The sequence below is a fragment of the Halolamina rubra genome (assembly GCF_000739555.1).
Lineage (GTDB): Archaea > Halobacteriota > Halobacteria > Halobacteriales > Haloferacaceae > Halolamina > Halolamina rubra.
In genome coordinates this window covers 1-50,828 of record NZ_BBJN01000030.1, presented here as the reverse complement: position 1 = coordinate 50,828, position 50,828 = coordinate 1, and the positions used below count along the sequence as shown (strand labels likewise).

Sequence of the window (50,828 nt, the reverse complement as noted above, 5' to 3'; positions counted from 1 at the left end):
CCTCTTCCTCGAACCCCTCGATCGCCCCCTCCTGCTGTTCGATGATGCGCTTCTCCTTCTCGATCTCGGCCTCGAAGTCCGGGCGCTCGCGGCCGCCGCCCTCCTCCTCGCGCTGGGCCTGCTCCTTGAGGCGGTAGAAGTACTCCTCCAGCGCGGGGTTGAACGAGTCGAACGCGCGGCTGGGGAGGTCGGATCGCTCCTCGAGCGCGACCGGGCTCACGTCGACGACGCGGCCGCGTTCGGTGAGCGGTCGATCCGCGTCGTCGTCGCCGTCCTCGTCGAGTTCGACGTAGACGCGCGGGTCGAACTGGCCGCTTCGGAGCGCCTCGGCGAGCTCCATCAGCTCGCGGTGGATCGCGCGGTACTCGTCCTCGCCGGCGTCGGCGATGTCCATCGTCTTCTCCACGCCCGCGCGGGTACAGAGCTCCTCGCCCCAGAAGCCGCCGAGGTTCAGCTGCGTCGCGACCGTCCGCACCACGTCGGTGTCGGACTGCTCCATCCGCGCCTCGAGCGTGTCGTAGTCGACCTCGAGGGGGTTGAGCCGGGACTGGGGGAACTCGTACTGGCTGCCCGGCGCGACCGTGCGGGACTTGAGCCGCACCGTCTCCAGCGAGCGCACTACCTCGCCCGTCTCGTCGAGGACGGCGACGTTGCCGTCGCCGAACAGCTCGACGACGAGCGTGGTGTTCTGGTCGGGGCGCTCGAACTCGAACACGAGGATGCGGTCGAACTCGTACTGCTCGACGGAGACGAGGTCCGCGCTCTCGATGCGGCCGCGCAGCATCATCGCGAACTCCGGGGGGCGCCCGGGCGCGTCGGGCACGCGCGAGGGGTCGGCGACGTGGGCCTGCTTGTTCTCGCCCACCTCGATCAGGAGTTCGATCCGGCCCCGGTCGAAGTCCCGGAGTTTGAGCCGCAAGAGGTCCTCGTCGTAGAGATACGCCTTGTCGAGCTTCGCTCCCTCGTAGCGGGAGAGCTCGGTCGCGAGCGCCGCGAGGTCGACGCTCGACAGTTCGCGTTTCGGCTCCATACGGCGAACGTCTCGGGCGATGCGGAAGGGCGTTCCGTTCGGGCCGTCGACGCCCGGCCCGTTACTCCAACCGGCGTGCGCCCCGGCCCACGGCGAAGCCGGCGACGCCGACGGCGAGCGAGGAGAACGACCCGACGGCGAGGATCCACAGCGTCGCCTCGCCGGGGGCTCTGAGTTCGAACACGATCGCCGGGGCGTAGAAGCCGACGCCGATCCCCGCGGCGAGCGCGATCGAGACGAGCACGCCGCTGTTGACGTAGGCGCCGACGGCGGCGGCGACGAGCATCGCGACCGCGACGGCGCCGATCACGAGCCCGTCGCTCGTCGCGACACCGTCGAGGTAGCGCACGGGCAGGTGGGCGAACAGCGCGAGGAAGAACAGCGCGCCCGCGACGCGGACGAACTGCGCCGACAGCGCGGGCTGTTCGCCGAACAGCAGCGTGTCGACGGCGTCGCGGGAGGGCATCGTCGGCGACGACGGCCGGGCGGCGGTTAGGCGTTTCGGGAAGCGGCCGGGCTACCGCTGCCGCTCGGTCTCGCGCTCGCGGCGGGCGTACGCCTCGGCGTTCTCCATCGTCTCGGTCTCCAGCAGCTGGTCGAGCTTGCGCTCGAACTGCGCCTCGCTGAGCTCGCCCTCGGCGTAGCGCCGGCGCAGGGTTTCGAGCGGCGTCTCCTCGTCCTCACGCTGCTCGCTTTCGGACGCACGATGTTCGTTCTCGCCGAGCCACTCCGCCCTGTCCTCCTCGTCGCCGAACAGGATCGCCGTCACCGGGACGAGCGCGACGTAGCCGACCAGCATCGCCGCCAGCCACCAGTCCTGACCGGTGGCCATCGCGCCCAGCCAGACCGCGGTGACGAGCGTGCTCACGATGCCCGTCGCGTTCGCTCGGAGTCGCCCACCGATCGAGTCCTGTTCGCTGCCGCCGGCGTCGCGCATACGCCGCCCGTTCGGCTACGTTGTCAAAAATGCCACTCCTTCAGAGTCGCTTCGAGACGTACGGGCCGTCCTGGTGGTAGCCCAGCTTCTCGCGGTAGTACTCGCGGACGCCGATGCCGGAGATGATACTCAGCTTCCCGTAGCCGGCCTCGCGAGCCTGGCGCTCGGCCTCCCGGACGAGCCGCTTCCCGTAGCCGCGGTGCTGCCACTCCTTCCCGTCGTCGTCCCCGCTGCCGTCGAAGGTGGCTTCGGAGCCGTAGACGTGGAGTTCGCGGACCAGCGCCGCGTCCGTCAGCTCCCGTCGGACCGGATCGTTGGGGAACCGCAGCCGACAGAAGCCGATCAGGAGGTCCCGAACGGGGTCCTCGAAGGAGATGAAGCGCTCGGTGCCGCCGGCGGCCTCGTACTCCATCGTGTCGAGCGTGATCTCGGCGGGGTCGGGGTCGGCGTCGTTGTGGCCGACCTCGCGGGCGCGGATGTCCCGGATCTCGTACCCCTTCTCCTCGGCGCGCTGCCGGGCGAGCTGGCGGAGGTTCGACTTCCAGACGCCGCCCTCGATGAAGTCCGCGGGGATGTCCCGCTGGACGCGCTGGAGCCGGCAGTACTTCGGGATCTCGTTCATCGCGTCGGCGACGACGTCGGCGGCGGTCTCGTTATCCAGCGGCTCGAAGTCTTCGCGCTTCCACATGTCGTACACGCGGGTCCCCTCGACGACGAGGGTCGGGTAGATCTTGAGGTAGTCCGGGCGCCACTGCGGCGAGTCGAACAGCTGGCGGAAGTCCTCCCGGCACATCTCCTGGCTCATCCCGGGCTGGCCCGGCATCATGTGGAAGCCGACCTTGAACGCCGAGTCGCGGAGGCGGCGGTTGGCGTCGATGGAGGCCTGGGTTCCGTGCCCGCGGTGCATCTCGCGGTTGATGCGCTCGTAGGTGGTCTGGACGCCGACCTCGACCTTCGTACCCCCCAGATCCAGCATGCGGTTGATCTGCTCGGGATCGCACCAGTCGGGCTTGGTCTCGAAGGTGATCCCGGTCACCCGGATGTCGCCGGTCTCGTTGCGGGCGATCACGTCCTCGAGGTACTCGAACTCCTGTTCTTCGGGGGGCTGGGCGAAGCTCTCGGTCTGACTCGGGTCGGGATCGGAGTCGAGGTCGTACTCGTTCATCGCCTGCAGCGCGCGCTTGACGAACCACTCCTGGTAGTCGTGGCTGCGGGCGGTCATCGTGCCGCCCATCAGGATCAGTTCGGCCTTGTCGACGGGGTGGCCGATCGCGCGGAGCTGTTCGAGCCGGAGCGTGACCTGGCCGTACGGGTCGTAGTCGTTCTGCTCGCCGCGGGCGGCCGCGGGCTCGTGGCCGGTGTAGGACTGCGCGGAGGAGAACTCGGAGGCGGGGCCGCCGGGGCAGTAGAGACACTTCCCGTGGGGGCAGAGGTGTGGCGAGGTCATGATCGCGATCGGCGAGACGCCCGAGGCGGTCCGGACGGGCTTGCGCCGGACGACGGACTTCACCTCCTCGCGCCACTCGTCTGGCGCGTAGCTGAGGATGTCGCCGTTGGTGGGCACCTTCGGCGCGCCGGTGTCACTGCAGACTTCGCGCTTGGCGGCCTCGAGGTCGTCGCGCTCGAGACCCTCCTCGATGATGCGGCGGCAGAGCTCCTCGCAGGCGTCGACGAACGCGGGGGGGTCGCCGGTTTCTGCGGCGTCCGTGCTCATTATCGGTGTGTGGGTGGGTTTCGGGGTTAAGGGTTGCGAGCGAGACAGGGAAACGTCGTGACCGAAGGGAACGACGGCAAACTGTCTCGTTACGCGAGCGGCGAACGGAGTGAGCCGCGAGCTGCGGAACGAGGCTGGAAAACGTGAAGGAGCGAAGCGACTGAACGGCAAACAGCCTCGAAAACCGAACGGTGAGCGAAGCGACCCGCGAGCGATGTTGAACTGAGTGTCGAAGTTGGTTGTCGACGACGACGAATACCGCGAACACGACCGCAGAGTTCCCTTGGCCACTTGTGACCGCAACAGCCCCGCACAGCCCACACCCTCCCCAACCGACTCACTCGCTCACACCCCTTCGCTCGTTCGTCCCTCGCGCTCGGTCGGCGCACGGAGGCGCCGACGCATCGCGCCGACAGCCGTCGCGGTGCGGTTGCGGTGGACGCTCGCGCTCGCCGTCGACGGCGAGCGCGGGGGGAGGGGTGGGGAGTCAGCGCTGCGCTGGGCCTCGTGCCCAGCGCTCTGCGGTCACAAGTGGTCATGCTTCGAGATGCTGTTGCCGTCGCTATCACGGTAGACGGACCCCCCACCCACTGTCGAACGAACGAAAAACCGCAGAAAGACGGCGTGTCAGTCGAACTGCTCGACGACGGCGCCGACGACCGCGATCTCGACCTCCTCGCGCGCGCCGGAGAGGAACTCGATGCGGCCCTCGCGCAGGCCAGCGGCCGAAATGCCCGCGCCCGGCGCGTTCGCGGCCGCCTCGCGGGCGACCTCGCGTAGGTCCACGTCCGCGTCCGCTCGGACCCACAGTTCGTCCATCGCGACGCCGATCGTCACCGCGGCGTCGCCGCGGCGGTGGAGCTCGTCCAGCAGGAGCGAACTCGGCGGGAAGTCGTACTTGTGGGTGTACTCCTCGGTATCGAGCACCGCGACGTCGACGCCCTCGGCCTCGCTGCGCTCGATGTTGGCCTGGGCGGTCTCGACCTCGGTGTCCATCTTCTCGCGGAACTGGGTGGCGATGTGGCCCGCCAGCGTCTCGCTCTCGGCGGCGTCCGCGGGCGCGCCGGCGGCGACGGCCTCGGGGCTCTCGCCGAACAGCAGGTCGCCGACCAGCTCGCGCTTCTCGTCGTAGGACTGGTAGAACGCCTCCAGCGCGATCGCCTCGCGCAGTTCGGTCACGGCCTCCTCGTCGAAGCCGGCTTCGCGGGCCGCGTCGAGGTACGACTCGGGGGTATCCGTCCAGTAACTCACCGCCGGCAGGTGGGCGATCTCCTCGCGCACGTCGGGGGAGACCGTCGTCGCCAGCGACGCCGCCAGCGCGCCCGTCGAGAGCCCGTCGGCGGCGGGGTTGACCAGCACCTCGGCGGCGTCGGCGATCTCCGGGTCCGCCGGCGCGGCGTCGACGACGACGCGGTCGGCGCCGTAGATCCCCAGCATCTCCAGACCGTCCTCGCTCTCCACGGTGGAGGCGGTGCCGGCCAGCACCACGAGCGGCAGCTTCTCGTCGTGCCGGTCGCGGTCCTGGAGCATGCTGGTCACGTCGTTGGTCGCGTCGTTCATCTCGTACACCGCCTCCTCCAGCGGGCGGCGGTTCACGTAGTGGTACTCCGCGTCGCTCTCGGCGTGCTCCTCGCGCACCATCGGGAGGATCGCGCGTTCGAGCGCCACGCCAGCGACGTAGCCGTCGGCGGTCGCGGCGTGGCGGACGACGATCGGCCGGGACTCGAGCACAGCCCGCCGGATCGCCTCCGCGGCGTCCAGCAGCGTCTCGCTCGCGGCCGCGACGGCGTCGTCGTCGGCGACCAGCGTCGCCGCGTCCGGGCGGGCGCGCTCGGTCATCGCCTCGGCCAGCCGTCGTTCGACGGCCTCGCGGTCCTCGCCGTCGAGCGCGACCAGCGCCTCGGTCTCGACCTGGAGCTCCTCGCGGCGGATCTCCACCTCGCCGTCGAGGCGGACGATGTCGCCGACCTCGATCTCGGGGTAGGCGCGCACGCCGGCCTCGACGAACGCGGCGCAGTCGACGACGCCGGTCTCGTCGCGGAGTTCGAACACGGTCGGCCCGCCGGTCTGTCGGGCGCTGACGACCTCGCCCTCGATGCGGACCGCCTCACCGACGCGGTCGGAGAGCTCGCCGATCTCGCGGCGGGTCACCGACTCGACGTCGGTCGACTCGGACGCCTCGGTCGCTTCGTCGGCGGGTTCGGCCGACTCGTCGACGGGCTCGTCGTCGCTCACGTCGACCGCCTCGGACTCAGTGGTCTCGGACTCATCGGGCTCCGGGGTCGCCGCCTCGGCGCCGCTACCGTCGGTCTCGGGTGGCTGGGCCTCGGACTCGTCCGTCGACGCCGCTACGTCCCGCTCACGCGCGTTTCCCTCTCCGACCTCCTCGTCGGCCGCCTCACTCCCGTTTCCCTCTTCGTCCTCCTCGGGGAGCAGCTCCTCGGTGCCGTCCTGGATCAGCGAGCCGCGGAACTCGCGGTCGGCCTGCCGGATGGAGGTCGTCAGGTCGACGTTGCCGTTGTCGCGGACGTTCTTCACCTGGACGAACACGGTGTCGCCGGCCTCCCAGTCGAGGCTCTCGAGGCGCTTCTCGATCTCGGAGCGGTGCAGCAGCCCCGTGACGCTCGGGGAGAGGTCGATGAAGACGCCGAAGTCGGCGTAGCCGTCGACGACGCCGCGGTAGAAGCGGTTCTCGACGAGCTGGTCCGGGCTGTCGCCGCGGAACTCGAAGACGACGTCCTCTTCGTGTGACTGGCAGATGTGGCCCTCGGTGTCGGCGCCACAGATGATACAGTTACCCATTTGTGAGAAACCACACGGTCCGCCCTAAAGGCGTTGTCGAAAGCTACTGCGAACCGGCGGGGACGACGACTCAGAGCCCGGCAGCCGCGAACCCGCCGTAGCCGTAGCCGAACACCAGCGCCGCCGGCAGCGCGGCCGCGAGCGCCGCCCGCGGGAGGCTGGTCCGGTGGCGCACCGAGGTCCCGAGCACCAGCAGCGCGGTCCCGTACAGACAGCAGACCACCCGCAGCGGGGGCGACGGGATCGCAGTCAGCAGACACGGCGCGGTCGCGTACGCGATGACCTGCACCGTCTCGCTCACGCCGCCGCGGTCCGGCGCCACGAGCGCCAGCCCGATCGTCTCGATCGCCGCCGAGAAGTGGAACGTTGCGGGGGCGAGGAACAGGCCGACGACCAGCAGCACTAGCACGGCCTGCAGCAGCCCCGACGCGGGCACGAACGTCGGCGTCACCGCGACGCTGTCGAACGTCGGGAGGTCGCCCGTCGCCAGCCGGCCGCCGGCGGCGACCAGCGCGACGAGCACGCCGAACAGCAGCCCCGGCGCCTGATCGGCGGGCGCGATCCCGTTCCGGAAGAACCGCTTCGGGCGCACGAGCACCTCCGCCCACGCGCGAGCGAGCGCTCGCGGCCCGCGGTCGCGCCCGCCCTCGGGGTCGGCCACCCACTGCGTCACGGTCGGCTCACCTCGGTTCCGGTCATCAGTCGGTCCTCAGGGTGTGGCAGCTCCGACAGCGTGCCTCGTAGGACTCGTCGGCGCCGACGACGATCGTGTCGTCGTCGACGTGGGCGGGCTCGCCGTCGACCAGTCGCTGGTTCCGGGTCGCCGGCTCGCCACAGACGGTGCAGATCGCCTGGAGCTTGTCGACGTACTCGGCGATCGCCATCAGCTCCGGCAGTGGCGTGAACGGCTCGCCGCGGAACGTGATGTCGGTGCCCGAGACGATCACGCGCCGGCCGTCGTTGGCGAGCACGTTGCAGACGTTGACGAGATCGCGGTCGAAGAAGTTCGCCTCGTCGACGGCGACGACCTCCTCGCCGTTGAGGTGGTCCTGGATCTCCCAGACGCCGTCGCCCTCGTTGTCGACGACTCGGGCCTCCCACTGGCGGCCCTCGTGGGAGCCGATCGTGGTCTCGCCGTACCGGTCGTCGATAGCGGGGGTGAACGCGGCGACGCTCTGACCGGCGATCTCCGCGCGGCGGAGGCGGCGCAACAGCTCCTCGGTCTTCCCCGAGAACATCGAGCCGGTGACCACCTCGACGAAGCCGCTGCCGGTGATCTCGTGCATAGTCGAAGCCGGGGAGGGGAGGGGTAAAGGGTTGCTGACTCGGCCGTCAGCGGCCGGACGGCGAGCCGTCGTTGTCTCCCCGGATCAGCTCGATCCCGTGCTCGACGACCGCCTCGGTGACGAACAGACTCGTTTCCGTCTGTAGGGACCGCATCAGGTCGACAGCCTGCTCCTCGCGGAGTCGCTCGCGGCCGAACGCGAGCGCGACGACGCCGATCGAACCGTGAACCTCGACGTCCGACGCTTTCGCGGCTTCTCTCGCCGCCAGATCGTCCGTCAGGAGGACCGCATCACGGTTCCTCGCGACCGTCAACGCCGCCGTTTCACCCTCGTCTAGGTCGGTCCGTGACTGCAGCACCGCCTCGTCGACGCTGACGGCTTCGACCGTGAGGTCCGCGAACCCTTCGGGAACCCCGCCGGCCCGTAGTTCGCTCCGGACAGTCTCCGGGAGGATCAGCTCGTCGACGGTATCGAGAAGCGCCATCGCGTCGACCTCGGCCAAGTGGATGATCGGACCGGCGTCGGCGACGGCGACGATCACGCGGTCGAGCCCCAGCGGACGTCCTCCTCGACCGCCTCGGCCTCCCGCTCCGCCCGTCGGAGTCGCTCCTCACCGACGGCTTCGACCGCCCGAGAACGAGTGATCTCGTCGTTCAGGTAGCGGGAGATGACGAGATCGAACCAGAGGTCCTCGACCCCCCGTTCGAGCGCCCGCTCGAACACCTCCGACTCGGGAACACCCCGGGCGTCGGCGATCTCCCGCACGCGCTCGGTGAGTTCGGCAGCCATATCCACAGCTTCGGCGCTATCGCACTTAAGCATCCGGCCGGGAGCGGACAGACGCCTCCGCCCGCGGATCGTCGCACCGGGACGCTTGCCGGTCAGCGTCCGCGGATCGTCGCACCGGTGCGGCTGTCAGTCGCCGCCCCGGATCGTCGTCCCCGGCCCCTCGCCGGCCAGGAACGCCCCGATGTCGTCGGCGCCGAACACCGACGCGGGCGCGCCGAGGGCCAGCAGTTCGCGCACTTTCGCCGCCATCCCGCCGGTCACGTCCTCGCCGGCGTCGCTGCCGCCGAGGGCGTCCGCGGCGTCCTCGTACGCCGTGATCTCCGGGATCACCTCGTCCTCGGTGTCGAGCACCCCCGGCACCGTCGAACAGAGGCCGACGCGCTCCGCCGAGAGCGACTCGGCGGCCGCGGTGACGATCTCGTCGCCCGAGAGCACCGTCACGCCCTCGCCCGCGGTCGCGATCACGTCGCCGTGCAGCACCGGGACGAACCCCTCGCCGAGCATCGTCGCCGCCTGGTTCAAAGGGAGGTCGAGCGCGCCGTCGGCGTCGCGGGCGCCCGCCGAGAGTGGGTGAATCGGGAGCGCGGGCACGCCGCGGTCGTGGAGCCGCGAGAGCACGAACTGGTTGAGCGTCTTCATCGCGCCGTGGATCGCGACGGCGTCCGTGGCGTCGTCGGTTCCCTCGGTCGTCGTCACGCCCGCCTCGCTGGCGTGGTGGTGGCCGAAGCTCCCGCCGCCGTGGACGAGGACGAGCTCGTCGGCGTCGTCGCGCTCGAACGCGTCGGCGATCGCGTCGGCCACGGCGTCAAGCGCCGCGCCGTCGAGCGTCTCCGCGCGGTCCTTCTCGGTGATGACCGAGCCGCCGAGCTTGAGGATCGTCGGCGTCATTTCTCCGCGCGCACCCCCTCGGTCGCGAGCTCTGCCCGGAACGTCTGCTCACAGCCCGGTGAGTACTCCAGCGCGCGCCGGGTGGCCTGCCCCTGATCGAGCGCGACGATGCAGCCGCCACCGCCCGCGCCGGTGAGTTTCGCCCCTTCGGCCTCCGCCTCGCGGGCGGTCCAGACCATCCGGTCCAGCGAGCGCGAGGAGACACCCAGCGCCGACAGCAGCCCGTGGTTGAAGTTCATCAGGTCGCCGAGCTCGTCGAGCAGTACCGGGCCGGGGTCCTCGCCGGGGTCGGCCTGCGCGAGCAGCTGCTCGCCCTCACGGGTGAGGTCGCCGATCGTCTCGACGGTGTCGGCGGCGAACTCGTACTCCTCCTTCAGCGCCCGGACGCCGGCGACGAGCTGGCCCGTGTCGCCCGCGCCGCCGTCGTAGCCGATCACCAGCGGGAGCTCCGGCGCCTCGATCGGCCGGGTGTCGTCGCCCTCGACGCGCACCGCGCCACCCATCGCCGAGCAGTACGTGTCCGCCCGGGAGGCTTCGCCGCCCTGGACGGTCGATTCGGCTTGGTACGCGCGCTCGGCCAGTTCCTCGGGGGTGATCGACCCGCCGCTGGCGCGGACCGCGGCGTCGATGGCGGCGACGACGACCGCCGCCGAGGAGCCCAGCCCGCCGCCGAGCGGGATGTCGCTCTCGATCGTCACTTCGAACCCCGCCTCGGGGTCGCCGATCGCGTCGCGGGCCTGAGCCAGCGCCTCGTCGACGTACCCCGTCGCGGCCTCGACGAGGTTCGACGGCACGTCCACGTCCGGGTGTTCGTCGGTCCCGCCGCCCCACTCGACGGTGAACCCGTCCAGCGTGAGGTCGTCGGCCTCGACGCGGACGCGGCTGTCCTCGCGTGGCTCGACGCTCACCCGCGCCCGGCGCTCGATGGCGCAGGGCACCGCGGGCTCGCCGTACACCACGGCGTGCTCCCCGAACAGGTACACCTTCCCGGGAGCGCTCGAAGTCGTCATGCCCCAACGCTCGCTCTCGATGGTTACAGTCGTTCCGACTGGCGACGACGCCCCGCCCGCTCACTCCGCGCCGTCGTAGGCGTGCACGTCGCCCTCGGTCTGCGGCGCGCCGACGGCGAGCACCTCGGCCGTCCGTTCGGCGTCCTCGGGACAGTACGCCCGGTGGGGGCTCTCCGGGTCGGCGGCGAACAGCTCGTCGGCGCCGACCGCGAACGTCCCCTCCGGCGTCTCGACCTCGATCTCCCCCGCGATCACGAAGAACGCCTCCTCCTGCTCGTCGTGGTAGTGGTACGCCAGCGGGATCTCCTCGCCGGGGTCGACGCTGTAGCGGTTGAGCGCCACGTGCTCGAGGCCCGCCGCCTCGGTCAGCCGGCGGAGCTCGCACGGTCGGTCCGGCGTCGGCTCGACGGCCGCGGTCTCGACAGTTCGGTAGCCCATGGGGGAGCCTCGGCCAGCGGCCGCAAAAGCTCGTCGGGGGAAACCGTTTTCACGAGTGAGAGAGGCGGCGGGAAATTTTTGTACCACTCCGTGTACGGTAGGTGGTGTGGCGGCACGTCACCGCGGCGTGCCGGGCGCGACCCCCGTCGCGTCGTCGCCGGCCGTCGACACCCCCCAAAGACGCCCGGTGACCCGACTCCCGTCGGTCGGGTTTCCGACCGACATCCCCATCCGCTTTCGACCGTCGCGAGCGACGGCGCCGCCGCTGTTCGGCGCGAAAACGACCGCAGAAAGCTCTCGACGGGCCTAGAGCCCGGCCTCGAAGTCCTCGAGGGCGTAGCTGGGCTCCGCGCCGCGGTTGTCGAGCGTCTCGTTGGCCAGCAGCCAGTAGACGACCGACAGCGCGCGTCGGCCCTTGTTGTTGGTCGGGATGACCAGGTCGACGTTCGAGACGGCGTTGTTCGAGTCGCACATGGCGATGACGGGGATGCCGACCGTGATGGCCTCCTTCACCGCCTGGGCGTCACCGATCGGGTCGGTGACGACCACGACGTCCGGCTCGATGTAGCCGTCGTACTTCGGGTTCGTCAGGGTGCCCGGGATGAACCGACCCGTGCGTGCGCGGGCGCCGATGGCGTCCGCGAACTTCTCGGCCGGGAACCGGCCGTACTGCCGCGAGGAGGTGACGAGCACCTGCTCGGGGTCGTAGTTGGAGAGGAACTCCGCGGCGGTCCGGATGCGGCCGTCGGTCTGGCTCACGTCGAGCACGTAGAGGCCGTCGTCGCGGACGCGGTGGATGAACCGCTCCATATCCTTCGTCTTCTGCTGGGTCCCGATGTGGACCCCGGCGGAGAGGTAGTCCTCGACCGGGATGAGGAGGTCCGCTTCCTCCTCGCCCTCCGGCATGACGTTCTCGTCGAACCGGGACTCCTCTTCCTCGGCCTCGTCGGCCTGCTCTGTCTCTGCCTCGTCGCTCGAGGCGCTCTCTGCCGCCGCCTCGGAGTCGGCGACCTCGTCGGCCACTTCCTCCTCGGCGGGTTCTGTGTCGTCGTTCTCGCTTTCGCTCATACAGCGTCCTCCGCGATGCGGATGAGTTCGTTGAGTTTGGCAGTTCGCTCGCCCCCGACGGTGCCCGTCTTGATGAACGGTGCGCCGGTCGCGACGGCGAGGTGTGCGATGGTCGTGTCCTCCGTCTCCCCCGATCGGTGGGAGATCACGGGCGTGAACCCGTTGCGGGTCGCGGTCTCGATGGCGTCGACCGCCAGCGAGAGCGTCCCGATCTGGTTGGGCTTGATCAGGATGCTGTTGCCAGCGCCCCGCTCGATACCCTGTCGGAGTCGCTCGGTGTTGGTGACGAACAGGTCGTCACCGCAGATCAGCGTCTCGTCGCCGACTCGATCGGTGAGTGCCGCGAACCCCTCGAAGTCGTTCTCCTCGAGGGGGTCCTCGACGTACGCCAGTTCGTACTCCGCGACCAGGTCGGCGACGTAGTCGATCTGCTCCGCGGGCGATCGACTCGTCTCGCCGTACTGGTAGGCGTCGCCGTCGTAGAGCTCCGAGGCCGCCATGTCGAGGCCGAACGCGACCTCGAAACCGACGTCCTCGGCGACTCGCTCGCAGGCCTCGGCGACGATCTCGAACGCCTCGGCGTCGTCGATCGACGGCGCCCAGGCGCCCTCGTCACCTTTGGCGGCCGGGACGCCGCGCTCGGTGAGGAGCTCGCCGACGGTCTCGTGGACCGCGGCGTTGGCGAAGGCCGCCTCCGCGACGGAGGGGGCCCCGACCGGCGCCGCGAGGAACTCCTGGATGTGGGTCGCGTCGGCGGCGTGCTCGCCGCCGCCCACGACGTTGCCCAGCGGCACCGGGAAGTTGTCCCCCCGGAACGCGCCGCCGAGATGCTGGTACAGCGGCGCCCCGAGCACGTCGGCGCCGGCTTTCGCCGCCGCCATCGAGATGGCGACCGCGCTGTTGGCGCCGATCTCCGAGAAGTCCTCGGTGCCGTCGGCGCCGCGCAGGGCCGCGTCGACCTCGCGCTGGTTCCCCGCGTGGACCTCCTCCACGAGCCGGGGGATCGCGTGCTTCCGGGCCGCGGCGATCGCTTCGCCGGGCGGCAGCTCGATGGCCTCGTGCTCGCCGGTGCTGGCCCCGGAGGGGGCCGCCGCGCGGCCGAAGCCGCCCGACACCGTCAGCACGTCGGCCTCCACCGTGGGGTTGCCACGGGAGTCGAGCACGCGCCGGAGCGAGACGCCGCTGATGCGCGTCATTTGCCCTCCCGTCGAACGGTGAACGGCAGGACGCCGGCGTCGTACTCCTCTGCCGCGATGAGGTACGGTTCGGTCCGGTCGGTCTCCACGAGCACCGGCGCGCCGTACGACAGCTGCAGCGCTCGGGCGCCGATGATGCGGGCCTTCTCGTACCGGTTGAACTCGGTGTCCGTGCTCATTGGTAGGGGGAGACGACGTCCACCAGGTCGCGGTGGCTCACCATCATGCGCCGGCAGCAGTGCCGATCGACGCCGAGGTCGTCGAGCACCGCTGCGGGGTCCTCCTCGCCGTCACGCGCTCGTTCCTCGAACTCCTCCCAGTGTTCCCCGATGACTTTGCCACACGAGAAACACCGGACGGGTATCATCATGGTTTGATCACCTCAGCGGTAGGACTTCTGGTAACGGGCACGCGCGCCGGGCCCGCCCCACTTCTTCGGCTCGGACTGCCGGGAGTCGTTCACCAGCAGCGAGCGGTCGAACTCCATGTACGCGTCGCGGAGTTCGGCGTCCTGCAGGTGCTGGACGAGCCCGCGCGCGATCGCGGTGCGGGCCGCGTCGGCCTGCCCCGCGAACCCGCCGCCGGAGATCGACACGTCGATGTCGACCCCCTCGCGGAGTTCGTCGCCGGCGATGCGGAACGGCTCGAGCATCTTGAGCCGTGCCAGCTCCGGTTCGACCAGCTCGACGGGCTGGGAGTTGATGCGAACGCGACCCTCGCCCTCGCTCACGGTGGCGCGGGCGACGGCCGTCTTCTTCTTGCCGGACGTGTTCGTTACCATGTCTTGTTGGCGCCGAGGGTCTCGGAGATCTCACCGAGCGTGGTGAACTTGATGTTCGAGAGCCGGTCGAGCGAGGTGCCCTCGAGCACCTCGCCGTCGCGGTCGTGGGGGTTGCCCACGTAGATCCGGATGTTCTCGAAGGCCTCGCGGCCACGGTCCTGCTTGTACGGCAGCATCCCGCGCACGGAGCGCTTGAAGATGCGGTCCGGGCGCTTGGGGTAGTAGGGGCCGGAGTCGGAGCCCAGATCCGCGCGCTTGCGGTAGGTCTCCATTGTGGCCTCCTCGTTCCCCGTGATGACTGCCTGCTCCGCGTTGATCACGGCGACGCGGTCGCCGTCGAGCGCCCGCTGGGCGATCTCGCTGGCGACGCGACCCATGATGCAGTCGCGGGCGTCGACGACGACGTCGGCCTCCCACTCGGCGACGCTCATCGGATCACCCGCACGTTGCTACCTTCGGGGTTCTGTTCGATTGCCTGTTCGAGCTGCACCGCCTCGCCGACCTGGTCGATCTTCTTCCGGGCGGTGCCGGAGAAGCTGACCGCGGCGACGGTGACGTCCTTCTGGAGCACACCGCTGCCGAGCACCTTGCCGGGCACGACGACGGTCTCGTCCTCCTGGGCGTATCGCTCGATGCGGCCCAGGTTGACCTCCGCGTGCGTGCGGCGCGGCTTCTCGAGTCGGTCGGCGACGTCGGCCCAAACGTTGGCGCCGACGTCACGCGAGACCGACTTGAGCTCGGCGATGAGGCTCCCTAGTCTCGGGTTCGTCTTGTTGCTACTCATGGATTTACCTCTAGCGTGGAGTTGCCTCCGGAAAACTGAGAGTGCAGGGAGCAGGATTTGAACCTGCGGACCTCTACAGGACAGCGCCCTGAACGCTGCGCCGTTGGCCTGACTTGGCTATCCCTGCCTGCACTCTCGCGTACTCGATGGCCCTTCAAAGCGGTTTCGGTCCGCACCCACGACGCGCCGGCGCCGCGGCTCCCGGTTCGGGGGCTGGCGTCGGGGTGTCGTGGGGTCCAGGTCATCAGACTGCGACTTTCTCCTGCAGTTCGTCCGCGCGCGACTCGATCGAGTCGATACCGCGGAGCACCAGTTCCTCGACCGTCATGGAGCCGTCCGTCTCCACGTGGAAGACGAACGCCCCGGGGACGTCCTCGACTTCGAGTTCCTTCCCGGGGTAGCGCTCGGTCAGGTCGTGATCGAACTCGTCGGTGGGGACCAGCTCGCCATCCTCGGTCTCGATGACCCCGCGGAGGATGTTGGTCTCCTCCTCGTCGAACTCGCCGCGGTCGCCGACGACCGACACCTTGCGCAGGTGGCGGTAGCCGACCGCGACGCCCCCGGACTGCTTGGCGTGGCTCTTGCCGTCGTCGAGGACGGCCTCTGCCTCCAGCTCGATGCGCTGGTTCTCGCCGCTGGGGTTCTCGTTGAGCTGGATGATCGGGATGTCCTCGTCGGCCGGCTTGACGTCGGGATCCGAGGACTCGAGATCCCCGGAGTACGCCGTGTCCGGCCCCTCGACGTCGAGCGAGAGGGTGACGGTGTCACCGTACTCGAAGTCGTCGGGCGTCGTCAGCGGGACGAGCCCGAGTCGGAGCCCGATCATCTCGTCGAACATCACCGAGGAGTTCTCGACGACGCGGAGCGTGTCGATGCTCAGCGTCGGCACGTCCGCGATCATCGCCCGGCGGAGCCCGTTGGCAAAGGCCGGGGTGAGACCGCGCACGAGGATCCGCGCCTCGCGGTCGTCGCCTCGGATGAACTCGACGTCGAATTCGTCTGCCATGTGTTACAGTCGGTTCTTCTTGGGTGCGCGCGTCCCGTCGTGGGGAAGCGGGGTGACGTCCTCGATGCGACCGATCTCGAGCCCGGCGCGGGCCAGCGCACGGATCGTCGCCTGCGCGCCCGGCCCCGGGGACTTCGTGTCGTTGCCGCCCGGACCGCGAACGCGGACGTGGACGCCGCCGATGCCGGCGGCCTTCACGTCCTCGACGACCGCCTCGGCCATCTGCATGGCCGCGTACGGCGACGCCTCGTCGCGGTTCTGCTTCACGACCGTCCCACCGGAGGACTTCGCGACCGTCTCGGCGCCGGTGGCGTCGGTCACCGTGATCAGCGTGTTGTTGAACGACGCGAACACGTGTGCGATACCCCACTTCTCGCCGTCCGCTGTGGTCTCGCTCTCGCTCATTCGTCTTGACCCTCCGCGCGTGCGGGGTGGAGTTCGTCGGCCAGCACGGAGTTCTCGTCGAACTCGATGCTGTCCTCCTCGTCGACGGTCACGAACTTCGAGGGCGCGGTAACGCGCGCGCCGTCGACGGTGACGTGGCCGTGGACGAGGAACTGTCGAGCCTGCTGGGGCGTCGACGCGAGCCCCTGCCGGTAGACGACGGTCTGGAACCGACGCTCGAGCACGTCGGTCTCGTCGAGGTTCAGCACCTCGGTGATGTCGTCGTTCTGGTTGAGGATGCCGATCTTCCGGAGGCGGGCGACGAACTCGCTGCCGCGTTCGTTCGCCGTCTCGACGTCGCCCTGTGCGTCGCCGAGCAGCCGTCGTGCCTCGCGTCGGAAGTCACGCAGGCGCGACTGTGCGCGCCAGAGCTCCTCCTTGCTCTCGAGTCCGTAGCGGTCGACCAGCCCGGCCTCCTCGGCGATGCGCTCGCCCTGGAACGGGTGGTTCGGTGTCTCGTAGCGTTTGGTTGCGTTTCCGGTCGTCATTCTTCCTCACCGCCTTCCTCTTCCATCTCCTCGCGGATCTCCTCGATGTTGACCCCGATGGTCCCCTCGGTTCGACCCGTGGACTTGGTCCGCTGTCCGCGGACCTTCTGCCCGCGCTCGTGGCGGACGCCCTTGTAGGAGCTGATCATCTTCATGCGGTTGATGTCGTGGCGCCGGGACTCCTCGAGGTCGCTCCCCGTCACGTGGGTGGTCTCGCCGGAGAAGAAGTCCTTCTGCCGGTTGGCCATCCACGAGGGAACGTGCTCCCCGAGGTTCTCGACGACCTCGACGACGCTGTCGATCTCGTCGTCGTCGAGGCGCCCGAACGTCGCCTGCCGATTCACGTCGGCCTCGTCGGCGACGATGCGCGCCATGCGCTTGCCGATGCCTTTGAGTTCGCTGAGGGACCGCTCGACGGATTTCGTCCCGTCCAGGTCGGTCTGCCCGATCCGGACGAAGTACTGGAGGTCCTCCTCCTCCGCCTCGCCGTCCGCTGGTTCTTCTGCACTCATATCTGGTTGGTGTCGGTGCGAGCGTTGCGGCGGGGATTTGAACCCCGGAGGCTGTGCGCCACAGAGTTAGCAACCCTGCGCCTTGGGCCAGGCTAGGCTACCGCAACCCGCGTGCTGGTATCGTCGCCCGACTCCGTCGGACTCGGGACACGGCGCCCCTACAGTTCACTACACCCATCGCTTCCGGGACTGTACACTTAAACATCACGGAACGGGGGTGGGTGTGGGAGAGGGAAACACCGGGGCCGGCGTCGGGATATCGTCGGCGGGACCCCGCTACAGCCCCAGCAGCTCCCGGGCCTCGGCCGTCGACGCCAGGGGGCGACCGCGGTACTCGTCGTCGCCCGCCGGCGCTCCAGGAACTACCAGGGGTCGACACACGCGGAAGCCGAGCCGACAGCCAATCAATCTACCTTCGGTGACACACCACACGCGGGAGCGAGACCGTCGGACTTTTTCGGGCGTTCCGGGTAGCGGGCGACGTGTCCCCCGACGAGTCACCCCAGGAGGACGCCGTCGACGACGTGGCTCGTCGGCTCGACGACGCCCTGGAGCGAGTCGCCCACGGCGCCGCCGTCTCGGTGCCGAGCATCCTGCTCCAGCGCGGCCTCACGGTCGTGTTCACCGCGGCGCTCACCAACGGCATCGGCGCGGCGCCGTACGGCCTGTTCGCGCTAGCCCGGCGCATCCAGCGGTTCCTCGCCCGGATCGTGCTCGGCTTCCGGAACGGGCTGAGTCGCTTCCTCCCGACCGCCGACCAGGAGGAGCGCGACGCGCTGGCGACGTTCGCGTCGCTGCTGCTGCTCGGGGTCGCCAGCGTGTTCGGCGCCGGCCTCTTCCTCGCGGCGCCGCGGATCACGTCGATGACCGGGCAGAGCGCCCGCTTCGAGACGCTCTGCAGGTGTTCGCGCTCGGGATGCCCGCGAGCGTCTGGCTGTTCACCGTCACGGAGGTGCTCCGGGGGATCGAGGAGGTGGCGCCGCTGAACCTCACGATGCGGCTCGTCTACCCCGCGGCCCAGCTGCTCGTCGGCGTCGTCGGCGCGTTCGTCGTCGACGACATCGCCGTCGTCGCCGGCGGCGTGCTGGCGGTGATGGGGCTGACCGGCGTCGGCGCCGCCGTCTGGATCGTCCGCGCACGCGGGTTCCGCCCGCGCCTGCGCGGCCCGGGGCTGCCCGCGCTCCGCCGGCGCTACCTCGACTACACGATCCCGCTGTTCCTGGGCGGCATCGCGACGACGACCCAGCGGCTCGGCTTCTACCCCCTGATCGCGGTGTTCCTCTCCGGCGTCGCGGGCGGGGTGTTCGCCGTCGGCGTGCTGGTCTCCCAGCTCGTGCGCCTCCCGCTGATGGCGATCAACCAGTTCATCCCGCCGGTCGCCGCCGCGCTCAACGAGGAGGGCCACGACGACGCGCTCTCGCGGCTCTACCACGTCACCAGCCGGCTCGTCCTCGTCGGCGTCGTCGCCGCCGCGGTGCCCGTCGTCGTCTACCGCGAGACCGTGATGGCCGCGTTCGGCCCGACGTTCACCGAGTACGCGCCGCTGCTCGTGCTGTTCGTGCTCGCTCAGATCGCCGCCTGCGCCGCGGGGAGCGTGGGGATCCTGCTCCGGATGACCGACCACCAGCAGGCGCTGCTGGTCACCAACGTCGGCATCACGACCGTGCTCGCGGTCGTCGCGATCCCGCTCACCGTGGAGTTCGGGCTCGCGGGCGTCGTCTGGACGTACCTGCTGATGCTCACGCTCAACAACGGGATCGAGGTCGCCGTGCTGTACCACCTCGAGGGGCTCCAGCCGTTCACGAAGCGCCACAGCTACCCCCTGCTGGCGGCGCTGCCGTTCGGCGCCGTCGCACTCGTCGCGCGGGCGCTCGCCCCCGGCGTCGTCGGCGCCGTCGTCGGCACGCTGCTGGGGCTGGGGGCGTTCGCGGCGACGCTGCGGACGCTGGGGTTCACGCCGGTCGAGCGTCGGCTGGCGTCGACGCTGGCCGAGCGGTACGGGGAAATGATTCCGGGAGCGTGAGAAGGCGGCTCAGTCCGCGGCCGAGATGTACTTCTCGTTGATCTCGTACTCGCCGCGCTCGTTCTCGACCAGGTACTCGCCGTAGTAGGGCACGCGCTCGGCGACGACCTGCTCGAACGTCTCGCGGATCTCCTCGCGGCTCATCTCGCCCATCGACTTCAGGTCGTCGTTGCGGTTGAGACAGCCCTTCAGGTACCCCTCGTGGGTGACCCGGACCCGGCCGCAGTTGGCGCAGAACTCCTCGTTCTCGACGGGGTCGACGATCTCGACCATCCCGCCCTGAAACTCGTCGAGCTCGGACGGCTGGGGGGCGGCGGCGACGGACTCGGCGGCGTCGGGGTTGACGAAGTAGCGCTTCCGGTCATGCATCTCGCGGTGTTCGACGTGCTCGGCGAGGTCCGCGAGCCAGTCGTGGACGCGCTGGATGTCGATGTTCCACTCCGGTCGGCCCGTGAGCTCGGGCATGTACTCTATCAGCTGGAGCTGGAGCCCCTCGTTCTCGGCGACGTGCTCGACCATCCCCTCGACGTAGCCCGCGGTGTGCTCGAACACGACCATGTTGAGCTTCACGGGCGCGAGGTCGGCGTCGACAGCGGCCTGGACGCCCTCCATCACCTTCTCGTAGGCGCCGGACTTCGTGATCTCGGCGAACTCGTCTGGGTCGAGCGCGTCCTGTGAGACGTTGACGCGATCCAGCCCGGCTTCCTTCAGCTCCTCGGCGCGTCCGGGGAGGAACGTCCCGTTGGTCGTCATCGACACCTCCATCTCGTCGGGCGCGCGGCGGATGATCTCCTCCAGATCCTCGCGGAGCATCGGCTCGCCGCCAGTGAGCTTCACGGAGTCGACGCCGTACTCCGACACCACGTCGAGGAAGCGCACCACGTCGTCGGTCCCCATCTCGTCGTCGCCCGGCTCCATCGGGCCGCGAGTGTCGCCGAGCCCCTCGTTGTGACAGTAGACACAGTCGAAGTTGCACCGGTCGGTGAGGGAGACGCGGACGCCCGTCACCTCGCGGCCGAACTCGTCCGAGAGCGGCATTAGTCAATGGTTCGTCCGAACGGGCTTAAGCATCCGGGTGGTGACACCCAATTTGTAACCCAATTCGGTTACGTGCCTCGGGGTGTGACCGTGCGAACGGGTTCAAAAACGGTCCCGACCCGCCACGGCGCTAATACCGGCTTCAAAACCCTCATTAGCGGAACGCGCCACCTCCCGCTATGGACGAAGCCGCCGTACGCGACCTGCTCGCGGAGGTCGAGGACCCATCCCTCGGCGACGATCTGGTGTCGCTGGGACTGGTCAACGCCATCGAGGTCGAGGACGGAGTCGCGAAGGTGTCGCTGGCGCTCGGCGCACCGTACGCGCCCCACGAGTCGGCGATCGCCGCCGAAGTCCGGGAGAAGCTCCAGGACGCCGGCCTCGAGGTCGACCTCTCGGCCAACATCCCCGACGACCAGGCCGAGGACGACCAGGTGCTGCCGGGCGTGAAGAACATCATCGCCGTCGCCTCCGGGAAAGGCGGCGTCGGCAAGTCGACGATGGCGGTCAACATCGCCGCCGGCCTCTCGAAGCTCGGCGCCGAGGTCGGGCTGTTCGACGCCGACGTGTACGGGCCGAACGTGCCCCGGATGCTCGACGCCGACGAGGCGCCGCGGGCGACCGACCAGGACACCATCATCCCGCCGGAGAAGTTCGGCGTGAAGCTGATGTCGATGGCCTTCCTCTCCGGCGAGGACGACCCCGTGATCTGGCGGGGGCCGATGGTCCACAAGCTCCTGACCCAGCTGGTCGAGGACGTGGAGTGGGGCGAGCTCGACTACATGGTGCTCGACCTGCCGCCGGGGACCGGCGACACCCAGCTGACGATCCTCCAGACGCTGCCGCTGACCGGCGCCGTCGTCGTCACGACGCCCCAGGAGGTCGCCGTCGACGACGCCCGCAAGGGGCTGCGGATGTTCGGCAAGCACGAGACGCCGGTGCTCGGCATCGCCGAGAACATGGCCTCGTTCCGCTGTCCGGACTGCGGCAACGAGCACGAGATCTTTGGCGAGGGCGGCGGCCGGACGCTGGCCGACGAGAACGACCTGCCGTTCCTCGGCGGCATCCCCATCGACCCCGCGATCCGACAGGGCGGCGACGAGGGGAAACCGGTCGTGCTGCGCGAGGGCGAGACCGCCGACGCGTTCCGCGTGCTGACCGAGAACGTCGCCAACAACGTCGGCGTCATCCGCCGGCAGAGCGTCCAGCAGCATGGCTGGTGAGGACGGCGAGACCGGCGACGACGCATCCGACGAAGAAGGGGAAACGGACTGGGAGATGGCGCCCGACGCCGAGGCGACGTTCCCCGAGGACGCCGAGAAACGCGAGGTGCTGCGCGAGGTCGCCGACGAGATCCGCGGCCGCGACGGCTCCTCGGAGGCCTCCCAGATCGGGGCGTTGCTCTACCGCGTCTCGGACCTGTACAAGCCTGGCGAGGAGACCTCGATCCCGGAGATCTACATGAACATGCGCCACATCCTCGAAGTGCGCGAGCAGGGCGGACTGAACCCCGACGAGGAGTAGCCGGCTCTCCCGCTGTCGGTCGCCCGGAACCGTTTTCCCCCGCGGTCGGTAATGACGTGCGAACGTGGACGCCCACCAGGAGGAGCTCTCGAACCCGTTCGCGATGGACGAGGACTGCCGGAACTGCCCGGCGCTCGCCGACTGCCGCGAGCAGGTGGTCCACGGCTACGGCGACGCCGGCGCGGAGTTCGTCTTCGTCGGCGAGGGGCCATCGGCCGGCGCCGAGGCGGCGGGCGTCCCCTTCACTGGCGACGACGCCGGCGAGCGCGTGCAGCGCATCCTCGGCGACCTCGGCTTCTCGCGGTCACCCCCGGACGCCGCCGAGCCGGACCTCCAGAACGTCTACCTCACCTACCTCTCGCGCTGTCGCCATCCCGAGCGCCCCGCAAGCGACGAGGAGGTCCGGAACTGCGAGCCGTTCCTCAACGCGGAGCTCCGGATGATCAACCCCCACATCATCGTCCCCGTCGGCGACCGCGCGCTCCGGGAGCTCGCGATCGAGTACACCACGCGCGCCCCCGAGAGCTTCGACGTGCACGACGAGCACGCGACGACCGTCCGCGGCCGGGGGTTCGAGCTCGTGCCGATGATCCCCCCCGCCGAGCAGACCGACGCGCAGGAGGCCGCGTTCGTCGAGCACGTCGAGGAGAACGTGTTCTCGCGGGACTACCGGCAGACGAAGGGGCGGCGGAGCCGCTAGGTCGAGGGTGACCCTCGCGGGTTACGACCAGTACGCAGTGTCTTTCGGCCCAGTACCGGTGCCGACGACGACGCCCGCGGCGACGGCGACGACGACGAGCGCGAACGTCGCCGCGCTCGCGACCGTCGTCGACGAGCCGGGGAGCAGTCGGAGGAACGTCGCGATCCCGCCGAGCGCCAGCGCCGAGGTGACGCCGGTCGCGAGCAGGCCCAGCGCGCGTGAGTCGAGCATACCGGCCGCTCGGCCGGCAGTCGCTTAAGCGCGACGCTCCCCCGGTGACGCCCGTCGGCCGCGACCCGCCGGATTCAAGCGCGCCGCGAGCCGAGAGTCGACGATGACAGTCGTCGTGCTGCTCGCCGACCCGCCACGTCCCGGCCTCCGGTTTCCCGACCTCGCAGCGACGAGCCCGCTGGAGGAGGCGGAGGTCGCCGAGCTCGCCGCCGCGATGGATCGCGACGCCATGCGGGCCGTCGAGCGCTCCGGCGCCGACCTGCTCGTGAACTACCGCCCCGACGACCTGCTCGACGAGGCCCACCGCACCGAGGTGTCGCCCGAGGCGGAGCTCCGCGCGCTGGCCGCCGACGCCGTCGACGACGTGGGCGAGGTCCGCTTCGAGCCACAGGTCGGCTCGACGCCGAGCGCCCGCGTGGGAAACACCGTCACCCACCTGCTCCGCGAGGAGGAGGCCCGGTCGGTCGCGGTGCTCCCCGGGACGACCCCGTTCGTCACCCGGGCGGGGATCGACTCGGCGGCGATGAAACACCGGAGCAACGACGTGGTGCTCGGCCCCGGCCCCGGCGGGTCGGTGTACTACGCCGGCTTCAGCGACACCGTCGACTTCACCGACGCGATGACGCCGCCGGCGCTGAACACGATCGCGGAACTGGCCCGCGGCGAGGACCACGACACCGAGTTCCTGCCGACCCAGCCGACGACCCGCACCGGCGACGAGCTCGCGAGCGTCGTCGCGGAGATCCGCGCCCGCGTCGCCGCCGGCCGCGCCGTCCCGGAGTTCACCGCGGCGCTGATCGAGGAGTACGGGCTGGTCGTCGACGCGGACGGGCTCGCCCGGCAGTAGCCCGCGCCGTCGACGCCCGACGGCGGTCCGATAGCTTCAACCTCCCGGGTTGAAACGTGGAGTTGTCTGGTGGGATGGCAGAGTGGCCCATTGCGCCGGTCTTGAAAACCGGTGGCGTCATGCCTCCTGGGTTCGAATCCCAGTCCCACCGTCGTCTCCGAACGATAGTGAGGAGCGACGCGTGTCGGGCTCGAACCCTGCGAGACGCGCACAGCGAGCGAGCACGTCTCGGTCCGGTTCGAATCCCAGTCCCACCGCATCTCGATTACCTAACGGTTCGTTTCCCGATCGACGGCGCCGAACACGTCGAACGCAAAGGCTTTGGGCCGGTCGGGCGAACGCCCGAGTAATGAGCGACGCCGACGACTGGCCCCACGACCCGGACGGCGAGGAAGGGAGCGAAGGCCGGCGCAAGTACGGCCACGCAGTTCTGGCCAAGAAGATCGACGAGGACGAGGACTTCCCGCTGACCGCCGAGGAGTACGTCGCCGACTACGGCGACCACCCGGTGCGGATCAGCTACGAACAGGTCGCCTCCGTCGAGGAGATCTTCGAACACGTCGAGAAGGAGGAGTTCGCTGACTTCGTCGAGTTCCACGAGACCCTCGGCGAAGTGATGCGGGAGCACGGCTACTGGTTCTACGAGGGCGCCGAGCAGTTCGTCGACGCCTGAACGCCCCCCTTCTCGATACTCCCCGCCTCCGTGGGGGGTGGCTCGCACCTCCGAGCTTTTCGGCCGACCTAAAAGCCGAAACGACTATGTGTCTTTAGGCAGGCCTAAACAGCATGCGCGCCGCGGACACCCTGGCCGAACCCCCGTCGGCGGGAGCCTCGAGCGGTGAGCGCGAGTCGATCGCGGGACCGTCTCGGCGTCGACGCGGGGGCGACCCATGACCGAGCTGTACCGGCTCCGGCAGCGGATCGAGTCGCTCGCCAGCGAGCGCGGGGAGTACTACCTCGTCTGCAGTCGCTACGGCGACCGGCCGGTGCCGGCGGACGGCTGTCGGTTCGAGAGCCGCGGTGAGGCCGAGCGGGCCGCCCGGCTCACGGCGGAGTACCGGACGGTGCTCCGGGGGTACGACCCCGAGCTCCCCCGGTACGACATCGTCGTCCGCCGGCCGCGCGAGACGGGCGGCGTGAGCCCGTCGTCGACGCCCGACGAGTCCGCCTCGGGGGTGCAGCGGTGATCGAGACCCACGTCGACCGCGCTCGCGAGGCGGTCGACCGCGAGCGGGAGCTGCTCGCCGACGAGGCGGCGGCGTACGAGGAGTTCCGGAGTCGCGTGGCGTCGCTGTCGGCGACCGAGATGGGCCAGGGGGCCCGCGCCGCCGCCAGTGCCCCCGGCGGCGTCGCGGTGCGGAGCGCTCGCACCGACGCCGGCGGTGGGGCGCTAAAGCGGGTCCGGGCGGCGTTCGCCGAGACGGTCCGGCCGTACAGCGTCGACGACGTGGGCGAGGAGCCGCTGCTGGAGACGATCCGGGCGGAGCTCGGCGACGGGATCGCGCTCGCGCTGGCGCCGACGACCGAGACGGGGTTCACCGCCGGGACGAAGCGGGCCGTGCTCACGGCGGCCCGCGAGCGCGGCCGGGGGATCGAGGCGACGCTCGACGCGCTCGAACGGGAGGCCGCGTCGCTTCGCTCGGTCGGCGACACCGTCGACGAGGTGACCGAGTGGCTCGCGGCCGCCGACGAGACGCCGCTGTCGTCGCTGGGGTTCGACGCGCTCCGCGACCGGCACGAGCACCTCGCCGACCACCGCGAGCGGTGTGAGCGACTCCTCGCCGAGCGGCAGGAACTACTGCTGTCGACGACGGGTCGGAACGAGTCGGCCGACGTGAGCCACCGCTCGCTCGTCCGGTATCTCTACAGCCCGTTCCCGGTCGTCTACCCGGTGCTGTCGACGGTGACGCGGCTGTACGACCTGCTGGCGGACTGTCAGCGCGCGGTTCGCGATCACCTCACTCGACGGGGGTAGGCGTCGAGAACCGGGTTGGCCGACGGACGAGGCTACTGGTCGTCCAGCGACATCCGCTCGCCCAGCTGCTGCTCGATCGAGCCGCGCTCCCACGTGCGGGTCCCCTCGCCCTCGATCTCTGCCTCGATCTTCTCCTCCAGCAGGTTGACCGCCACCGAGTTCGCGCCCTCGGGAATGATCAGGTCGGCGTGTTTCTTCGTCGGCTCGATGAACTGCTCGTGCATCGGTTTCACCGTCGAGAGGTACTGGTCGATCACGTGCTCCAGCTCCCGGCCGCGCTGGACCACGTCGCGCTTGATCCGCCGGAGGATCCGCACGTCTGCGTCGGTCTCGACGTACAGCCGGAGATCCATCATGTCGTTGATCGTCTCGTCGTACAGCGCGAGGATCCCCTCGACGATGATCACGTCGGTCGGGAGCACCGTGACGCGCTCGTCCTTGCGGTTGTGGATCTCGAAGTCGTACTGGGGCATCTCCACGGACTGGCCCTCCGAGAGCTGCCGGAGGTGCTCACGGAGGAGCTCCCACTCGAACGCCTCGGGGTGGTCGTAGTTGATCTCCTCCCGCTCATCGCGGTCGAGGTGGCTCAGATCCTCGTAGTAGTTGTCCAGCGGGATGCGGGTCACCGACTCCCCGACGCTCTCGGTGATCAGGCGGGCGACCGTGGTCTTGCCGGCGCCGGTGCCGCCGGCGATGCCGACCACGAACGAGGGGATACTCATCGGACGGTGCGAGGAGAGCGCGGCGTTTCAAACTGCTGTTTCGGCGTCAGCTCGGCAGTTCCACCGCCTCGGCCGCCAGGAATGCGCCGGCGACGCCGAGGGTCAGCACCGCCCCCCAGAACGCGATCGCCGGCTCGCCCCAGCCGTCGACGGCGGTGACGGCGGCGACCCACACGAGCAGTCCGGTTCCGAGAACGAATCCGGTGTCGGCTGTCTCGACCATACGCTCGCTCGCGGCCGGCGGCTACGTTAGTGTGACGCTCCGGCGTCGACCAGCGAGGCGCTGAGCTGTTCGGACTGGCGGGAGCCGTCGCCCGCCCGCTCGTTCTGCCCGTCCAGCGCCGCCCGGCCGATCGTCGCCGCCAGCGCGTCGGGGTCGTCGACGACCGGCGCCAGCGCCGCCCGGAGCGCGGTGTCGTCGACCTCGACGCTCGGGTTCTCGCTGCCCTCGCGGGCGCGCTCGGACCGCGCTCGCAGCTCCAGCCACGCGCGCACGGTCGTGCCGGTGTACTCCCGCGCCAGCGCGACCGGGTCGTCGACGCCCGGCACGGTCGAGAGGAAGCGCGCGCCCGGGCCGTCGGCGTCGACGCGCTCGCCGACCCACTCCCGGATCGTCTCGGGGGCCGCGTCGGCGTCGAGTTCCGCGGTCGCTGCCGAGAGCAGCTCGGCCTCCCGCTCGGCCACGCGGTGGAACGCGTCGCCGACGACGACGGTGTCGGCGCCGGCCTCCCGCACCGCCCGCACGTCCTCGGCGTTCGCGAGCCCGCCGCCGTACCAGACCCGCGAGCGAACCAGCGCGCCGTCCATCCGTTCCAGGATCTCGACGGCCTCGTCGCCGCCGAACGTGCCCGAGTACTCGAGGTAGACGATCTCCGAGTCCAGGTGGCGGTCGGCGGCCATCGCCCGGCGCTTGGCGTCGGTCGGGTCGAGCAGGTCGTCGGGGCCGACGCCGGATTCGCGGGCCGCCGCGCTGTCGGGGTTCTGGACGATGTACGCCTCGAAGGCGGCCTCCGAGAGCAAAAGCGAGGTGGCCACGCCCGCGAGCCAGTCGGCGACGCGGTTCGGGAGCCACGACGCCTTCCGGCGGATCAGCCCGGGCGCCAGCTCCTCGCGGACGCTCTCGATCGCCGTGCCCAGCGTGCCGACGAGCGCCTCGCTGTCGCCGTTGAGCACCTCCGGCACGAGCAGCAGGTCGGCGGCGTCGTGGCTCCCCTCGGTGACGTGGTCGGCGCCGCTGGGCTCGTGACAGACCGGCGTCGACAGCGGCGCCAGCAGGTCGAACGCGGCCGCGGTGTTCGCCGGCGTCACGTCAGAGGAGCCGCCGACGGAGACGGCGTCGGTCTCGGCGAGCCAGAGCGGGTACAGCAGCGGGAGCTTCTTCGCGCCCTCGGGGTCGACTTTCGTCACGTGGTCCCAGTCGGGCACCGGATTCGTGTCGAGCGCGCTCCGGGCGAGCAGCCGCGCGGCGTCGACCGCGCGCTCCCCCCACGCGGCGAGATCCCGTCGCATACCGACACCTCGCTGCCGGGAGGCAAAAACCCGGTCGGTTCGGGGATGGACAGCTTCAAACCGCTGGTCGGCTCACTCCGTCCCATGTCCGGACCGCTCCGCGGGATCGCCGACCGGCTCGCGGGCGTCGACGCGCTCCCCACGCCCGCCCGCGCGGTGTTCAGCCACTACGCGGCCGGCGGCTCGCTCGAGCTCAGGGCGATCCGCCTCCAGCGGCGCGTCGAGGCCGAGGTGGAAGCGATAATCGAGGACGCTTACGCCGACGTGGAGGCCGCCCTCGCCGACGAGTTCGGCCGCGAGTCGGTCGAGTTCGACTACGACACGAAGCTCACGCTCCCCGTCGAGCTCACGCTCGCCCACGTCTACCGGCGGGCCAGCGCCGCGACGCCGCCCGGCGTCGATCCGATCTCGGGCCGGCGCGCGACCGACCCGATCTCGCGGCTCCGCCGCCGCCGATCCGCGGCCGACGCCGACCCCGCCGATCTGGTCCGCGAGACCCGCCGCGCCCGCGAGGTGGCCGAACTCGTCGTCGTCGCCCTGCTCGACGGCGACATGCGCGACGCGATCAACGACGAGGAGTACGGGGATTTCGCGGTCGACTTCGCGGTCGAGGACCGCGCCCGGGTCGCCGAGATCGCCCAGGAGGTGCTGCAGGCCGCGGTGCAGGAGCAGTTCGCCGCGTTCGACGACGCGGTGCGGGCGTCGTACGACGACGCCGTCGAGCGCTCGGAGGCCCACCAGGACCGCGACCCCCACTTCCGGGAGCTGATGGCCGACGCCGTCGCCGCCGCCGAAGCCGACGCCGTCGCCGACGTGACCGCCGCGGACGTGGACGGCGAGAACGGGAACCGCGACCCCGAGACCGCCCGCGAGGCGCTGCGGGCGGAGTACAAGCACGCCGCGTTCGACGAGCCGCCGGCGCTGTTCGAGACCGCCGAGCTCGACCTCCCCTACCTCCGCACCCAGTACGGCCGCGTCGGCGTCATCTACCACGGGATGGTGGAGATGTTCCGCGAGGCCGGCATCGAGCTCTCCCCGGAGTTCGAGCGCGCGGTGGTGCTGTCGATCGTCGGCGCCCAGATCTGGCTCGACGACGTGGACGACTTCGCGGCGGACGTGCGGGAGGGCCAGCTCACCCCCGTCACCGCGGAGTACCTGCTGGCCGAGAGCGACGCCGCGGCCGCCGACGCCGTGGTGTCGATCACCGAGTCCTACCTCGACGCCGCCCGCGACGCCGCCGACGCCTCGGACGCGCCGATCACGGGGATCGCCGTCGAGTACATCCGTCACGACGGCGATCCCGAGAAGCTGCCGCGCTGAGCCGCGACCGGGGGCGTTATTAACTTCGGTCCCGTAGTTCATAACAGATGGATACAGAGGGAACGCCGCAGTCCCGTCGCGGCGAGCGGATCGTCGGCGCGATCGGGGTGCTGTCGCTGCTGGGAGCAACGGCGATCGCGGCCGCCACGGGCGCGTGGAAGCCGATCCAGATCGGCTGGGTCGCGTTCGCGGCGATGGTCGGCGGCGTCGCGCTGGCGCTGCGAACCGACGAGAAGCAGCCGGGCGCGCTGGTCTGGGGCTCCGGACTGGCCAGCGGCGCGATGATCGTCAGCGTCGGCCTGTTCCTGCTGCCGGACGCGCTGAACCACCACCTCCGGTTCGGCGGACTCGGTGTGGCGAGCGGCGTGATCGTCGGCTTCGCGGGCCACGCGATCGGCCACCGGCTCTCCCACGTCGAGCTGCCGATGGACGCGACGGTGGCGCAGTTGACCGCCCACGCGGCCGCCGCGGGGGCGATCATCGGAATCGTCTACGGCAACATGCCCGAACTGGGGCCGCTGCTGGGCGTCGCGATCGTCTCCCACAAGGGGCCGGCGGGCTACGCGGTCGCGGACCGACTCACCCGGAACGACCGCTCGTGGCTCCCGATCCTGCTGCCGGCGGCCGGCGTCGGCGTCGTCGCGGTGCTCGCGAGCGCGGTCACGCTGCCCGCCTCGCCGGCGATCAACGGGCTCGTGTTCGGCTTCGCGACGGGCGTGTTCCTCCACGTCGCGATGGACTTCCTCCCGCGGTGTGAGCTGGGGAGCGAGGTCCACGACGCGCTGAGCGTCGACGCCGACGCCCACGCGGTGCTGGACCGCCTGCGCCTGCACGCGGTGGCGTCGACGCTCCTCGGCGGGCTGGTCGTCGTCGCGCTCTGGTGGACGGTGTCGCCGTAGTCAGTCCCGCAGCCGCCGCACCTGCCACACCATTCCCGTCCCCACCAGCAGCAGCACGACCAGGTTGAACGCCGCCTGGAACAGCGACCGGTACTCGTGGCTGATCCACTGGTTGATCGCCGAGGAGACGTTCAGGTACAGCTGCAGCGTCGCGATCAGCGCCAGCAGCGAGAGCCCCGCGAGCAGCACGTAGTTCAGCGTGCGCCGCAGGTCCCGGCCTTCGTCACCCTCGGGTTCGTCTCCTGCGATCGTGCCGGGTTTGGCGCCCCCGTTCTCACCGGTTCGCTCCTCGCTCGCTCGGTTCGCGGCACCGTCGTCGGCGGCTGTGTCGGTCATGGTGTCCTCCGTGGTGGATCGGTCGTCGGTCGGTTCGTCGGCGCCGTCGGCCGGCCGTTCGTCTTCACTCATCGTCGCCCCCGGGCCAGCAGGCCCGCAGTCAGGAGCGCGAGGACGGCGACGACCGGGCCGAAGCCGGGCGTCTGTGCGGCCGTCTGTTCGGTTCCCGTCGGGCGGTCCGGTGCCCCGTCGTCGCGGTCGAAGTCGCTGGCGTTGAACTCGACCTCCCGTCGAGTCTCGTCGCGGTCGATCGTCTCCGTGGGGTCGAGGTTCACCACGCCGGCGGCGGTGTCGACGATCACGCCGTCGCGGGTGAGGATCGCGTCGACGTAGTAGTTGTACTCGCTGGGCACCGACACCTCCGCCGTCACCGTCTCGCTGCGGCCCTCGGCCAGCCCGCCGGCGTCGACGCTGCGCCGGGCGGCGACGACGTTCGACTCTGCCTGCCGGACGACGAAGGTGACCGACAGCGAGTCCGACTCGCTGGGGCCGGCCGCGGTGAGCCAGCCGCCGAGCTCCAGCGTCGTGCGCTCCTCGCCGGCGTCGACGATCGACACCGTCACCGGTTCGAGCACGGGATCGTCGACGAAGCTCACGTTCGACTCGGCGTAGGGGGGCGTCAGCGCCTCGACGCCGCTGACCCGCCGGCTGAACTCGTCGACGCGCGTCCCGTTGCGGTAGACGACGCCCTCGAGCTCGTAGCCGCCCTCGCGGGGGACCGTGAGCGTGGTCGAGACGCGGCGCTCGCCCTCGGCAGTCAGGTCGCCGACGGTGACCACGTCCTCGGCGACGAGCAGGCCGGACTCCGTGTCGGTCGCCTCGAAGCGCACCGTCACGTTCTCCGCGGGGTTGCCGCGGTGGTCGAGCGTCGCGAACAGGTCGAGTTCCGCGGTCTGCCCCGTGATCTCCCCCGTCGCGATGTCGGCGTCGACGACGCGCACCGGCCCGGGACGGACGGGGTCGTCGTCGGGCGGCGCGACCGCGCCGGGGACCACCGCTGCCGCGAGGAGGGCGACGACGACGACGGCGACGGCGCCGCCGAGGAGGGCTCGTTCGTTGTCCATGGGTTACAGGTCTCCGGACGGGAACAAGTGTTTTGTGCCGTTCGGGTCCCGGAACCGCTACAGTTCGGCGTCGAGGAAGGCGAGTTCGTGGTTCAGCGTCCGCTCGAGCGCCTCGCCGGCGAGCGCGCCGTAGTGGGTGGTCGGCACCCGGACCAGCGAGGCATTCCGGACGTCCTCGCTCGCGGCGACGACCGACTCGGGCGGCGCCACCGCGTCGTCCTCGCCGGCGACGAACAGCGCTGGGCAGGAGCGATTCTCGACGGCCTCGCCCACGTCGTGGCGCTGGAGCTTTACGAGCGAGCGCGCGGGGGTGGTCCCGGGCTCGCGCCCGAGCAGCTCCCGGACCTCGCGGGCGGCGCCGTCGGCGGCGATCGCCGCCAGCTCGTCGGGGGCGCCGAACAGCGGGACGCGCACTCCACGCTCGTCGGCGTCGACGCCGCGGAGCCGGCCCAGCGCCGAGACGGGGTAGTCAGCCACGCCACGGGCCAGCCCGCCGAGGCGGGGTCGGAGCCACGAGGGGAGCAGCGTCGACCCGTCGAGCACGGGGAAGCGAGCGATCACGGCGTCGACGGCGACGGCGTCGGCGGCGGCCGCGAGCGCCGTCCCCGCGGAGAGATCCATCCCCCAGAGCGCGAGGCGGTCGCCGTCGACCTCCGGGGCGTCGCGGGCCGCCTCGACGGCGGCGTCGAGATCGGCGCGCTGGCGGCCCGGCGAGAGCAGGCGGTCGCCGCCGACGTGGCCGAAGCCGCGGTGGTCGAACGCGAGGGCGGCGTAGCCGCGGGCGGCGAGGCGCTCGGCCGTCGGCTCGAGCGCTTCCCGCCACGGGAGCCCGGCGCCGGGGGCGAGCACCACGACTGGCGCGTCCGCGGGCCGGTCGGGGGTGAACAGGTGGCCGTGCCGGCCGTCGAACGCGACGCGGCGGGTCGAGAACGCGTAGCGGCTCGGCTTCCCGCGGGCGGCGTGGCTCACGGTCGCCCCGCGTGTCGCCGGCGGTCGGGACGCTGTCGGTTCATGGTCGTCGTTGCACTGGCGGGCGGTAAAACGTTCCGTGGCTGTCGGCCCCTCACCGGAAGGGGGCGAGGGGCCCACGTCGTGCGGAGGGTGAGTTATGTCAGAGGCAGTCGATCGCCCTCTCGCACGTAGATCGTCATACACACGCAACTACCAAAAGCGCTCGGTGAACTGCGTTTCACTATCTCGACCGAGATAACCGCCACCGTGGAGCGGGGTCGTCGCGTATTCGTGCTAACAGTTCACCCGCGGAAACTCCACCGTCGACAGAAGCTATAAACCGTTGCGGCGTGGTGTTCCGGGGACATGAGCGGCGATGGGTCGATCGAGGCGTTCGACCTGCTGTCCAACGAGGTTCGGCTCGACGTGCTCCGGACGCTCGGCGAGGCGGCGGCGGCCGGCGAGAGCCCGCTCGCGTTCACGGAGCTGCAGCGCCGCGTCGGCGTCGAGGACAACGGTCGGTTCAACTACCACCTCACGCGGCTCGTCGGTCGGCTCGTCGACAAGGACGAGGACGGGTACGAGCTAAAGCCGCCGGGGAACAACATCTACCGGGCGATCGTCTCCGGCGCCTACACCGACGACGGCGGCGTCGACCCCGTCCACGTCGAGGGGGAGACGTGTCCGTACTGCGGCGCCGACGCGGCGGCGTGGTACGAGGACAGCCACTTCCACCTGGGCTGTAGCGACTGTGACAACCTCGTCATCAGGTACCCCATCCCGCCCGCGAGCTTCGACCGCGACCGCCCCGAGTCGCTGCTGGCCGCCGGCGGCGCGTTCATCCTGCGCGACCAGACGGCGATGCGGCAGGGGGTCTGCCCGTACTGTGCGGGCGAGGTGTCGGGCCGGCTCACCGAGCAGGGCGGGGAGCTCGAGGAGTTCAACGAGCGCATCTACTCCTCGGTCGCCCAGTTCGTCTGTGACCGGTGTAGCTGGTCGATGCACTGCGGCGTCCCGTTCGCGATGAACATCGAACCGGCGGTGGTCAGCTTCTTCCACGACCACGACATCGCGATCTTCGATCGCCACCCGTGGTCGATCTACCAGTACGCCGACGACAGCGTGCGCTCGCGTGACCCCTGGCGCGTCGAGGTGACCTGCCGGATCGACGACGACCTGCTCCGGGTCGTGATCGACGAGAACGTCGACGTGGTCGAGACGGCGGTCGAGCCCGCGGACTGACTACCGTTTCAGCAGCCCGCGGAGCCGTTCGAGCACCCCGCGGTCGCGCTTGCGCTCGGCCAGCATCACCGAGCAGTCCACGTCGGCCACCACGTCTGGGACCAGCGAGCCGGTGAGCACCCGCGAGAGCACGCCCCGCTGGCTGGCGCCCATGATCACCAGCGTGGCGTCCTCGGCCGCGGCCTCGATCGCGGTCTCGGCGTCGCCGGTCTCGACGCGCAGTTCGGCGTCGACGCCCTGAGCGTCGGCCCAGCCCTCCAGGAACTCCCGACCGTCCTGCTCGTCGTCGGCGACGTGCAGCAGGGTGAGCTCGGAGCCGAACTCCCGCTGGAGCAGCTCCCCGATCTCGACGGAGAGCGCGGAGTCCGGGCCGCCCGCGGTCGGGATCAGCACGCGCTCGGGGTCGAACCCGCGGTCCTTCAGCATCAGGAAGTCACAGGGCAGGTCGCTCGTGAGCTCGTCGACCGCGCCCTCGACGCGGCTCCCGCTGTCGGGCCCCCAGCCCATGACGACGAGGTCGGCCTCGTGGTCGGCGGCGGCGTCGAACACCTCCTCGATCCCGCGGTGGGAGATGATGGTGTGGGTCTCCACGTCGACGCCGAACGTCTCCGCGTCGGCCTCCGCGTCGTCGAGCACGGAGCGGTGGTCCTCCTCGATCCGGCTCACGTGGTCGGCCGCGTAGCTCAGCGAGGTCTGGTCGGGGACGGTGATGACGTGGACCGCGTCGACGACGCCGTCGCGCTGCTTGGCGATGGCGCTGGCGAGCGTGATGAGCTCGGTCTCGTGGGCCGGGTTGGCCAGCGGCACCATCACGCGGAACTGGTTGTCGCCCGTGGGCTGGACGCTCTCGGCGGCGTCGACGGCGGCGTCGGGCATCTCCTCCTGTCGGGAGAGGATGTACTCGCTCAACAATCCTTGCTTCTCGGTCCTGCTGCGGGCGTAGCCGAGATACCACACCGCGGCGAAGATCACGATCGTCGCGCCGACGAGGCTCGGCGTCGACTCGATGTAGTAGATCAGCGCGAAGGAGAGCACGCCGCCGACGATGGGGGTGATCGGGTACAGCGGCACCTCGAAGGAGGGCTCGTACTCGCTGGGCTCGGCCTCGCGCATGACGACCAGCGCGATGTTGAGCAGCCCGTAGATCACCAGGTGGAGGAAGCTCCCGATCGACGCCAGCGTGTTGATCGGCGCGGCGACGATGAACAGCAGGATGAACGCCCCCGTCAGCGCGATCGAGCGGTACGGCGTCCCGAAGCGCTGATGGATCTCGTTGAGCTGGGGCGTGACGATCCGGTCCCGGCCCATCGCGAAGTTGATCCGGGAGGACGCGAGGATCGACGCGTTCGCGCTCGACGCCGTCGCGAGCAGCCCGCCGACCAGCATCGCGCCCGCGCCGAGCGGCCCCATCAGCAGGCGGGCCACCTCGACGACCGCGATGTCGCCGGCCGCCGACACCTCGGCGACGTACCCCGCTCGACCGCCGCGCTCATCACGACCAGCACGAGCGCGTAGATCGCCGTCACGATCACCACGGAGCCGATCACCGCGCGGGGGAGGTTCTTCCCGGGCTCCTTGATCTCCTCGGCGACGCTCGTGATCTGGACGAAGCCGAGGTAGGAGACGAAGATCAGCCCGGTCGTCTCGAGCATCGGCGTCAGCCCCTGCGCGCCGGGGATGTTCGCCGGCTGGGCGCGGGTGGCGCCGTACACCGTGAACACGCTGAGGATCAGCACCAGCACGATCACGATGACGTTCTGGAGCCGCCCGGTCTCCTTGGCGCCGATGTAGTTGACGAGGACGAACAGCGCCGCCGCGAGGAAGCCGATGAACTTGATCCAGGGCACGGTGACGCTGGCGACGACGAACGCGTCGGGGAGGCCGGCGATGTCGACGACGTACTCGCCGAAGCCGACCATGTAGAACGCGCTGGCGAACGCGAGCCCGAGCCAGTTGGCCCAGCCCGCGATCGAGCCGAACAGCGGCCCCAGCGCCTCGTTGACGTAGAAGTACGCGCCGCCGGAGCGGGGCATCGCCGTCCCGAGCTCGCTGGCCGACAGCGCCGTCAGGAGCGCGATCCCGCCGCCGAGGACGAACGAGAGGATGGCGAACGAGCCCGCACGCGTGATCGCCTCGCCCGGGAGGACGAAGATGCCGGCGCCGATCATCGTGCCGACGCCGATCGTCAGCGCGGCCAGCGGCCCGAGGTCCTTGGCGAGCTCCTCGTCGCCGCTCATTCGGTTCGGCCCGGCAGGGTGATCACCGGCCGGTCGGCGTCGGTCACCAGCCGGAGCGTTCGATCGCCCGCGATGAACTGCTCGAGGCGGCCGCCTTGCGGGGCTGGAACGCGATCGCGCTCGCGCCGATCTCGGCGGCGACGTCGACGATCCCCTCGACGACGTTCCGGCGGTAGACGGTCTCGGTCTCGGCGTCGGGGAAGCGCTCCCGGAACGCCTCGAACGCCGCCGCGGCGATCGACTCGGACTGTTCGACCGGCGTCTTGTCCGGGACGCCGCCGCCCTTCTCGACGACGTGGACGACGGTAACGCGCTCGGGGTCGTACGGCGCCAGCGCGACGGCGGTCTCGCGGGCGTCCTTCTCGGTCGCGACTGGGACGAGCAGGTGTGACAGAAGCGAAGCTGACGAGTCGTCGGTCATGGGAGGTGGTTCCGGCGCGTCCCGTTTAACGCTATCCTCTGCGGCGGAGCCCATCGGCGACGATACCGGGCCCTATCGGCGACGATACCGGGGCCTAATCGGCGACCGACCGGCTGGCGAAGCGGAGAACGGAGAACGGCGACCCGGGTCGGAAGCCGGCCGGGCCAACTAGCGGATCTCGTCGAGCGACACCGCGCTGTCGAGGTCGGCAGTGACCCACTCGGTGGTCGACAGCTCCTCGCCCGGGAACAGCGTGACCTCCGAGGGGTCCTCGTCGTCGTCGTACCGACAGCTCAACCCGAAGTCGGGGTACGATCCCAGCAGCTCACCCGACGGCGTCTGTCGTACACTCATGGTTGCCTCCCCGGCGCGCGGTGTCACGCGCGCCTCGTCTGTGGGTTGTCGCGGTAGACGGATAAACGCTTCAGTACGAATCGTCGTGAATCGAACCCCCAACGAGTCCCGGAATCGACGGCGTCGTGACTGCCGGGCTGGCTGTCGGGAGTAAGCGGTGCGGTCGGGGACTCAGTCCGCGGTGGCGGTGACCGCCTCGGTCTCCGCCGGCTCCTCGTCGCTCTCGAGCTCGTCGGTGACGCCGTGGATCAGCGCGAACACGGCCGCCTTGTGGTCGGTTTTCGAGCGGTGGATCGAGGTCGGCTGCACACCAAGCTCTCGGTACTCCTCGGAGACGGTCTCGCCCGCGGCGTCGAACTGACTCTGAAGTTCGGCGAGAAGACCGTGCAGGTGGATGAGCTCCTGCTTCTTCATGGACACCGGTTGTATCGGCCGGAGGGTTATAACCTTACTCTGAGTCGGAGTACCAAGGCCCGTACGTCGTCCGTTCGACAGTCGCTCGTGGGTGGTGTCGTAGCTTCAACCCGTCCACACGTTGCCCGCTCTCGGCACCGATCAGTCGCCGATGGCACCGATCAGTCGCCGATGGCACCGATCAGTCGCCGATGGCACCGATCAGTCGCCGATGGCACCGATCAGTCGCCGATGGACTCCACGAACGCGCGGATGCGCTCCTGGTTGTAGTAGCCCGCGACCGAGAGGACGGCGACGACGGCCAGCAACGTCAGCGCCAGCCCGGCCCGCCCGTTGGCGAGCTCGTCGCCCGCGTAGACGGTGATCGCGTACGACGGCAGCCGGCCGACCGCCATCACCGGGAGGAACGTCCGGAGCCGCCACGTGGTGAGCCCGCTGAGGAAGCAGATCACGTCGTCTGGGAGCCCGGGGACGACGACGAACAGGAACAGCCCCGGGACGCCGACGCGCTCGACGAACCCGTCGAAGCTGGCGACGACATCCTCGTGGAGCACGCGCTCGACGAACGGGCGGCCGAACCGCTTCGCGAGCAGGAACGCGACGGCGCTCCCGATCAGGACGCCGAGCAGGCTGTACACCGTGCCCGCGACGGGGCCGAACAGGTAGCCGCCCATCAGCGCGATCGCCTGGCCGGGGATCGGCGCGACCACCACCTGCACGGCTTGGACGATCACGAACGCGATCGGTGCCAGCGGGCCGAACTCGGCGACCCACGCACGGAGCGCACGGGCGTCGGTGAGAAACGGGAGGTACTGCCGCACGGCGACGTAGAGGCCGGCGAACCCGACGACGACGGCGAGCAGGGCGAGCAGCGCCCGCCTGCGGTCGGCCGGCGAGGCGAAGACGCGCATACACGGTGGTGGCGGTCGGCCGTGTTGAATCTACCTGCACGAAGAAAGCTGCGCCGCGGCGAGGCGTTACTCCCCGCCGAACATCTGGCGCATCATCGGGTGCATCTCCATCAGCTGCTCCTCGGCGATCTCCTCGTACAGCTTGTACGTGATGGAGACCGTCAGCAGCAGCCCGGTTCCGGAGACCTGGCCGATGGTGCCGAGCATGTTCGCCATCACCGCCAGCAGCCCGACGAGGGCGCCGCCGATGACGGTGACCTGCGGGATGTACCGCTCCATCACCTTCTCGATCACCTGCGGGTTACGCCGGAATCCGGGGATCTGCATCCCGGAGTTCTGGATCTGCTGGGCGGTCGCCTCCGGGCCCATCCCGGTGGTCTCCACCCAGAAGATCGCGAAGATCGCGCCGCCGACGATCATGAACGTCAGGTCGACGCCGATCCGGAGCAGCACCTGCCACCAGTCGGCGGTGACGGTCGCGCCCACGAACCACATCCACTCCTCGGGGCTCTGGATCGGTTTGAGGTACCAGAACAGCCCCTCGGTCACCTGCCCCTGCTCGCCGTAGTCGCCCAGCCACGTCGGCATCCCGTTCCACTGGCTGTGGAGGATCTGTCCGAGGAACTGCAGGTTCGCCTGCAGCGCGCGGACGAGGATCATCGGCAGGACGCTGGCGTAGATGAGCTTCACGGGGAACTTCCCGCGGGCGCCCTTCACGCGGGCGTGCGAGAGGGGGATCTCCACGCGAACGCTCTCGGCGTACACGACCACGACGAAGATCAGCACCGTCGTGATCATCGCGAGGATCATCCCCTGGCCGAGGAAGATCGCGCTCAGCCCGTCGCTGGTGAGCGGCGAGCCCGGGAGCTCGGCGCTCCCGGTGAGGATCCCGATCCAGACGGCGACGAAGCCGTCCGAGGACGTGGGGGTGAGCCCGCTCCAGGAGAACAGCCCGCCCACCAGTCGCTGGCTCACGCCGGCGATGATGAACAGCCCGACCCCGGAGCCGACGCCCCACTTGCTCACGATCTCGTCCATGAACAGGAGCAGGATCCCGCCGACGGCGATCTGGGCGAAGATGATCCCCTCCACGCCGCGGGTGCCGATCCCGAGCTGCTGGACCACCTGCGGGTCCGCGTTGAGCAGCGGGCTCGCGAACACCATCGGCGCGCCGGTCAGGACGACCATCACGACGACCAGCAGCTTCTGGAGCCCCTGGTAGAGCACCTGATCGCGCGGGTCGTTCTCGGTGTCGAGCCCGAGCAGGTCGGCGCCGCCGAGCAGCTGCAGCACGATCGACGCCGTCACGATCGGCCCGATCCCGAGCTGCAGGATCGAGCCGGACGCGCCGGCGAGGATCGAGCGGAACTGCCCGTAGAAGTCGCCGCCCTGGGTGGTGGTCTGGAGCCCGTACAGCGTGACGTTCGTCAGGAAGAAGTACATCACGAGGATGCCGGCGGTCCACAGCAGCTTCCGCTTGAAGGGCACGTGCCCCTCCGGCCGCGCGACCGTGGGCATCCGCGTGAGCACCGGTTCGGCGGTCTCCTTCCAGCTCATGGTTAGTCCTCGCTCTCGTCGTCAGCGGCCTGCTCGGCCTCCCGCTCGGCGCGCTCCTGGGCGCGCTCGGAGACGGTGGTCGAGCCGCCGGCGTCCTCGATGAGCTCGGTCGCGGCGTCGCTGAAGGCGTCGGCGGTGACGTGCAGCTCCTGGCGGACCTGCCCGTTGCCGAGCACCTTCACCACGTCGGCCTCCCAGCCGTCCTCGGCGACGTCGCGCGCGTCGATGGTGTAGACGCCGTCGTCGTTCTCGGCGACGCCCTCCGCCGCCAGCAGCGCGGCGTCCTCGTCGATCTTCTGGACGCGGACCTCGGCGACGCTGTCCTGTACCTCCTCGGGCTGGGTGAAGCCGTGCTTCGCCCAGGGCCCGTAGTGGTGCATCTCGTGTTTGCGGCTGCCCGCCTTGCCGCGGCCGCCACGGTGCCCGGCGCCGCGCCGGTTCTTGTGGCTACCGCCGCCGTGCGTGCGGGAACCGCGCTGTCGTCGTTTCTTGCTCGTCATTATCGCATCGCCTCCAGAAGCGGGTCGATCTCCTCGTGGGGACCCAGTTCGCCGCCCATGCTGTCCGGATGCTTGATGCCGTCGTGACCGCCGCGGGGCGGGTGGAGCCGCAGCGTCGGGGAGATGTTCTGCTCTCGCAGCGTCGTCTCCTCCTCGAGCAGCGCCTCCGCCAGCGCCTCGAAGCTGTCGTAGTCGGTCTCCTCGGCGAGGTACTCCTCGTCGACGACGGCGTCGGCGTCGAGCGCGTCCGCACGCGTCTCGAGCACGAGCGCCAGCGTCTCCACGGAGGGCTCGCCGAAGGCGACGAAGTCGTTGACTTTCGCCACCATCCCGTCGTACGTGTCGGTCTCGGGGACGAGCGCCGCGTGGTTGACGCGGCCGAGGTTGAGCATGTCGAGCGTGTCGCGCTGGCCGGCGGTCATGTCGACCTCGCCGCGCAGCTGGACGATCGCCCGCATCAGTTGCTCACCCCGTCCTCGGCCTCGCGCTGGACGCGTCGCGCGCGGTCGGGCGTCCGTGCCTGCGAGGCGTTCTCGAGCGCGTTGAACGTCGCCTTCGCGAGGTTGACCGTCGTCCGGGTGTTGCCGTTGGACTGGGTCCAGGCGTCCTGGATCCCGGCCAGTTCGAGGATGTTCCGGACGGTCTCGGCGCCGGCCAGCCCGAGCCCCTGCGGGGCCGGGATGACCGAGACCTCGACGGAGCCGGCCTTCCCCTCGGCCTTCCGGGTCAGCGAGTTCACGCCGCCGGCCTGGTCCTCCCAGGAGCCGGAGCCGCGGTCGACGCTGATCACGTTCAGCTTGGCCACCTCGATGGCCTTCTGGATCGCGCCGCCGACCTGGTCGTCGCGCCCCTCGGCGTAGCCGAGGTAGCCGTCGCGGTTGCCCACGACGACGACACAGCGGAACTTCACCCGCCGACCGGAGTCGGTCATGCGCTGGACCATGTTGATGTCCAGTACCTCGTCCTCCATGCCGGGGAGGAGCTGGTCCACGATCTCGTGCTCCTTCAGCGGGAGCCCGGACTCCAGCGCCTCCTCCATGGAGGAGATCTCTCCTTCCTGCACTTTCTTGCCGAGCCGGGTGACCGGCTCCCAGCCGTCGTTGTGGCTCATTCGTAGTCCTCCTGGAGCGCCTCACGCACGTCGTCGAAGTGCGCCGGTAGCTCCGTGGCGTCGAACTCCCCGCTGTACAGATCGCCGTCGACCTGCTCGGCGTACTCGGCGATATGCTCGCCGCGGTTACGCGACCAGTCCGCCAGCACGCTGTCGCTGTGGGGGATCTCGAGCCCTGCGTCGATTGCACCTTCCTGTACTGCGAACACCTTGTTGCCGGGCGTCGCCGTGTTGAGACCCAGGTCGAGCACGGCCTCGGTGAGGCCGGCGTCGACGGCTCGCAGGCCCGCGAGGTAGCCCGTCAGGTACGCGCTCGGGAGATTGCCCGTGGGGGCCTCCCAGCCGTACTCCGACAGGTCCTCGCTGGACGCTGCGGCGTGGATCTCGTCGCCGTCGGGTCCGGGACTCGCCAGCTGCGCCCTGACGTGCTTGTTGCTCACCCGGGCGACCAGGCGAGGCTTGCCGGATTTCAGCAGGCGCAACCGCTGATGGTAGTCCGTGCGGACCTCACGGCGACGACGCATCGGCACCTTGTATCGTGGTCCTGTTGCCATTAGTCGTCGCCTCCGATCTCGACGTCGTAGTTGTTCTCCGCGAAGGCCTCGAGACGGGCGACGCTGTCGAACTCGCCGCCGCTGGCCTTGTTGTAGAGCTCGCGGTACTGGGAGGCGTCGAGAACCTCCTCGTCGTCGCGAAGCTCCTTCAGCCGGGCGCGCTGGGCGCGGATCCGGCTGACCCAGTCCTCCTTGCTGTCCCGTCGCGCGCCGGCTTTCCCCTTCCGGGAGCCGGCGCCGGTTCGGTGGCCGTAGTCGCGCTTCGCCTGCCGCTCGCGGGCGCGACCGCGGGAGTTGGACTTGGCGTCCTCGGCGCGGATGGTTCCGTCCGCGATCAGGTCGCGGATGTCCTCGCGGGTGATCGCGTCCGCGAGCTCCTCCTGTGCCTCCGGGTCGAACCAGACGCGGTTCTCGCCCACGTCCAGCTCCTCTGCCGCGAGTCGCTTCTGTGCGCTCAGATCCGTCATTCCTCTACCTCCACTTCGACGTAGGTCGGGTTGAGGACGCGAATGCCGGCGTCCTCACACTCCTCCTCGATGCGCTCGCGCTTGCGGGCGCCGACCTTCGAGGCGATGCGGACCGCCTCGGTGTCGCCGTCGACGCCGTCGAGGTCGTCGACGTTGTGGACGTACACTTCCTCGAAGCCGCTGGGGTGCAGGCCGCGCGCGGCCGTCGGCGAGCGGAAGCCCGCCTCGACCGTGTCGCCCTTCCCCTTGATGCCGCGTCGCTGCTTCGAGAGGCCGCCCGTCGGGCGCCGCCACGAGGTGGGGACGCGCTTCTTCTTGTGGTAGTCCTGGCGGTTGAACTGCGGCTTGCCCTCGCGGTGCTTCTGTGCGAGCGCGGCCGCGGTGTCGTCGTCCAGGTCGGGCGTCTTGTCGGCGTGGCCGCGAGGCTGGAGTTCGGTCTCGACCTCGGCCTCGTCGGCGTCGGCCTCCTCCTCGCTCTCGTCCTCGATCTCGGCCTCGGTCTCCTCTTCGACTTCGAGACCACCGACGTCGGCCTTGATGCGGGCGGCGAGCGCGTTGCCGACGCCGTCGACCTCCGCGAGTTCGGACTGCGAGGCGGCCTTGAGGTCCTCGACGGAGTCGTAGCCGGCCTTGGCGAGCGTCTCGGCCTTGGAGGGCCCGACGCCGCTGATGTCCTCGATCTCCTGGGGTTCGTCGTCAGCCATCAGGCATCACCCGTGGGTTTCTGCGTGATGTACACGCCGTCCTGGAAGACGCGGTTGTCCTTGTCGCTCACGCGTGTGAGCTGTTCGATGTCGGCGGCAGTCTGCCCGACGGCCTCCTTGTCGGAGCCCGAGAGCGTGATCTGCTCGCCGTCGATCTCGACCTGCGTGTCGCCCCGGATCGGCGTCCGCCGCGGGGCGCGCTCGCCGAGGAAGTTCTCGATGACGACCTCCTCGCCCTGCACTTCCACCTGCATCGGGAAGTGGGCGTAGAAGACCTCCATCTCGTAGGTCCATCCCTCGGTCACGCCGTGGAACATGTTCCGAACGTGGCTCTCGAAGGTGCCGACCGTCGCGCGGGTCTTCGCGTCCCCGTTCTCGGGGGCCTCGATGACCACGTTGCCGTCCTCGACGCTCACGTCCACGTCGGGGTACCAGAGGCGTCGGGTGACCGAGCCGTTGGGACCCTCGACGGTGAGGTCGAGGTGGTCGAGCTCCGCGGAGACGTCGTCCGGGATCGTGAGTTCTGTTCTGCTCATCAGTAGACGTATGCGATGACTTGGCCACCGATGCCCTTCTCGCGGGCCTCGTAGTGGCTCATGACGCCGTGGCTGGTCGTGACGATGAGCGACCCGTAGTCTCGGGCCGGGAGGAACCGCTTCTCCCACTGCTCGTACTCGTCAGCGCCGACCGAGTAGCGGGGCTTGACCGCCCCGCAGTCGTTGATGGCGCCACTCAGTTCGACCTCGAACTTGCCTGCTCGGCCGTCGTCGACGAACTCGAAGCCGCCGATGTACCCGCGGTCGTAGAAGACCTCGAGGATGCTGCCGATCACGTTCGAGGCGGGTGCTACCGTGTGGTCGAGGTGCCCGACGCTCTCGGCGTTGTCGATGCCGGAGAGGGCACTCACCAGTGGGTCGTTTCCTGCCATAGTTATCTGTACTTCCGGAAGCCCATGCTGCGGGCGATCTCTCGGAAACACTGCCGGCAGACGAAGACGCCGTACTTGCTCACCAGCCCCTCGGTGCGCTCGCAGCGGCGGCACTGCCGCTCCTGCGTGCTGCCCTGGGTGGCGTGCTCGCCGGTCTCCTCGTTGCCGGTGTGTTCGCCGTCTAGTTCACTCATTCGTCGATCTCCACGTCGAACTCGTTCTCGAGGAACGCGATGGCGTCCTCGGCGGTCATGCGGTGCGTGTCGGGGATCGACCGCGTCACCTGATCGCGCTTGGCGACGCGGTAGCCCGGACGGACCAGCGTGACGGTCACGTCGAGCCCGTAGATCCCGGTGTTGGGGTCGTACTCCTGGCTCGGGAACGCGGTGTGCTCGTCGACGCCGAAGCTGACGTTGCCGGCGTCGTCGAACTGCGAGGCGGAGATGTCCGCGAGCGGCAGCGCGGTCTCGAGGAACGCCTCGGCGTCCTCGTTCCGGAGGGTGACCTTCGCGCCGATCGGGTCGCCCTCGCGGATGTTGAACGCCTGCACCGTGCGCTTGGCGCTGGTACGGACCGACTGCTGGCCCGTGATCTCCTCGATGATCTCCTCGGCGTTCCCGAGGTCGCGCCCGCCCTGGCCGACGCCCATGTGGACGACGACCTTCTCGATGGACGGCTCGCGCATCGGGTGGAACTCCGACTCGGCCTCACTCATCGTCATCACCCACGAAGTTCTCGTCGATGGTGACGACGTACTCCTCGACGGTCTCGAAGGAGCCGTCGTCGGTGGAGACGGTCACGGAGTTGCGGCCGGAGCCGGGGGTGACGAGGATCTCGTCGACCTCGCCGATCTCGCCGGCGTGCTGGCCGTCGACGGCAGTGACGAGCGCGCCCTCCTCGTACTCGAAGTGGGCCACGATCTCCTTGTCCTCGTTGTCGATCACGAGGGAGTCGCCCGCGCTGTACTCGTCGGCGTCCTCGATCTGGATCGTGGAGCGTCGTGCAGCGAGAGCTGGTAGTCGCCGCCGCTGACCTGGCGCTTGCCAGTGATCTTCCCGAGGCGGGAGGCCGCGCTCTCCTCGTCGATCGGGGTGAGCGCGAGCCGGCCGCCCTCGCCGGGGAACACGCGGAAGTACTCGTCGCGGGCCGGGAACGCCAGGATGTCGAACATCCCGATCGGCCGGGCCTCGTCGGCGACGGCGTCGCCGTTGACGAGCACCGCGTCGTTGTTCAGCGCGTAGCGAGCCTCCTTGCGAGAGTCCACGTAGCCGAGCACGTCGCGCACGACGATCAGGAGGGGAACCCCCTGCTCGCCGTGCGGCCCCGCGTCGGCCTTGACCGTGAACGTCTCCTCCTTCCGTTCGACCGGCCAGGAGTTCGGTACCGAGAGTCGCTTCTGGTGGTTCGTCATTCGTTGTCCTCCTCGAGACGCGCCTGCCGGACCTCGTCCTCGAGGTCGAGCTCGGTCACGCGGACGTTCGAGGCGTCGAGCGGGCGGGGAACCTCCTCCCCGTCCGTCTTCTCCACGGTGACCTCTTCGACGTGGATGACTTCGCCCCGGAGGTCGACCTCCAGGACTTCGCCCTCCGTGCCGGCGTGGTCGCCGCGGAGCACCTCGACGGTGTCGCCCGCGTTGACGCGGACGTTCCGCTGGCCGTACTCCTCGCGGAGGTCGGCCGTCAGCGTGGCCCGAACCTGCTTCTGCTTCTCGTGCAGGGGGGCGTCTCGCTTCTGGTTTCGTTGTTTGCGTGGCTGTCGTGTCATGCTTAGACGATCATCGTCGCCGTACTGGCGATGGTGCCGAACCGCTCAGCGACCTCGCGAGCGACGGGCCCCTTGATCTCCGTGCCGCGGGGCTCCTCGTTCTCGTCGATGATGACGGCGGCGTTGTCCTCGAACTTGAGGCGCTGGCCGTCGGGTCGGCGGATCGGCTTGCGCTGGCGAACGACCACCGCTTCGAGCACCTGGCGACGCATTTCGGGCGTCCCCTTGGTGACCGAGACGGTGATCTTGTCGCCGAGACCGGCTTTCGGGTGACGGTTCTTCGTCCCCGAGTAGCCGGCGATGCTGATGACCTTGAGCTCGCGGGCGCCGGTGTTGTCGGCGCACGTGATCTTCGAGCCCTTCTCGAGACCCTGCGTGACGTCGGCTTTGAGCGCCTCCATCACTCACCCCCGTCGTCGACGACTTCGACGACGACGTGTGATTTGGTCTTCGAGAGCGGTCGAGTCTCTGCGATACGGACCGTGTCGCCCTCCTCCGTGTCGACACACGGCGGATGGTGGGCGGGAACGCGGGAACGGCGCTTCATGTACCGGTCGTACTTCGGTACACGAACGTCGTACTCCCGCTCCACGACGACGGTCTTGTCCATGTCTGTGGAAGCGACTTCACCCTCGAGCACCTGCCCGCGCACGGAGAGATCCCCGTGGAACGGACAGTTCTCGTCGGAGCAGGCCTCCTCCGGTTGTTCTACGTTTAGTCCGATTGCCATGTCGAATCACCCCCGCGCTCGGTTCGCGCGGCGGGTCGTGAGAGCAGTCTCGCGCCATCCACCGTTACGTAGACCGTATCCTGGCACTCGTCCGTTCGGGGGGAGTCCCCGTCGAACCGACTCGCCCCCCGACCCTGTCTCCGGGGCGGGGCGGACGGGCCAGACTTGCCGGGGCGAACCCCGGCAGTTTCCGTCCCGAGTTGAGATACGGACCCGGACGCCTCGGCGGCGCCCGCGGCTTCATCTGCGGCGGGAGCGACGCTGGCTCTCACAGCGTCGTCCGTGGTCCCGATAGCGAACTCGAACCGGCTCCCCTCTTTGGGAACCTGTCGCACCCGACGCCCGTCGTCGACGTGAACCGTCTTCATCGTCTCGACCACGACGCGGCCGCTGATCCCGACGAGGTCGGGGTTGGCGGCGTCGGCCACCCGGACGGGCAGGCCGTTGAGTTCGTGTCGTGTGAGGGTGTCGGGTGTGAGTGCCATCGTGCGTTACTCCTCGTCCGCGTCGGCTGCGTCGTCGCCTTCCTCGTTCTGGATCGTCTTGATCCGGGCGATCGTGCGACGGAGCTCACCGACGCGACCCGGGTTCTCCGGGGCGCCACCCGCCGCCTGGACGGCACGAGCGTTGAGCAGCTCGGTTTCGAGCTCCTCGCGCTCGGCCTCCCGCTCGGCGGGCGTCATGTCTCGGATCTCTTCGGTGTAGAGAATCGCCATGTATTACTCCTCCGTTTCCTCGTCTTCGTCGGATTCGGCCTCGTCCTCGGCCTCCTCCATCTCGGAGACCAGGTCGGCGGCTTCCTCCTCGACATCCTCGTCGAGCTCCTCTTCTTCGGCCGGTTCAGCCGGCTCCTCGTCTTCCTCGACGGACTCGGCCGGCTCTTCTTCCTCGGCGGCCTCCTCGACGACTTCCTCGACGACCTCCTCGTCGATGACCTCTGCGGGGTCCTCGTCGGGAATCTCGGGCTCCTCGTGCTCGGGCGCCTCGGGGATCTCCTCCTCCTCGACGTCCGCGAGCAGCTCCTCGACGCCCTCGCCGGTCTCGACCTGCTCGACCTCGGGGGCCTCGTCGGTCTCCGTGATCTCGAAGTCGTCCGGGAGCGTCGCGTCCGGCCCGATCACCTTGACGGTGACGCCGATGGTACCGAGCTTCATCACGGCGACGCCCTGGCCCTCGTCCACGACGGACTGGGCGGGCTCACCGTTGTGCTTGATGTAGCCGCGGTTGAACTTCTCCACGCGCGAGCGGGCGCCGGTGACCTTCCCCGAGAGGACGATCTCCGCGCCCAGCGCGCCGGCCTCCATCATGCGGTCGATGGTGGTGTGGCCCGCCTTGCGGAAGTACCAGCCACGCTCGAGCGCGTTGGCCAGTCGGTCCGCGACGATCTGTGCGTTGAGGTCGGGTTCGTCGACCTCCTGCACGTCGATCTGCGGGTCCTCCATGTCGAATCGGTCCTCGAGCTCGGTAGTGATCTTCCGGATGTTCTTCCCACCCTTCCCGATCACCATGCCGGGCTTCTCGGCCTTGAGGACGATCTGTGTCCCCATCGGCGTCTTCGCGATGTCCATGCCGCCGTAGCCGGCGCGGCTGAGTTCGTCCGCGAAGAACTCGTCGATCTGACTCCGCTGGAGCCCGTTCTCGATGAACTGCTGTTCGTCGGCCATCAGTTATCCTCCTCCTCGACTTCGAGGATCATCTCGACGTCGACTTCGACGGTGTTCCACGGGTCGGCGGTCCCCATCGCTCGGGGCTGGCGGCCGACCTGCTCGCCGACCTTGTGGGCGGCGACGTGGGAGATGGTCATCTCCTGGCCGTCGAACCCCTGGTGGTCGGCGTTGTTCTTGGCGTTCTCGAGCAGCTTGAGGAAGTCCTCGCTGGCCTTCTCGGGGTAGCGGCCGGCGTCCCAGCCGTCGATGTCGGATCGGTGCCCGACGCCGCTGTTGTGCTGCTTGAACGGCACCGAGCGGTCGCCCTCGATGACCGCGTCGAGGTACTCCTCGGCCTCGGTGACCGTCTTGCCTTTGATGGCCTTCGAGATGGCCTTGCTGTGCTTCAGGCTGATCTGACGCTCCCGCAGCATGGCTTTCGCCGTGGTCTCCGGGTCGGCGTCGACGCTGTAGCTGATTCCCATAGGTTACTTGAGTGGCACGAACTTCGAGGACCGGGTCGCGCCGATGCCGGCCTGACCGTGCTCGACGGTGGATCGGGTGAGGTGGAACTCACCGAGGTAGTGGCCGATCATCTCCGGCTCGACCTTCACGCGGTCGAAGCTGTGGCCGTTGTACACCTCGAAGGTGAGGCCGACGAACGACGGGAGGATCGGCATGTCCCGGAGGTGCGTCCGGAGCGGATCGTTGGCCGTCTCCTCCTCGGTCGCTTCCTGGGCCTCCTCGGCCAGCTTGCGGTGGTCGATGCCGAGTCCTCGGTCGATAGTTCGCCGCACGCGGGCGGGTAGCAGTTCCACGACCTCGTCGAGATCCATCTCTTCGAGGTCCTCGAGCGTGTGACCGCGGTAGGTGAACTCACCTTCGCGGCCGGTTCGGTATTCCGAGCTCATGGTGTTACTCTCCCCCCTTGCCACCGCTGCGGCCGGTGCGTTTGGAGGCGATGTCGCCAACCTTCCGTCCCGGCGGGGCGTCCCGCGAGACGGACTTCGGCTGGCCGGGGTGCTGGCGGCCGCCGCCACCGAACGGGTGGTCGACGGCGTTCATCGCGACCCCGCGGACACGCGGGTATTTGGTCCCGCGGGCCTTCATCTTGTGGTGTTTGTTGCCGGCTTTGACGAACGGCTTCTCCGTCCGCCCACCGCCGGCGACGACGCCGATGGTGGCGCGACAGCCCGGCGGGAGCCGCCGGACCTCGCCGCTGGGCAGCTGGACGACCGCGACGTCGCGGTCGTGGCTCATCAGCTGCGCCGAGACGCCGGAGGCGCGGGCGAACTTCCCGCCGTCGCCCACCTGGCTCTCGACGTTGCAGATCGGGACCCCTTCCGGGATCTCCGCGAGCGGCAGCGTGTTGCCGGGCTTGATCTCGGCGGAGACACCCACCTGCAGGGTGTCGCCGACGGCGATGCCTTCCGGAGCCAGCACGAGGCGGCGGTCGCCGTCCTCGAACTCGACGTCCGCCAGCGGCGCGCTGCGGGCGGGGTCGTGCTCGATGTCGACGATCTCGCCGGTGATCGTGTCGTGCTCCTCGCTTTTCTTGTGTTCGAGGTCAGCTTTGTAGCGGTGCGACGGCGCACGGAACGTCGGCGTCCCACGGCCACGTCGCTGCCCCTGAATTCGTCGTCCCATTGTCAGAACACCCCGATTCGCGAGGCGATCTCCTGTGCGTCGTCGTCCTCGGAGAGGCGGACGATCGCCTTCTTCTTCCCCTGCGGCGTGACCATCGTGTTCAGCGAGTCGACGGTCACGTCGTAGCGGGACTCGATCTCGTCCTCGATCGACGGCTTGTCGGCGTCGATGTGGACGATGAACTGGAGCGTGTTGTCGAAGTCCATCTGGTCCATCGCCTTCTCGGTGACCAGCGGGTGCTCGATGATGCCGCTCATCGGTCGGCCACCTCCTCGAGGGCGCTCTCGGTCCAGACGGTCAGTCGACCGGCGTGGGTGCCGGGCGCGAGGTCCTCGGTGTTCACGTCCTCGGCCGTGGCGACGTCGACGCCGGCGAGGTTCCGCGCCGCGCGGGACGGCTCCTCGCTGGTGACGACCAGCACGGACTTGGGCTCGTCGTACTTCCGGCCGCGGGCCTTCCCCTGGCCGGCGCGTACGCGCTTGCCCTCGTCGGCGCGCTCGACGTCATCGTGGATGCCGAGCTCCTCGAAGGCCTCGACGGCCTCCTTGGTGCGTTCGAGCTCCTCGAACTCGTCGCTCACGACGAGCGGGAGCTCGAGGTCGTCGTCGAAGGCGTGGCCGCGCTCGGCGACGCGCTCTGCGTCGGCCGTGGCGGCGATGGCAGAGCGGGTCGCGAGCTTGCGCTCCTTGTCGTTGACCTTCTTGCCCTGGTCCTTCTCCGCTTTCGGCGGGTGCGCCGCGCGGCCACCGACGGCCTGGGGCACTCGCCGTGCGCGTCCGTTCTCCTGTGGCACGTGCGCCATGCCGCGGCCCGACCCCATCGACTCGGCGGGGGTGCGGAGGCCGGCGTACTCGTCGGCGCCGTAGGCCTGCTTTCGGTTCGCCTGGGCGGCGTGCACGGCGCCCTTGATGAGGTCCGGGCGGAACGGCGTCTCGAACACCGCCGGGAGCTCGATCTCGTCGCCGTCCGAGCCGTCCAGGTTTCGGATAGTTGCTTGCATGATTGTTACCCTTGGTTAGAGGCCGTCGAGACGTAGCGCACCTCGGGATCGAGGCGCGGCTGGTCGTTCGGCCGGATCGCCGGGCGGAAGCGAAGGAGGCGCTGGTCGGGGCCCGGGAGCGAGCCCTTCACGAGCGCGTACTGCCCGTCGACCTCGCCGTAGTTGACGAAGCCGCCGTCGACGGAGGCGTCGTCGCCCTCGCCGAAGTCGATCAGGCGCTTGTTGAGTTCCGTCCGCTGGTGGTAGCCGGTCTGGCCCTGCTGGGGAACGGTCGAGCGAACGCGGCTCGGGTTCCACGGGCCGAGGTTACCGATGCGGCGCCGCCAGCC

At 69.7% G+C, this 50,828-nt stretch carries 69 protein-coding genes, 3 tRNA genes and 3 pseudogenes (1 of these 75 running past the window's edge); 13 read left to right on the top strand and 62 right to left on the bottom strand.

Translation table 11 applies throughout. From position 1 onward, the window contains the following. The 25 genes from rqcH to ACP95_RS08420 all read right to left on the bottom strand — a co-directional run. A protein-coding gene (gene rqcH / locus ACP95_RS08540; RefSeq protein ID WP_049980796.1) for a ribosome rescue protein RqcH crosses the window boundary here: on the bottom strand, window positions 1–1,030 show its beginning. The gene continues 1,118 nt to the left of window position 1, outside the view; the window shows 1,030 of its 2,148 coding nt (coding positions 1–1,030); the start codon lies at window positions 1,028–1,030; the stop codon falls past the left edge of the window. A 61-nt stretch (window positions 1,031–1,091) separates the two neighbouring features. Beyond that, window positions 1,092–1,496 (bottom strand): hypothetical protein, encoded by a 405-nt coding sequence (locus ACP95_RS08535; RefSeq protein ID WP_049980795.1) that lies wholly within the window; start codon window positions 1,494–1,496, stop codon window positions 1,092–1,094. Between the two features lie 51 nt (window positions 1,497–1,547). After that, entirely contained in the window at window positions 1,548–1,967 is a 420-nt protein-coding gene (locus ACP95_RS08530) for an SHOCT domain-containing protein (RefSeq protein ID WP_049980794.1), read from the bottom strand. Window positions 1,968–2,007: 40 nt separating this feature from the next. Then, the gene (locus tag ACP95_RS08525) at window positions 2,008–3,681 is read right to left on the bottom strand and encodes a tRNA uridine(34) 5-carboxymethylaminomethyl modification radical SAM/GNAT enzyme Elp3 (RefSeq protein WP_082224629.1); all 1,674 of its coding nucleotides are present in this window, start codon (window positions 3,679–3,681) and stop codon (window positions 2,008–2,010) included. Between the two features lie 627 nt (window positions 3,682–4,308). Next, window positions 4,309–6,483, bottom strand: a complete 2,175-nt coding sequence (locus tag ACP95_RS08520) for an OB-fold nucleic acid binding domain-containing protein (protein ID WP_049980793.1) — start codon at window positions 6,481–6,483, stop codon at window positions 4,309–4,311. A gap of 70 nt (window positions 6,484–6,553) precedes the next feature. Beyond that, entirely contained in the window at window positions 6,554–7,156 is a 603-nt protein-coding gene (locus ACP95_RS08515; RefSeq protein ID WP_049980792.1) for a YIP1 family protein, read from the bottom strand. A 25-nt stretch (window positions 7,157–7,181) separates the two neighbouring features. Further along, window positions 7,182–7,769: a thymidine kinase gene (locus ACP95_RS08510; protein ID WP_049980791.1), complete on the bottom strand. Its 588-nt coding sequence runs from the start codon at window positions 7,767–7,769 to the stop codon at window positions 7,182–7,184. Between the two features lie 46 nt (window positions 7,770–7,815). After that, window positions 7,816–8,310, bottom strand: coding sequence for a nucleic acid-binding protein (locus ACP95_RS08505; RefSeq protein ID WP_082224628.1), 495 nt, complete (start codon window positions 8,308–8,310; stop codon window positions 7,816–7,818). Beyond that, window positions 8,307–8,558, bottom strand: a complete 252-nt coding sequence (locus tag ACP95_RS08500) for a hypothetical protein (protein WP_049980790.1) — start codon at window positions 8,556–8,558, stop codon at window positions 8,307–8,309. The genes ACP95_RS08505 and ACP95_RS08500 overlap by 4 nt, the downstream gene beginning before the upstream one ends. A gap of 126 nt (window positions 8,559–8,684) precedes the next feature. After that, window positions 8,685–9,446: an isopentenyl phosphate kinase gene (locus ACP95_RS08495; protein WP_049980789.1), complete on the bottom strand. Its 762-nt coding sequence runs from the start codon at window positions 9,444–9,446 to the stop codon at window positions 8,685–8,687. Continuing rightward, window positions 9,443–10,456 carry a mevalonate kinase gene (gene mvk, locus ACP95_RS08490; protein ID WP_049980788.1) on the bottom strand — a complete coding sequence of 338 codons (1,014 nt, stop codon included), beginning with the start codon at window positions 10,454–10,456 and terminating at the stop codon, window positions 9,443–9,445. Before mvk ends, ACP95_RS08495 begins: the two co-directional genes overlap by 4 nt. A gap of 60 nt (window positions 10,457–10,516) precedes the next feature. Beyond that, window positions 10,517–10,894, bottom strand: coding sequence for a cupin domain-containing protein (locus tag ACP95_RS08485; RefSeq protein WP_049980787.1), 378 nt, complete (start codon window positions 10,892–10,894; stop codon window positions 10,517–10,519). A 306-nt stretch (window positions 10,895–11,200) separates the two neighbouring features. Next, a complete protein-coding gene (gene rpsB, locus ACP95_RS08480) occupies window positions 11,201–11,962 on the bottom strand; it encodes a 30S ribosomal protein S2 (protein ID WP_049980786.1) in 762 nt (253 codons plus the stop codon). Beyond that, window positions 11,959–13,158, bottom strand: a complete 1,200-nt coding sequence (gene eno, locus ACP95_RS08475; protein ID WP_049980785.1) for a phosphopyruvate hydratase — start codon at window positions 13,156–13,158, stop codon at window positions 11,959–11,961. Before eno ends, rpsB begins: the two co-directional genes overlap by 4 nt. Next, the gene (locus ACP95_RS08470; protein ID WP_049980784.1) at window positions 13,155–13,337 is read right to left on the bottom strand and encodes a DNA-directed RNA polymerase subunit K; all 183 of its coding nucleotides are present in this window, start codon (window positions 13,335–13,337) and stop codon (window positions 13,155–13,157) included. Before ACP95_RS08470 ends, eno begins: the two co-directional genes overlap by 4 nt. Further along, window positions 13,334–13,528, bottom strand: a complete 195-nt coding sequence (locus ACP95_RS08465) for a DNA-directed RNA polymerase subunit N (RefSeq protein ID WP_049980783.1) — start codon at window positions 13,526–13,528, stop codon at window positions 13,334–13,336. The genes ACP95_RS08470 and ACP95_RS08465 overlap by 4 nt, the downstream gene beginning before the upstream one ends. A gap of 12 nt (window positions 13,529–13,540) precedes the next feature. After that, complete coding sequence (locus tag ACP95_RS08460) at window positions 13,541–13,939, bottom strand: 30S ribosomal protein S9 (RefSeq protein ID WP_049980782.1); 399 nt, start codon at window positions 13,937–13,939, stop codon at window positions 13,541–13,543. After that, complete coding sequence (locus ACP95_RS08455; protein WP_049980781.1) at window positions 13,933–14,370, bottom strand: 50S ribosomal protein L13; 438 nt, start codon at window positions 14,368–14,370, stop codon at window positions 13,933–13,935. Before ACP95_RS08455 ends, ACP95_RS08460 begins: the two co-directional genes overlap by 7 nt. After that, window positions 14,367–14,723, bottom strand: coding sequence for a 50S ribosomal protein L18e (locus tag ACP95_RS08450; RefSeq protein ID WP_049980780.1), 357 nt, complete (start codon window positions 14,721–14,723; stop codon window positions 14,367–14,369). Before ACP95_RS08450 ends, ACP95_RS08455 begins: the two co-directional genes overlap by 4 nt. A 42-nt stretch (window positions 14,724–14,765) precedes the next feature. Then, window positions 14,766–14,850 (bottom strand) — tRNA-Leu (locus ACP95_RS08445). A 117-nt stretch (window positions 14,851–14,967) separates the two neighbouring features. Continuing rightward, window positions 14,968–15,729, bottom strand: coding sequence for a DNA-directed RNA polymerase subunit D (locus ACP95_RS08440; RefSeq protein WP_049980779.1), 762 nt, complete (start codon window positions 15,727–15,729; stop codon window positions 14,968–14,970). Window positions 15,730–15,732: 3 nt separating this feature from the next. Next, complete coding sequence (locus tag ACP95_RS08435) at window positions 15,733–16,134, bottom strand: 30S ribosomal protein S11 (RefSeq protein ID WP_049980778.1); 402 nt, start codon at window positions 16,132–16,134, stop codon at window positions 15,733–15,735. Next, window positions 16,131–16,661: a 30S ribosomal protein S4 gene (locus tag ACP95_RS08430; protein WP_049980777.1), complete on the bottom strand. Its 531-nt coding sequence runs from the start codon at window positions 16,659–16,661 to the stop codon at window positions 16,131–16,133. The genes ACP95_RS08435 and ACP95_RS08430 overlap by 4 nt, the downstream gene beginning before the upstream one ends. Next, window positions 16,658–17,173 carry a 30S ribosomal protein S13 gene (locus ACP95_RS08425; RefSeq protein ID WP_049980776.1) on the bottom strand — a complete coding sequence of 172 codons (516 nt, stop codon included), beginning with the start codon at window positions 17,171–17,173 and terminating at the stop codon, window positions 16,658–16,660. The genes ACP95_RS08430 and ACP95_RS08425 overlap by 4 nt, the downstream gene beginning before the upstream one ends. Before the next feature lie 22 nt (window positions 17,174–17,195). Continuing rightward, window positions 17,196–17,280, bottom strand: a tRNA-Ser gene (locus ACP95_RS08420). Between the two features lie 375 nt (window positions 17,281–17,655). Here ACP95_RS08420 and ACP95_RS08415 point away from each other — a divergent pair. After that, window positions 17,656–18,159, top strand: a complete 504-nt coding sequence (locus tag ACP95_RS08415) for a lipopolysaccharide biosynthesis protein (protein ID WP_049980775.1) — start codon at window positions 17,656–17,658, stop codon at window positions 18,157–18,159. Then, window positions 18,090–19,196, top strand: a complete 1,107-nt coding sequence (locus ACP95_RS08410) for a lipopolysaccharide biosynthesis protein (protein WP_049980774.1) — start codon at window positions 18,090–18,092, stop codon at window positions 19,194–19,196. Before ACP95_RS08415 ends, ACP95_RS08410 begins: the two co-directional genes overlap by 70 nt. Window positions 19,197–19,205: 9 nt before the next feature. Here ACP95_RS08410 and moaA read toward each other — a convergent pair whose 3' ends face one another. After that, window positions 19,206–20,234, bottom strand: coding sequence for a GTP 3',8-cyclase MoaA (gene moaA, locus ACP95_RS08405; protein ID WP_049980773.1), 1,029 nt, complete (start codon window positions 20,232–20,234; stop codon window positions 19,206–19,208). 179 nt (window positions 20,235–20,413) lie between these two features. Between moaA and ACP95_RS08400 the strand changes: the two genes are divergently transcribed. The 3 genes from ACP95_RS08400 (at window position 20,414) to ACP95_RS08390 (ending at window position 22,458) form a co-directional block, all read left to right on the top strand. Beyond that, entirely contained in the window at window positions 20,414–21,457 is a 1,044-nt protein-coding gene (locus ACP95_RS08400) for an Mrp/NBP35 family ATP-binding protein (protein ID WP_049980772.1), read from the top strand. Further along, window positions 21,447–21,758 carry a hypothetical protein gene (locus ACP95_RS08395; RefSeq protein WP_049980771.1) on the top strand — a complete coding sequence of 104 codons (312 nt, stop codon included), beginning with the start codon at window positions 21,447–21,449 and terminating at the stop codon, window positions 21,756–21,758. The genes ACP95_RS08400 and ACP95_RS08395 overlap by 11 nt, the downstream gene beginning before the upstream one ends. 64 nt (window positions 21,759–21,822) lie before the next feature. Further along, window positions 21,823–22,458 carry a uracil-DNA glycosylase gene (locus tag ACP95_RS08390; protein ID WP_049980770.1) on the top strand — a complete coding sequence of 212 codons (636 nt, stop codon included), beginning with the start codon at window positions 21,823–21,825 and terminating at the stop codon, window positions 22,456–22,458. A gap of 21 nt (window positions 22,459–22,479) precedes the next feature. Here ACP95_RS08390 and ACP95_RS08385 read toward each other — a convergent pair whose 3' ends face one another. Continuing rightward, entirely contained in the window at window positions 22,480–22,689 is a 210-nt protein-coding gene (locus ACP95_RS08385; RefSeq protein WP_049980769.1) for a hypothetical protein, read from the bottom strand. Between the two features lie 103 nt (window positions 22,690–22,792). Here ACP95_RS08385 and ACP95_RS08380 point away from each other — a divergent pair, with 103 nt between their 5' ends. From ACP95_RS08380 to ACP95_RS08360, 5 genes are all read left to right on the top strand, one after another. Then, window positions 22,793–23,536, top strand: a complete 744-nt coding sequence (locus tag ACP95_RS08380) for a hypothetical protein (protein WP_049980768.1) — start codon at window positions 22,793–22,795, stop codon at window positions 23,534–23,536. A gap of 68 nt (window positions 23,537–23,604) precedes the next feature. Further along, window positions 23,605–23,687 (top strand) — tRNA-Ser (locus ACP95_RS08375). A gap of 198 nt (window positions 23,688–23,885) precedes the next feature. After that, a complete protein-coding gene (locus ACP95_RS08370; RefSeq protein WP_049980767.1) occupies window positions 23,886–24,209 on the top strand; it encodes a DUF5785 family protein in 324 nt (107 codons plus the stop codon). Between the two features lie 217 nt (window positions 24,210–24,426). Next, window positions 24,427–24,723: a DUF7552 domain-containing protein gene (locus ACP95_RS08365; protein WP_049980766.1), complete on the top strand. Its 297-nt coding sequence runs from the start codon at window positions 24,427–24,429 to the stop codon at window positions 24,721–24,723. Next, window positions 24,720–25,511, top strand: a complete 792-nt coding sequence (locus ACP95_RS08360; RefSeq protein WP_049980765.1) for a DUF7260 family protein — start codon at window positions 24,720–24,722, stop codon at window positions 25,509–25,511. Before ACP95_RS08365 ends, ACP95_RS08360 begins: the two co-directional genes overlap by 4 nt. A 32-nt stretch (window positions 25,512–25,543) precedes the next feature. Here ACP95_RS08360 and udk read toward each other — a convergent pair whose 3' ends face one another. The 3 genes from udk to ACP95_RS08350 are packed head-to-tail and all read right to left on the bottom strand — an operon-like array spanning window position 25,544 to window position 27,742. Next, entirely contained in the window at window positions 25,544–26,233 is a 690-nt protein-coding gene (udk, locus tag ACP95_RS08355; RefSeq protein WP_049980764.1) for a uridine kinase, read from the bottom strand. A gap of 46 nt (window positions 26,234–26,279) precedes the next feature. Further along, window positions 26,280–26,456, bottom strand: coding sequence for a hypothetical protein (locus ACP95_RS15715; RefSeq protein WP_154018494.1), 177 nt, complete (start codon window positions 26,454–26,456; stop codon window positions 26,280–26,282). A 26-nt stretch (window positions 26,457–26,482) separates the two neighbouring features. Continuing rightward, window positions 26,483–27,742, bottom strand: a complete 1,260-nt coding sequence (locus tag ACP95_RS08350; RefSeq protein ID WP_049980763.1) for a geranylgeranylglyceryl/heptaprenylglyceryl phosphate synthase — start codon at window positions 27,740–27,742, stop codon at window positions 26,483–26,485. A gap of 84 nt (window positions 27,743–27,826) precedes the next feature. On the opposite strand from ACP95_RS08350, the gene ACP95_RS08345 reads away from it, so the two are divergent. Both ACP95_RS08345 and ACP95_RS08340 read left to right on the top strand, forming a co-directional pair. Continuing rightward, window positions 27,827–29,062, top strand: coding sequence for a hypothetical protein (locus tag ACP95_RS08345; protein WP_049980762.1), 1,236 nt, complete (start codon window positions 27,827–27,829; stop codon window positions 29,060–29,062). Window positions 29,063–29,109: 47 nt separating this feature from the next. Then, window positions 29,110–29,961, top strand: coding sequence for a zinc transporter (locus ACP95_RS08340; protein ID WP_049980761.1), 852 nt, complete (start codon window positions 29,110–29,112; stop codon window positions 29,959–29,961). Here the strand turns inward: ACP95_RS08340 and ACP95_RS08335 are convergent, their stop codons facing one another. From ACP95_RS08335 to ACP95_RS08325, 3 genes are read right to left on the bottom strand one after another with little or no spacing between them, the layout of a single operon-like run. Further along, complete coding sequence (locus tag ACP95_RS08335) at window positions 29,962–30,369, bottom strand: hypothetical protein (RefSeq protein WP_049980760.1); 408 nt, start codon at window positions 30,367–30,369, stop codon at window positions 29,962–29,964. Further along, window positions 30,366–31,361, bottom strand: coding sequence for a DUF7490 domain-containing protein (locus tag ACP95_RS08330; RefSeq protein ID WP_049980759.1), 996 nt, complete (start codon window positions 31,359–31,361; stop codon window positions 30,366–30,368). Before ACP95_RS08330 ends, ACP95_RS08335 begins: the two co-directional genes overlap by 4 nt. A 57-nt stretch (window positions 31,362–31,418) precedes the next feature. After that, on the bottom strand, window positions 31,419–32,330 hold the full coding sequence (locus ACP95_RS08325) for an alpha/beta hydrolase family protein (RefSeq protein ID WP_049980758.1): 912 nt from the start codon (window positions 32,328–32,330) through the stop codon (window positions 31,419–31,421). A 348-nt stretch (window positions 32,331–32,678) separates the two neighbouring features. Here ACP95_RS08325 and ACP95_RS08320 point away from each other — a divergent pair, with 348 nt between their 5' ends. Next, the gene (locus ACP95_RS08320; protein ID WP_049980757.1) at window positions 32,679–33,554 is read left to right on the top strand and encodes a winged helix-turn-helix domain-containing protein; all 876 of its coding nucleotides are present in this window, start codon (window positions 32,679–32,681) and stop codon (window positions 33,552–33,554) included. Here ACP95_RS08320 and ACP95_RS08315 read toward each other — a convergent pair. The 29 genes and pseudogenes from ACP95_RS08315 to rplC all read right to left on the bottom strand — a co-directional run. Continuing rightward, window positions 33,555–35,791, bottom strand: a pseudogene (locus ACP95_RS08315) (amino acid permease). It abuts the gene before it with no gap. Next, window positions 35,788–36,212 (bottom strand): annotated as a pseudogene (locus tag ACP95_RS08310) (universal stress protein). The pseudogenes ACP95_RS08315 and ACP95_RS08310 overlap by 4 nt, the downstream one beginning before the upstream one ends. 168 nt (window positions 36,213–36,380) lie before the next feature. Next, the gene (locus ACP95_RS08305; RefSeq protein WP_049980883.1) at window positions 36,381–36,566 is read right to left on the bottom strand and encodes a DUF7511 domain-containing protein; all 186 of its coding nucleotides are present in this window, start codon (window positions 36,564–36,566) and stop codon (window positions 36,381–36,383) included. Between the two features lie 171 nt (window positions 36,567–36,737). Beyond that, window positions 36,738–36,980, bottom strand: a complete 243-nt coding sequence (locus ACP95_RS08300; RefSeq protein WP_049980756.1) for a UPF0058 family protein — start codon at window positions 36,978–36,980, stop codon at window positions 36,738–36,740. Between the two features lie 221 nt (window positions 36,981–37,201). Continuing rightward, window positions 37,202–37,891 carry a TVP38/TMEM64 family protein gene (locus ACP95_RS08295; RefSeq protein WP_049980755.1) on the bottom strand — a complete coding sequence of 230 codons (690 nt, stop codon included), beginning with the start codon at window positions 37,889–37,891 and terminating at the stop codon, window positions 37,202–37,204. 66 nt (window positions 37,892–37,957) lie between these two features. Beyond that, the gene (gene secY / locus ACP95_RS08290; RefSeq protein ID WP_049980754.1) at window positions 37,958–39,448 is read right to left on the bottom strand and encodes a preprotein translocase subunit SecY; all 1,491 of its coding nucleotides are present in this window, start codon (window positions 39,446–39,448) and stop codon (window positions 37,958–37,960) included. A 2-nt stretch (window positions 39,449–39,450) separates the two neighbouring features. Beyond that, window positions 39,451–39,948 (bottom strand): uL15m family ribosomal protein, encoded by a 498-nt coding sequence (locus ACP95_RS08285; protein ID WP_049980753.1) that lies wholly within the window; start codon window positions 39,946–39,948, stop codon window positions 39,451–39,453. Further along, window positions 39,948–40,406: a 50S ribosomal protein L30 gene (locus tag ACP95_RS08280; RefSeq protein WP_049980752.1), complete on the bottom strand. Its 459-nt coding sequence runs from the start codon at window positions 40,404–40,406 to the stop codon at window positions 39,948–39,950. Before ACP95_RS08280 ends, ACP95_RS08285 begins: the two co-directional genes overlap by 1 nt. Then, window positions 40,406–41,059: a 30S ribosomal protein S5 gene (locus tag ACP95_RS08275; RefSeq protein WP_049980751.1), complete on the bottom strand. Its 654-nt coding sequence runs from the start codon at window positions 41,057–41,059 to the stop codon at window positions 40,406–40,408. The genes ACP95_RS08280 and ACP95_RS08275 overlap by 1 nt, the downstream gene beginning before the upstream one ends. Further along, window positions 41,056–41,613, bottom strand: a complete 558-nt coding sequence (locus tag ACP95_RS08270) for a 50S ribosomal protein L18 (protein ID WP_049980750.1) — start codon at window positions 41,611–41,613, stop codon at window positions 41,056–41,058. Before ACP95_RS08270 ends, ACP95_RS08275 begins: the two co-directional genes overlap by 4 nt. Beyond that, entirely contained in the window at window positions 41,613–42,080 is a 468-nt protein-coding gene (locus ACP95_RS08265; RefSeq protein WP_049980749.1) for a 50S ribosomal protein L19e, read from the bottom strand. The genes ACP95_RS08270 and ACP95_RS08265 overlap by 1 nt, the downstream gene beginning before the upstream one ends. Next, a complete protein-coding gene (locus tag ACP95_RS08260) occupies window positions 42,077–42,784 on the bottom strand; it encodes a 50S ribosomal protein L32e (RefSeq protein WP_049980748.1) in 708 nt (235 codons plus the stop codon). Before ACP95_RS08260 ends, ACP95_RS08265 begins: the two co-directional genes overlap by 4 nt. Continuing rightward, window positions 42,784–43,320: a 50S ribosomal protein L6 gene (locus ACP95_RS08255; RefSeq protein WP_049980747.1), complete on the bottom strand. Its 537-nt coding sequence runs from the start codon at window positions 43,318–43,320 to the stop codon at window positions 42,784–42,786. Before ACP95_RS08255 ends, ACP95_RS08260 begins: the two co-directional genes overlap by 1 nt. Beyond that, window positions 43,320–43,712 carry a 30S ribosomal protein S8 gene (locus ACP95_RS08250; RefSeq protein WP_049980746.1) on the bottom strand — a complete coding sequence of 131 codons (393 nt, stop codon included), beginning with the start codon at window positions 43,710–43,712 and terminating at the stop codon, window positions 43,320–43,322. The genes ACP95_RS08255 and ACP95_RS08250 overlap by 1 nt, the downstream gene beginning before the upstream one ends. Before the next feature lie 2 nt (window positions 43,713–43,714). After that, window positions 43,715–43,906, bottom strand: coding sequence for a 30S ribosomal protein S14 (locus tag ACP95_RS08245; protein ID WP_049980745.1), 192 nt, complete (start codon window positions 43,904–43,906; stop codon window positions 43,715–43,717). Continuing rightward, window positions 43,903–44,427 (bottom strand): 50S ribosomal protein L5, encoded by a 525-nt coding sequence (locus ACP95_RS08240; RefSeq protein WP_049980882.1) that lies wholly within the window; start codon window positions 44,425–44,427, stop codon window positions 43,903–43,905. Before ACP95_RS08240 ends, ACP95_RS08245 begins: the two co-directional genes overlap by 4 nt. Continuing rightward, window positions 44,420–45,123: pseudogene (locus ACP95_RS08235) on the bottom strand (30S ribosomal protein S4e). Before ACP95_RS08235 ends, ACP95_RS08240 begins: the two are co-directional and overlap by 8 nt. After that, entirely contained in the window at window positions 45,120–45,476 is a 357-nt protein-coding gene (rplX, locus tag ACP95_RS08230) for a 50S ribosomal protein L24 (protein ID WP_049980744.1), read from the bottom strand. Before rplX ends, ACP95_RS08235 begins: the two are co-directional and overlap by 4 nt. Window positions 45,477–45,478: 2 nt before the next feature. Continuing rightward, window positions 45,479–45,877: a 50S ribosomal protein L14 gene (locus ACP95_RS08225; protein ID WP_049980743.1), complete on the bottom strand. Its 399-nt coding sequence runs from the start codon at window positions 45,875–45,877 to the stop codon at window positions 45,479–45,481. Further along, a complete protein-coding gene (locus tag ACP95_RS08220) occupies window positions 45,877–46,206 on the bottom strand; it encodes a 30S ribosomal protein S17 (protein WP_049980742.1) in 330 nt (109 codons plus the stop codon). Before ACP95_RS08220 ends, ACP95_RS08225 begins: the two co-directional genes overlap by 1 nt. Then, on the bottom strand, window positions 46,191–46,691 hold the full coding sequence (locus ACP95_RS08215; protein ID WP_049980741.1) for a ribonuclease P protein component 1: 501 nt from the start codon (window positions 46,689–46,691) through the stop codon (window positions 46,191–46,193). The genes ACP95_RS08220 and ACP95_RS08215 overlap by 16 nt, the downstream gene beginning before the upstream one ends. 6 nt (window positions 46,692–46,697) lie before the next feature. Continuing rightward, the gene (gene rpmC, locus ACP95_RS08210; protein WP_049980740.1) at window positions 46,698–46,922 is read right to left on the bottom strand and encodes a 50S ribosomal protein L29; all 225 of its coding nucleotides are present in this window, start codon (window positions 46,920–46,922) and stop codon (window positions 46,698–46,700) included. 3 nt (window positions 46,923–46,925) lie between these two features. Beyond that, window positions 46,926–47,870, bottom strand: coding sequence for a 30S ribosomal protein S3 (locus ACP95_RS08205; protein ID WP_049980739.1), 945 nt, complete (start codon window positions 47,868–47,870; stop codon window positions 46,926–46,928). Next, a complete protein-coding gene (locus tag ACP95_RS08200) occupies window positions 47,870–48,337 on the bottom strand; it encodes a 50S ribosomal protein L22 (protein WP_049980738.1) in 468 nt (155 codons plus the stop codon). The genes ACP95_RS08205 and ACP95_RS08200 overlap by 1 nt, the downstream gene beginning before the upstream one ends. A gap of 3 nt (window positions 48,338–48,340) precedes the next feature. After that, complete coding sequence (locus tag ACP95_RS08195; protein ID WP_049980737.1) at window positions 48,341–48,763, bottom strand: 30S ribosomal protein S19; 423 nt, start codon at window positions 48,761–48,763, stop codon at window positions 48,341–48,343. A 4-nt stretch (window positions 48,764–48,767) separates the two neighbouring features. Continuing rightward, window positions 48,768–49,499: a 50S ribosomal protein L2 gene (locus tag ACP95_RS08190; protein ID WP_049980736.1), complete on the bottom strand. Its 732-nt coding sequence runs from the start codon at window positions 49,497–49,499 to the stop codon at window positions 48,768–48,770. A gap of 2 nt (window positions 49,500–49,501) precedes the next feature. Then, window positions 49,502–49,756: a 50S ribosomal protein L23 gene (locus ACP95_RS08185; RefSeq protein WP_049980735.1), complete on the bottom strand. Its 255-nt coding sequence runs from the start codon at window positions 49,754–49,756 to the stop codon at window positions 49,502–49,504. Further along, complete coding sequence (gene rpl4p / locus ACP95_RS08180; protein ID WP_049980734.1) at window positions 49,753–50,499, bottom strand: 50S ribosomal protein L4; 747 nt, start codon at window positions 50,497–50,499, stop codon at window positions 49,753–49,755. The genes ACP95_RS08185 and rpl4p overlap by 4 nt, the downstream gene beginning before the upstream one ends. Before the next feature lie 5 nt (window positions 50,500–50,504). Beyond that, on the bottom strand, window positions 50,505–50,828 hold a 324-nt coding region (gene rplC / locus ACP95_RS08175; protein WP_082224626.1), incomplete at its 5' end, for a 50S ribosomal protein L3.

What these genes read in the sequence shown, in the direction of transcription:
- ACP95_RS08535 (WP_049980795.1), bottom strand. Translation starts at nt 1,496, where the DNA reads ATGCCCTCCCGCGACGCCGTCGACACGCTGCTGTTCGGCGAACAGCCC.
- ACP95_RS08530 (WP_049980794.1), bottom strand. Translation starts at nt 1,967, where the DNA reads ATGCGCGACGCCGGCGGCAGCGAACAGGACTCGATCGGTGGGCGACTC.
- ACP95_RS08525 (WP_082224629.1), bottom strand. Translation starts at nt 3,681, where the DNA reads ATGAGCACGGACGCCGCAGAAACCGGCGACCCCCCCGCGTTCGTCGAC.
- ACP95_RS08520 (WP_049980793.1), bottom strand. Translation starts at nt 6,483, where the DNA reads ATGGGTAACTGTATCATCTGTGGCGCCGACACCGAGGGCCACATCTGC.
- ACP95_RS08510 (WP_049980791.1), bottom strand. Translation starts at nt 7,769, where the DNA reads ATGCACGAGATCACCGGCAGCGGCTTCGTCGAGGTGGTCACCGGCTCG.
- ACP95_RS08500 (WP_049980790.1), bottom strand. Translation starts at nt 8,558, where the DNA reads ATGGCTGCCGAACTCACCGAGCGCGTGCGGGAGATCGCCGACGCCCGG.
- ACP95_RS08495 (WP_049980789.1), bottom strand. Translation starts at nt 9,446, where the DNA reads ATGACGCCGACGATCCTCAAGCTCGGCGGCTCGGTCATCACCGAGAAG.
- mvk (WP_049980788.1), bottom strand. Translation starts at nt 10,456, where the DNA reads ATGACGACTTCGAGCGCTCCCGGGAAGGTGTACCTGTTCGGGGAGCAC.
- ACP95_RS08485 (WP_049980787.1), bottom strand. Translation starts at nt 10,894, where the DNA reads ATGGGCTACCGAACTGTCGAGACCGCGGCCGTCGAGCCGACGCCGGAC.
- rpsB (WP_049980786.1), bottom strand. Translation starts at nt 11,962, where the DNA reads ATGAGCGAAAGCGAGAACGACGACACAGAACCCGCCGAGGAGGAAGTG.
- eno (WP_049980785.1), bottom strand. Translation starts at nt 13,158, where the DNA reads ATGACGCGCATCAGCGGCGTCTCGCTCCGGCGCGTGCTCGACTCCCGT.
- ACP95_RS08470 (WP_049980784.1), bottom strand. Translation starts at nt 13,337, where the DNA reads ATGAGCACGGACACCGAGTTCAACCGGTACGAGAAGGCCCGCATCATC.
- ACP95_RS08465 (WP_049980783.1), bottom strand. Translation starts at nt 13,528, where the DNA reads ATGATGATACCCGTCCGGTGTTTCTCGTGTGGCAAAGTCATCGGGGAA.
- ACP95_RS08460 (WP_049980782.1), bottom strand. Translation starts at nt 13,939, where the DNA reads ATGGTAACGAACACGTCCGGCAAGAAGAAGACGGCCGTCGCCCGCGCC.
- ACP95_RS08455 (WP_049980781.1), bottom strand. Translation starts at nt 14,370, where the DNA reads ATGAGCGTCGCCGAGTGGGAGGCCGACGTCGTCGTCGACGCCCGCGAC.
- ACP95_RS08450 (WP_049980780.1), bottom strand. Translation starts at nt 14,723, where the DNA reads ATGAGTAGCAACAAGACGAACCCGAGACTAGGGAGCCTCATCGCCGAG.
- ACP95_RS08440 (WP_049980779.1), bottom strand. Translation starts at nt 15,729, where the DNA reads ATGGCAGACGAATTCGACGTCGAGTTCATCCGAGGCGACGACCGCGAG.
- ACP95_RS08435 (WP_049980778.1), bottom strand. Translation starts at nt 16,134, where the DNA reads ATGAGCGAGAGCGAGACCACAGCGGACGGCGAGAAGTGGGGTATCGCA.
- ACP95_RS08430 (WP_049980777.1), bottom strand. Translation starts at nt 16,661, where the DNA reads ATGACGACCGGAAACGCAACCAAACGCTACGAGACACCGAACCACCCG.
- ACP95_RS08425 (WP_049980776.1), bottom strand. Translation starts at nt 17,173, where the DNA reads ATGAGTGCAGAAGAACCAGCGGACGGCGAGGCGGAGGAGGAGGACCTC.
- ACP95_RS08410 (WP_049980774.1), top strand. Translation starts at nt 18,090, where the DNA reads ATGCCCGCGAGCGTCTGGCTGTTCACCGTCACGGAGGTGCTCCGGGGG.
- moaA (WP_049980773.1), bottom strand. Translation starts at nt 20,234, where the DNA reads ATGCCGCTCTCGGACGAGTTCGGCCGCGAGGTGACGGGCGTCCGCGTC.
- ACP95_RS08400 (WP_049980772.1), top strand. Translation starts at nt 20,414, where the DNA reads ATGGACGAAGCCGCCGTACGCGACCTGCTCGCGGAGGTCGAGGACCCA.
- ACP95_RS08395 (WP_049980771.1), top strand. Translation starts at nt 21,447, where the DNA reads ATGGCTGGTGAGGACGGCGAGACCGGCGACGACGCATCCGACGAAGAA.
- ACP95_RS08385 (WP_049980769.1), bottom strand. Translation starts at nt 22,689, where the DNA reads ATGCTCGACTCACGCGCGCTGGGCCTGCTCGCGACCGGCGTCACCTCG.
- ACP95_RS08380 (WP_049980768.1), top strand. Translation starts at nt 22,793, where the DNA reads ATGACAGTCGTCGTGCTGCTCGCCGACCCGCCACGTCCCGGCCTCCGG.
- ACP95_RS08370 (WP_049980767.1), top strand. Translation starts at nt 23,886, where the DNA reads ATGAGCGACGCCGACGACTGGCCCCACGACCCGGACGGCGAGGAAGGG.
- ACP95_RS08365 (WP_049980766.1), top strand. Translation starts at nt 24,427, where the DNA reads ATGACCGAGCTGTACCGGCTCCGGCAGCGGATCGAGTCGCTCGCCAGC.
- udk (WP_049980764.1), bottom strand. Translation starts at nt 26,233, where the DNA reads ATGAGTATCCCCTCGTTCGTGGTCGGCATCGCCGGCGGCACCGGCGCC.
- ACP95_RS15715 (WP_154018494.1), bottom strand. Translation starts at nt 26,456, where the DNA reads ATGGTCGAGACAGCCGACACCGGATTCGTTCTCGGAACCGGACTGCTC.
- ACP95_RS08350 (WP_049980763.1), bottom strand. Translation starts at nt 27,742, where the DNA reads ATGCGACGGGATCTCGCCGCGTGGGGGGAGCGCGCGGTCGACGCCGCG.
- ACP95_RS08345 (WP_049980762.1), top strand. Translation starts at nt 27,827, where the DNA reads ATGTCCGGACCGCTCCGCGGGATCGCCGACCGGCTCGCGGGCGTCGAC.
- ACP95_RS08340 (WP_049980761.1), top strand. Translation starts at nt 29,110, where the DNA reads ATGGATACAGAGGGAACGCCGCAGTCCCGTCGCGGCGAGCGGATCGTC.
- ACP95_RS08335 (WP_049980760.1), bottom strand. Translation starts at nt 30,369, where the DNA reads ATGAGTGAAGACGAACGGCCGGCCGACGGCGCCGACGAACCGACCGAC.
- ACP95_RS08330 (WP_049980759.1), bottom strand. Translation starts at nt 31,361, where the DNA reads ATGGACAACGAACGAGCCCTCCTCGGCGGCGCCGTCGCCGTCGTCGTC.
- ACP95_RS08320 (WP_049980757.1), top strand. Translation starts at nt 32,679, where the DNA reads ATGAGCGGCGATGGGTCGATCGAGGCGTTCGACCTGCTGTCCAACGAG.
- ACP95_RS08305 (WP_049980883.1), bottom strand. Translation starts at nt 36,566, where the DNA reads ATGAGTGTACGACAGACGCCGTCGGGTGAGCTGCTGGGATCGTACCCC.
- ACP95_RS08300 (WP_049980756.1), bottom strand. Translation starts at nt 36,980, where the DNA reads ATGAAGAAGCAGGAGCTCATCCACCTGCACGGTCTTCTCGCCGAACTT.
- ACP95_RS08295 (WP_049980755.1), bottom strand. Translation starts at nt 37,891, where the DNA reads ATGCGCGTCTTCGCCTCGCCGGCCGACCGCAGGCGGGCGCTGCTCGCC.
- secY (WP_049980754.1), bottom strand. Translation starts at nt 39,448, where the DNA reads ATGAGCTGGAAGGAGACCGCCGAACCGGTGCTCACGCGGATGCCCACG.
- ACP95_RS08285 (WP_049980753.1), bottom strand. Translation starts at nt 39,948, where the DNA reads ATGACGAGCAAGAAACGACGACAGCGCGGTTCCCGCACGCACGGCGGC.
- ACP95_RS08280 (WP_049980752.1), bottom strand. Translation starts at nt 40,406, where the DNA reads ATGCGGGCGATCGTCCAGCTGCGCGGCGAGGTCGACATGACCGCCGGC.
- ACP95_RS08275 (WP_049980751.1), bottom strand. Translation starts at nt 41,059, where the DNA reads ATGAGCCACAACGACGGCTGGGAGCCGGTCACCCGGCTCGGCAAGAAA.
- ACP95_RS08270 (WP_049980750.1), bottom strand. Translation starts at nt 41,613, where the DNA reads ATGGCAACAGGACCACGATACAAGGTGCCGATGCGTCGTCGCCGTGAG.
- ACP95_RS08265 (WP_049980749.1), bottom strand. Translation starts at nt 42,080, where the DNA reads ATGACGGATCTGAGCGCACAGAAGCGACTCGCGGCAGAGGAGCTGGAC.
- ACP95_RS08260 (WP_049980748.1), bottom strand. Translation starts at nt 42,784, where the DNA reads ATGGCTGACGACGAACCCCAGGAGATCGAGGACATCAGCGGCGTCGGG.
- ACP95_RS08255 (WP_049980747.1), bottom strand. Translation starts at nt 43,320, where the DNA reads ATGAGCAGAACAGAACTCACGATCCCGGACGACGTCTCCGCGGAGCTC.
- ACP95_RS08250 (WP_049980746.1), bottom strand. Translation starts at nt 43,712, where the DNA reads ATGGCAGGAAACGACCCACTGGTGAGTGCCCTCTCCGGCATCGACAAC.
- ACP95_RS08245 (WP_049980745.1), bottom strand. Translation starts at nt 43,906, where the DNA reads ATGAGTGAACTAGACGGCGAACACACCGGCAACGAGGAGACCGGCGAG.
- ACP95_RS08240 (WP_049980882.1), bottom strand. Translation starts at nt 44,427, where the DNA reads ATGAGTGAGGCCGAGTCGGAGTTCCACCCGATGCGCGAGCCGTCCATC.
- rplX (WP_049980744.1), bottom strand. Translation starts at nt 45,476, where the DNA reads ATGACACGACAGCCACGCAAACAACGAAACCAGAAGCGAGACGCCCCC.
- ACP95_RS08225 (WP_049980743.1), bottom strand. Translation starts at nt 45,877, where the DNA reads ATGGAGGCGCTCAAAGCCGACGTCACGCAGGGTCTCGAGAAGGGCTCG.
- ACP95_RS08220 (WP_049980742.1), bottom strand. Translation starts at nt 46,206, where the DNA reads ATGGCAATCGGACTAAACGTAGAACAACCGGAGGAGGCCTGCTCCGAC.
- ACP95_RS08215 (WP_049980741.1), bottom strand. Translation starts at nt 46,691, where the DNA reads ATGGCACTCACACCCGACACCCTCACACGACACGAACTCAACGGCCTG.
- rpmC (WP_049980740.1), bottom strand. Translation starts at nt 46,922, where the DNA reads ATGGCGATTCTCTACACCGAAGAGATCCGAGACATGACGCCCGCCGAG.
- ACP95_RS08205 (WP_049980739.1), bottom strand. Translation starts at nt 47,870, where the DNA reads ATGGCCGACGAACAGCAGTTCATCGAGAACGGGCTCCAGCGGAGTCAG.
- ACP95_RS08200 (WP_049980738.1), bottom strand. Translation starts at nt 48,337, where the DNA reads ATGGGAATCAGCTACAGCGTCGACGCCGACCCGGAGACCACGGCGAAA.
- ACP95_RS08195 (WP_049980737.1), bottom strand. Translation starts at nt 48,763, where the DNA reads ATGAGCTCGGAATACCGAACCGGCCGCGAAGGTGAGTTCACCTACCGC.
- ACP95_RS08190 (WP_049980736.1), bottom strand. Translation starts at nt 49,499, where the DNA reads ATGGGACGACGAATTCAGGGGCAGCGACGTGGCCGTGGGACGCCGACG.
- ACP95_RS08185 (WP_049980735.1), bottom strand. Translation starts at nt 49,756, where the DNA reads ATGAGCGGCATCATCGAGCACCCGCTGGTCACCGAGAAGGCGATGGAC.
- rpl4p (WP_049980734.1), bottom strand. Translation starts at nt 50,499, where the DNA reads ATGCAAGCAACTATCCGAAACCTGGACGGCTCGGACGGCGACGAGATC.